Genomic DNA, 57,671 nt, shown 5'->3' on the forward strand with positions numbered 1-57,671 from the left:
GCGGCAACGCGTGCAGGGCCCACGCGAGGTAGGTCTGCACGCTGCGAGTCATCCAGCCACGCCCCCAATACACGCGGCCCAGCCAGTAGCCCAGTTCAGCGACATCGTCTGCACCACCGCCCGCACGACGCAGCGCGATGCTGCCGCAGGCCTGGCCGTCGATCACGATGGCCAGCGCCGGGTCGCGCAGATCCACCACTTTGCCGGCCAGAAACGCCTCGCCATCGGCCCGCGTATACGGGTGCGGAAAGCGCGTACTCAGCCCGCGCGGTACCCACGGGTCGTTGGCATGCATCAGCAAGGCGTCCAGGTCGTCCTGGCGCCAGCGGCGCAGCACGAACCCTTCGCCCTGCAATTGCAGATCATCGAACATGCGCTGACCTCACCGTGCAGCAGCGTCGCAACGCTGCTGCACCATTGCCGCACGCCAGGCTAGCGCTTGGCGGTCTGCGCCTGCTTGAGCGCGGCGCACAGGCGGATCGCCTCGCCGGTCTGGGCCAGGCCGCGGTCGGCGCCGCTGAGCGTGGCCAAGCGCGGCTTGAAGAACGCATCCAGACGATCGGCTTCCTCCACGCTGCAGCCGTTGGACGCGCCCAGCGACGGCAGGCCGCCGCCATCGAACGAGCCACTGCGCTGCACGATGCGGTCGAAGTTGGCGGTGAACCACGGCCACATCGAGGCATGCGAGGCGTCATAGCTATGCCCACGCGTCAGCAGGCTCTTCATCTCGCCGACCTTGATTGCATCGGTCAATGCAAAGTCGCGCACCTGGGTGAGCAGCGCCGGATCCTGCACCGCGCCGAGCGCGGCGATCATCGCGTTGCGCTGCGCCGGGTCGGCATGCGTGCGCAGCGCCTGGATCAGCGTCTGCACGGCCGCGGCGCCGCGCTCCTGCGCGGTCACCGCCAGCACGGTGTGGAGCAGGTCGGGATTGGCTGCGGCGAAGTTCAGGCCATTGCCGCCACCTGCCAGCACCGCATCGCCCTGGGCCAGCAGCGCGCTGCGCACCTCCGGGGTCTGCAGCCGCAGGCCGAACAGGCCGGCCAGGGACGTGCGCAATGTGGTGTCGTCGATCGACTCCTTGGCGCGGCGGGTGTAGCCGAGCTGACGCAGGCGCGGCAGGTAGGCCTGCTCGGCCGCCTTGCGCAGGGTGGCGCGCTGCGCATCGGTGGTGGCCTGGTAGCGCCAGATCCAGACGAAGCGGTCCACCAACGCGGTGGACACATCGGCAGACTCGGCGCCGGCCAGTTGCTTCATCGCTGCCAGCACCACCTCGGTGTCGGCATCGCCGTGGCGATACGCCGCATCGATGGCGTCGGCGTAGGAGAGCTTTTCGTTTTCGTCGAGCTGGGCGACCTGCTTACCAAGCGCGGCCAGCTGCTTCTTCGGCAGGCTGAAACGGTAGTAGCCGGCGCCACGCGCATTCGGGAACACCCAGGTGTTCTTGCCGGCACCTTCCAGCACGATGCTGCCGCTGCCGCTTTCCAGCAGTTGGCAGGCGGTGCCCACCTGATTCTTGCCCTTGCCGTACTTCACGCACACCGGCACGCCCCACTGCTGCGCGGTGGAACCGGATGAGCCCAGCGGCAGGTAGCGCTGCTGTTGCAGTTTGACCACGGTCTTGCCGCCCTCGCGCGCCACCTGCGTCTGCAGGTACGGCACGCCCGGCTGATTCGGGAAGCTGCGAAATGCCGCCTTGAAATCCTCGCCCTTGCCGGCGGCTTCGGCGATCGCATCGACCAGGTCATCGGCGGTGGCGCTGCCGAACTTGTGCTTGGCGATGTAGGCGCGCATGCCCTCGCGGAACACGTCCTCGCCGACGAAGCCTTCGAACATCGCCAGCACCGCCGCACCCTTCTGGTAGGTGATGCCGTCGAAGGCGGTTTCGATATCACCATTGCCGGTGATCGGCTGGCGGATCTTGCGTGCGCTGACCAGGCTGTCGTTGTCCATCGCATGCTGCGCACCGCCGATGCGGTCCAGATTGGCGCGGTATTCCGGGTGCAGCTGCATGGTGATCTTCTGCTGCATCCAGGTGGCGAACGCTTCGTTCAACCACAAATCGTCCCACCACGCCATGGTGACAGTGTCGCCGGTCCATTGGTGCGCCAGCTCGTGCGCGTTGGTGTTGAAGGAGCGCTGCACGTTTTCGGCTGGCGAGTCCTTGTCCAGCAGCAACAGCCAGTCGCGGAAGGTCACAAACCCCGGGTTTTCCATGGCGCCGGCGCTGAAGTCCGGTGCAGCAACCAGGTCGAGTTTGTCGAACGGGTAACCGAAGGCGTAGTAGTCCTCCAGCGCCGCAATAATCGCCGGGGTCTGATCCAGCGCGGGGGTGATGCGCGGGCCCTGGCCCTGGGCGGCAATGCCACGCAACGGCGTGGCCGCGGGGCGCTGCGGGGTGGCCGGCATGGCCGGCACATCCACCACATCCCACGGGCCGGCCGCGTAGGCCACCAGATAGGTGGGCAGCGGCAGCGTCGGTGCGAAGCTCACCGTCTTCCAGCCCTTGCCGGCCGGCTTGGTGGAGGTGGCGATGGTGTTGGCCAAGGCCTGATCGCCGGCGGGCACGGTCAGGCTCAGATCGAACGGCGTCTTGAACGCGGGCTCATCGAAACCGGGGAACGCGTAGCGCGCACTGATCGGCTCCATCTGCGTCATCGCATATGCCTTGCCCTGGTACTTCACCTGATACAGGCCCTGCAGCTGCTGATTGAGCGGCGCGCTGTAGGTGATGTCCACGGTGAGCGTCTGCGGTTTGAGCGTGCGGCCGAAGTCCAGGCGGACCACGCCGGCCTGCGCATCGGCATCGACGTAGCGTGCGGTGAGCGCTTTGCCCTTGGCCGGCTTCACTGTGGCCTTGCTGACCTTCAACTCCTTGCCGTGCAGCCAGAGATGGTCCGATGCCTGCTTGAGCTGCACGCGGATGGTGGTGCGGCCGCTGAATTGCGCCTGCTCCGGATCCACCTTGATCGCCAGACTGTAGTGCTCGGGCACCGCCCAGGTGGGCAGGCGGCCATTGGGCACCGGCTCGCCGGCGGATTGCGCCAGGGCGCTCCCGCAGCACAGCGCAAGGACGGAGGGAGCAAGCAAACAGGCAAGACGACGCATGGGCGATTCCGGTCAAGGTAACCGCCGAAGTCGACCACAGCCAGGCAGTGCTGTCATGTGACCATAGTCATTGCAGGGGCGGTGCACGCAGCTGCGGCCCCGCGCCGCCAAAGTCGGCATGTTGGCTGGTGGCTAACGGCGACACAGCGCTGGTTGGGCATCACACGCGGGGCGCTGCCAAAGCTCATGAGTCATTGCATGCAGCTTGGCCACATGCGTGCATGGGATGGCATGCATTGCATGGGCGCCTGCGCGCACCACACGTGCCGCCTGCTCGCACGCGGCGCAGCAAGCTATACGCAGTCACTGGTTGGGTTACGTCACAGGATGCCGAAACGATCGCTCGGCAGCGCAGCGATTGCCGGCGGCGAAATCCGCTGCCGGCACCTGGATTACGCGTGTCCACCCACCGAAGGCGTGCGTGCCTCCAAGGCATCCAGCTCGCGCGCCAGCGCTTCGGGCGACTTGGTGTACGGGGCGATCAGGCTGTAGAACGCCGGCACCACGTACAGCGACAGCAGCGTGGACAACGACACACCAAAGATCACCACCACGCCGATGGTGGCGCGGCTGGCCGAGCCCGGCCCGCCGGCCACCACCAACGGAATCGCACCGACCACCGTGGCGATGGAGGTCATCAGGATCGGGCGCAGGCGCACCGATGCCGATTCGACGATAGCCGCATGCACACTGCGGCCTTCGTCGCGCAGCTGATTGGCAAACTCCACGATCAGAATGCCGTTCTTGGCCGCCAAGCCAACCAACATCACGATGCCGATCTGACTGAACAGATTGAGCGTACCGCCAGTGAGCCACAGGCCGACCAGCGCGCCCAGCACCGCCAGCGGCACCGTCAGCATGATCACCAGCGGATGGGCGAAGCTCTCGAACTGCGCGGCCAGCACCAGATACACCACCAGCAAGGCCATGCCGAAAGTCAGCAACACCGCACTGCCGGATTGCTGGTACTCACGCGATTCGCCCTTCCATTCCACCTGCGCGTATTCGGGTAACTCTTCCTGCGCAGTCTGCTGGGCCCACGCGATGGCATCGCCCAGCGGATAGCCCGGCGCCAGACCGGCACTGATGGTGATCGCGCGTAGTCGATTGAAGCGGTTCAAGGTGCCGGCTTCAGCCACTTCGCTGAGCGTGACCAGGTTGGACAGCGGAATCAGCTCGCCACGGATCGAGCGCACGCGGATGGCGGTGAGGTCTTCGGGCGACATGCGGCCTTCGCGGCCGGCCTGCAGCATCACGTCGTATTCCTCGCCGTTGTCGACGAAGGTGGTGACGCGGCGTGAGCCCATCAACGCTTCCAGCGCGCCGCCAATCGCAGTGACCGACACGCCCAGATCTGCCGCGCGCAGGCGATCGATATTCACGCGCATCTGCGGGCGGGTTTCCTTGTAGTCCGAATCCGCGCCCACCAGGCCGGGATTGGATTCCATGCGCTGCAGGATGCGGTCGCGCCATTGCGCGATCTCCGCGTAATCCGGGCCGCCCAGCACCATCTGGAACGGTTGGCCGCGGCTGCGGACCAGCCCGCCGCTCACCTGGGTACGGGCACGCACGCCGGTCAGCACGTTGAGTTTCTGCTGCAGTTCGTCGGCAACCTCGGTGGTGGGGCGGCCACGTTTTTCCCAATCCTGCAGGAACACACTCACGCGGCCGGTGTGCATTTCCTCGCTGCTGCCAAACCCGCCGGGCACGCGCGGATTGGCACGCACGATGGGTTTGTCCGCGCCCACGTACGGGCGCAGGATGTCTTCCACCTGGTGCATCTGGCCCACGGTGTAATCGAAGCCCGCACCTTCCGGGCCGTCGATCATGATCTGGAAGTTGCCGCGGTCCTCGGCCGGAGCCAGTTCGGACGGAATGCGGCTCATCAACCACGCGCTGGCGCCCAGCGCCAACAGCATCAGCAACGCGAAGATCCAGGTGCGCTGCACGTGCCGTTCCAGCGACCGCCCGTAGGCGGCCGACACCGCCTGCATGCGCCCGTTGAACCACTGATGGAAACGATTGGGCTTGGCCTGGTCGTGCGCGCGCAACAGCTTGGACGACATCATTGGCGTGAGCGTCAGCGCCACGAAGGCCGAAATCGCCACCGCTGCCGCCAGTGCCACCGCCAGCTCACGGAACAGCCGCCCGGTATTGCCTTCCAGAAAGCCCACCGGCAAAAACACCGCCACCAGCACCGCGGTGGTCGCAATCACCGCGAACGCCACCTGGCCGGTACCGCGCTTGGCGGCCACCAGCGGCGGCTCGCCGAGGTCGATGCGGCGCTGGATGTTTTCCACCACCACAATCGCATCGTCGACCACCAGGCCAATACACAGCACCAACGCGAGCAGGGTGAGCAGGTTGATCGAGAAATCGAACGCGTACAGCGCAATGAACGCGGCAATCAGGCACACCGGCACGGTGACGGCCGGAATCAGGGCCGCGCGTGCGCTGCCCAAGAACACCCAGATCACCACCAGCACCAGCACCACCGCTTCGATCAGCGTGTGATAGACGCGCTCCACCGCCGCATCGATGAAGGTGGTGGTGTCGAAGGCAACGAAGATGTTGGTGCCCTGCGGCAGGGTCTTCTGGATTTCTTCGGCCTGCGCGCGTGCTTCGCGTGCTACGTCCAGCGCGTTGGCGGTGGAGTTGCGCACGATGCCCAGGCCCACGTTGGGCACGCCATTGCTCTGGAAATACGCGCGCCGTTCGGCCGAGGTGAGCTCCACCTTGGCCACGTCGCCCAGCCGCACCACATAGCCGCCCTCGCCCTTGCTCAGCGGCAGCTTGGCGAAGTCCTCCGGCTTGAGATAGCTGCGCTCCACGCGCAAGGTGAAGTCGCGCTGCGCCGATTCGATGCTGCCGGCCGGCAGTTCGACGTTTTCGTTCTGCAGCGCGGTTTCCACATCGGCCACGGTGAGTGCGCGCGCGGCCAATTGGTCGCGATCCAGCCAGATGCGCATCGCGTAGCGCTGCCGCCCGCCGATGCGCACCTGCGCCACGCCGTCCAGGCTGGAGAAGCGGTCGACGACATAGCGTTCGGCGTAGTCGGACAGCTGCAGCGTGTCCATCGTGCTGGAGCTCATGTTGAGCCACAGGATGGGGTCGGCGTCGGCTTCGACCTTGGAAATCTCCGGCGGGCGTGCCTGATCCGGCATGCGGTCGGACACGCGACTGACCGCGTCACGCACATCGTTTGCGGCCGCTTCCACATCGCGCGTCGGCACGAACTCGATGCTGATGTCCGACGAACCATTGCGGCTGCGCGCCTCGATGGTTTCGATCCCCTCGATGCCGGCCAATGCGTCTTCCAGCACCTGGGTGATGCGGCTTTCCACCACTGCCGCCGAGGCGCCGGTGTATTCCACGTCCACCGAGACGATGGGCGGGTCGATCGCCGGCAATTCACGCAGCGTGAGCCGGGTGAAGGACATCACGCCCAGCACGATCAGCAACAGGCTCATCACCACCGCCATCACCGGGCGGGTAATGGACAGGTCGGAGAGCTTCATTGCACGGCCTGCTTGCCGGCGGTGGCGGTCGCATTGGCGTTTGCCGGCGCGGCCTGCGCGTCGATCTTCAGGCCCGGGCGCAACTTGCCGGTGCCATCCACCACGATGCGCTCACCGGGTTTGACGCCTTCGAGGATTTCCACCTTGCCATCGCGGCGCTCGCCCAGCCGCACGTCGGCGCGCTCCACGCTGCTGTCCGGCTTGACCCGGAACACATACGACTCGCGTCCCACCTGCACCACCGCGATCTCCGGGATCACCAGCGCCTGCCGCGCTGGCTGGAACAGCCGCACATCCAGCAACATGCCCGGGCGCAACCGGCGGTCGTCGTTGGGGAAATCCGCACGCACGGTCACCGACCGCGTGGTCTCATCGATACGCGAATCGATCGCCGCCACTTCACCTTCGAACTGCGCACCCGGGTAGGCCGCAGCACTGCCGTTGACCGCGTTGCCAAGCTCGACCAGGCCGAGCTGCGACTCGGGCACCTGGAAATCCACGTACATGCGCTCGACATCATCGAGCGTGGTGATCACGGTGCTGGCGGTGATCAGCGACCCGGGGCTGACCTGGCGGATGCCGAGCACGCCGGAGAACGGCGCGCGCACCTCGCGGTCGGTGATCTCCGCGCGCATCTGCTGCACGCGCGCCTCGGCGGCGTCGCGCAGCGCACGTTGGGTGTCCACGGTGGACTTGGCCACCAGTTGCTGGCCGACCAGGCTCAGCTGGCGCCGATACAGCTGCTCGGTTTCCTCGAAGGTGGCCTGGGCGGCGGTCAACGCGGCCTGCTGCGAATTGCCACGCAGGCGCAGCAGCAGCTGCCCGGCCTTGACCTCGTCGCCGCTGTCGAAGTTGACCTGCTCCACCACATCGCTCACCGCGGCGGTCAGCGCCACCGACTCGCGCGCACGCACGGTCGCGATCGATTGCACGGTCGAATTCCATGGCTGCACGCTCACCGCTTGCACGACGACCGGAATCGGTTTGCTGGCGGCGGGCGCACTGGTCTGGCGGGCGCAACTGGTCAGCCCGACGGCCAACAAAAGCGCCACGCAGAAACGTGCGCTGGGTCGAACAAGCATCAGAACATCCTGGCGGGGTACGGCGAAAGTTTAACGACCCAGCCGCCATGCGGTTGACGAAAAGGGCGTGCTTTGCACCATGACCAAAGACCCTTGTCCTCGTCGCCACGATGCGGTGCTCAGGCAGCCACCACAGCGCGCGCACGTCGCTCAGACTGGCATCAGCGGTACTGGAAGCGGCCCGTACCTGCGTACGTGCCGGCGCCTATGCACCTGTTGCTGCCCTGTCTGACCACCGCTTGATTGCGTTGTTGCAGCCTGCCCTCAGCGCTCCAGGCCCAGGTATTCCAGGACATGTCGCGCCAGCGCCTCTACGTTCTCACCATCGGCGTGAAGATGGATTTCCGGGCGCTCGGGCGCCTCGTACGGCGAATCGATCCCGGTGAAATTGGGGATCTGCCCGGCGCGGGCCTTGCGGTAGAGGCCTTTCACGTCGCGTGCCTCGGCGACCGCCAACGGCACATCCACGAACACTTCGACGAATTCACCCGAGTCGAAACGCTCGCGTGCCAGCTGGCGTTCGGCACGGAACGGGGAAATGAAGCTCACCAGCACGATCAAGCCGGCATCGGCCATCAGCCGTGCCACCTCGGCCACGCGGCGGATGTTTTCCACACGGTCCTCGTCGGTGAAGCCCAGATCGCGGTTGAGCCCGTGGCGCACGTTGTCGCCGTCCAGGATGAAGGTGTGATAGCCCAGCGCATGCAGGCGCTTGTCCACCAGGTTGGCCACCGTGGACTTGCCCGCACCGGACAGGCCGGTGAACCACAGCACGCGCGGCGCCTGGCCCTTGATGCGCGCGCGCGCGACGCGGTCCACATCCAGGTGCTGCCAATGCACATTGCCGGCGCGGCGCAGCGCAAACTCCAGCGCACCGGCCGCGACCGTGGCATTGGTCTGCCGGTCGATCAGGATGAAACCGCCCAGCACGCGGTTGCGCGCGTACGGGGCGAAGGCGATCGGCTCGTCCAGCGACAGGTTGCAGTAGCCCACCTCGTTGAGCTCCAGGCGCTTGGCCGCCAGCCGCTCCTGCGTGTTCACATCGACCTTGTGCTTGATCTCGCTGATGCTGGCGGTGACGGTGCGGGTGCCGATCTTGAGCCAGTAGGGGCGGCCCGGCAGCAATGCGGCATCGTCCATCCACAGCACGTGCGCGGCGAACTGGTCGGCCACTTCCGGCGGGTCGTCCACGGCGGCGATGATGTCGCCACGGCTGATATCGATCTCTTCGCGCAAGGTCAGTGTCACGGCCTGCCCGGCGTGTGCGCTGTCGACCACGCCATTGGCATCCAGCACGCTCGCCACATGCGCGCGGCGCCCGGACGGCACCACCACCACCGCATCGCCGCTGCGCACCTGGCCGGCAGCAATAGTGCCGGCATAGCCACGGAACTGCGCGTTGGGGCGATTGACCCACTGCACCGGCAGGCGCAACCCACTCACTGCGTCGGGCGTCTCCAGCTGCACGCTGTCCAGGTGCTGCAGCAGATGCGGCCCCTGGTACCACGGCATGCGCGTGGACGCGCTGGACAGGTTGTCGCCGGCCAGTGCCGACAGCGGAATGCACTGCACATCGGCAATGCCCAACTGCGCCGCCAGGGCGCGATAGCTGTCGACGATGGTGGCGAACACCTGCGCGTCATAGTCCACCAGGTCCATCTTGTTGACCGCCAGCACCACGTGGCGAATGCCCAGCAACGAGACGATGTAGCTGTGCCGCCGCGTCTGCACCAGCACGCCCTTGCGCGCATCCACCAGCACCACCGCCACATCGGCGGTGGAGGCGCCCGTGGCCATATTGCGCGTGTACTGCTCATGCCCGGGGCAATCGGCGACGATGAACTTGCGTTGGTCGGTATCGAAGTAGCGGTACGCCACATCGATGGTGATGCCCTGCTCGCGCTCGGCGGCCAGCCCATCCATCAGCAAGGCGTAGTCGATGCCGTCGCCCTGCGTGCCATGGCGCTTGCTGTCGCTTTCCAGCGCGGCCAGCTGGTCATCGAACAGCCGCTTGCTGTCGTACAACAACCGCCCGATCAGCGTGCTCTTGCCATCGTCAACACTGCCGCAAGTGATGAAGCGCAGCAGCGGTTTGGATTCGTGCTGCTGCAGATAGGCGCCGATGGCGCCGGGATTGGGGAGTGGGGAATCGGAAATCGCAAAAGCGGTCTCCTCCCTCATCTGGTTCGCGGCGAACTGCTGTTGCGATTCCCCATTCCCGATTCCCGATTCACTGCCCATCAGAAATACCCCTCAAGTTTCTTCTGCTCCATCGATGCGCCTGGTGCGTGGTCGATCATGCGGCCCTGGCGTTCGGAGCTGGTGCTGACCAGCATCTCGGCGATCACCGCTTCCAGCGTGTCGGCGGTGGATTCGATCGCGCCGGTCAGCGGGTAGCAGCCCAGGGTACGGAAGCGCACCGAGCGCAGTTGCGGGGTTTCGCCGGGATGCAGCGGCAGGCGGTCGTCGTCGACCATGATCCAGGCGCCGTCGCGCTGCACCACCGGGCGCGGCGCGGCGAAGTACAACGGCACCACCGGAATGCGCTCGCGGTAGATGTACAGCCAGATATCCAGCTCGGTCCAGTTGGACAGCGGAAACACGCGCACGCTTTCGCTAGGTTTGGTGCGCGCGTTGTAGAGATTCCACAGCTCCGGGCGCTGATTCTTCGGGTCCCAGCGATGGCGTGCATTGCGGAACGAGAACACGCGCTCCTTGGCGCGCGATTTTTCTTCGTCCCGGCGCGCCCCGCCAATCGCCGCATCGAAGCCGCCCTGCTCCAGCGCCTGCTTCAGGCCCTGGGTCTTCATCACGTCGGTGTGCACCGCCGCGCCATGGCTGATCGGGCCGATGTCCTGCGCGACGCCGTCCGGGTTGATGTGCACGCGTAGGTCCACCGCGGTCTCGGCCGCGCGACGGTCGCGGAAGGCGATCATCTCGCGGAATTTCCAGCGCGTGTCCACGTGCAGCAGCGGGATCGGCGGTGGCGAGGGGGCAAAGGCCTTGAGCAGCAGGTGCAGCAGCACCGAGCTGTCCTTGCCGACCGAATACAGCATCACCGGCGCACGGAACTCGGCGGCAACTTCGCGCAGGATGTGGATGCTCTCGGCCTCGAGACGGTCGAGATGGGACAGGGGCGGCAGGGTCATCAGCGTGTCGTTGGGCATCGGCGGGCGAGACCAGCCGATGGTAGGGCAAGGCAGCGCAGTGTGTAGCGGGCCCATGCCGGGCCGAAATAAGCACCCGGCATAACGCGATAACGGCTGATCCTTTCTGGCGGAGCGAACGCTTCCCTAACATCGTTCATCCATTCCCCTCCCTGGAACCGAATGACCGCCGCCAGCCCCGCCGTGCCGCCCAGCCCCTTGCCCGACGAGCGCAAGGCGCTGCTGGAGCGTCTGGTCGACGGTCTGGACGCCCCGTCCCTGTGGTGGCTGTCCGGGTATACCGCCGGCTTGGCCCAGAGTCACCCGCCGCGCTCGCTGGCGGTACTGCCGGGTGGCCAGGGGCATGCGGTGGCGCACGAGAGCCAGCGCCTGACCGTGCTGTACGGCAGCCAGACCGGCAATGCCCGGCGGCAGGCCGAGCAACTGGCCGCCGAGGCCGAGGCCGCCGGCGTGAGCGTGCGCCTGCTACGCGCCGATGCCTACCCCACCCGCGAGCTGGCCAGCGAACGCCTGTTGTACGTGGTGATCAGCACCCAGGGTGAAGGCGACCCGCCGGATGATGCGATTGGCCTGGTCGAATTCCTGAGTGGCCGCCGCGCGCCCAAGCTGCCGGAGCTCAAGTACGCGGTACTGGGCCTGGGCGATTCCAGCTACGCCGATTTCTGCGGCATTGCGCGGCGGATCGACGAGCGCCTGGCCGAACTCGGCGGCAGCCGCGTGCAGCCGCGCGGCGAAGCCGACCTGGACATCGACAGCGTCGCCGCTCCCTGGCGCACGCACGCGCTGCGGCATGCGCGCGAGCAGCTCAAGAGTGCCCAGCCATCGGCCACGGTCACGCCGCTGCGCAGCCAGCCGGCCGCGCCGGTGTGGTCGCAGCAGCACCCGTTCGCCGCCGAGTTGCTGGCCAACCAGATCATCAGCGGGCGCGATTTCAAGGGCCCGGGCTTCCGTGTCTATGGCCCGGCGATCAAGCGGGTGCGCCACCTGGAGTTCTCGTTGGACGGCAGCGGGCTCAGCTACGAGCCCGGCGATGCGCTCGGCATCCGTCACCGCAACCCGCCTGCCTTGGTCGATGCGGTGCTGGAAAGCCTGCGCCTGGATGGTCATGCATCGGTCACCATCGGCGAGGACACTCTGGCCTTGAACGAGTGGCTTGCCACGCGGCGCGAGCTGACCAAGCTCTCGCGGCCCTTCCTGGCCGCCCACGCCGAGCGTGCACATGCAGATGAACTGCAGGCGCTGCTCACCCCGACCCAGACTGCCGGCCTGGCGTCGCTGCTCTCCGATCACCAGTTGATCGACGTGCTGCGACGCTGGCCGGCGGATTGGGACCAAGGTGGCCTGCTGGCCGCCCTGCGTCCGCTCACCCCACGCCTGTATTCCATCTCCTCCAGCCGCAAGCGCGTGGGCGAGGAAGTGCACCTGGTCGTGGATGAACTGCATTACCAGGCGCACGGCCATGGGCACGTGGGTTCGGCCAGCGGATTTCTGGCGGCACTGGCCGAAGGCGACACCGCGCCGGTGTACATCGAACCGAACGAGCGCTTCCGCGTGCCGGCAGATCCGGACCGCGACATCCTGATGATCGGCCCGGGCACCGGCGTTGCACCGTTCCGCGCATTCGTGCAGGAGCGTGCCGAAACCGGCGCCAAGGGACGCAACTGGCTGTTCTTCGGCGCGCAGCATTTCAACACCGACTTCCTGTATCAGACCGAATGGCAGCAGGCGCTGCAGCGCGGCGAGCTGCATGCACTGGAACTGGCGTTCTCGCGCGACGCGGCAGAGAAGATGTACGTGCAACACCGCCTGCGCGCGCGCGGCGCCGAGGTCTATGCCTGGCTGCAAGGCGGCGCGCACCTGTATGTGTGCGGCGCGATCGGCATGGGCAAGGACGTGCACGCCGCGCTGCTGGATATCGTCGCCACCCACGGCGCACTCGATGCCGAAGCGGCCGCAGCGTATCTCACCCGCCTTCAGGTGGAGGGACGCTATGCGCGCGATGTCTACTAGTGCCGGGAATCGGAAGTGGGAAATCGGGAATGGGTACGGCCTGCACCCGAATTGTCGCGAGCGACCACGCCGCTTTTCACGATTCCCCTTTCCCGATTCCCGATTCCCATGACCCACTCCGTCGAAGACATCAAATCCACCAGCCGCCGCTTACGCGGGTCGCTGGAGCAAAGCCTGGCCGATCCGGTCACCGGGGCGTTGCGCGAGGACGATCAGACGCTGATCAAATACCACGGCAGCTACCAGCAGGACGACCGCGACATCCGCGATGAGCGGCGGCGGCAAAAGCTTGAGCCGGCCTATCAGTTCATGATCCGCACGCGCACACCGGGTGGGGTGATTTCACCCAGCCAGTGGTTGGCACTGGATGGCATCGCCACGCGCTATGCCAACCATTCGCTGCGCATCACCACGCGCCAGGCGTTCCAGTTCCATGGCGTGATCAAGCGCGAGCTCAAGGCCACGATGCAGGCGATCAACGCCACCTTGATCGACACGCTGGCCGCCTGCGGCGATGTGAATCGCAATGTGCAGGTGGCGGCCAACCCGCTGCTGTCGCAGGCGCATGCCACGCTGTATGCCGATGCCGCGCGCGTGTCCGAGCATCTGCTGCCCAACACGCGTGCCTATTACGAGATATGGCTGGATGAAGAGCGCGTGTCCGGTTCGGGCGCCGAGGACGAGCCGATCTATGGCGACCGCTACCTGCCGCGCAAATTCAAGATCGGCTTTGCCGCGCCACCGCATAACGATGTGGACGTGTTCGCCAACGACCTGGGCTTCATCGCCATCCTGCGCGAGGGCCAGCTGCTCGGCTACAACGTGAGCATCGGCGGCGGCATGGGCGCCAGTCACGGCGACGCGGAGACCTGGCCGCGCGTGGCCAACGTGATCGGCTTCGTCACCCGCGATCAGTTGCTGGATATCGCCACGGCCGTGGTCACCACCCAGCGCGACCTCGGCAATCGCGCCGTGCGCAAACGCGCGCGCTTCAAGTACACCATCGACGATCACGGCCTGGACACCATCGTGACGGAGATCGAACGCCGCGCGGGATTCACCTTGCAACCTGCGCAGCCGTTTGCATTCGCGCACAACGGCGACCGCTACGGCTGGGTGGAGGGCGAACAGGGCGATTGGCATCTGACGCTGTCACTGCCGGCCGGGCGCATTGCCGACACCGACACGGCCGCACATCTGAGCGGGCTGCGCGCCATCGCGCAGTTGCAGGTCGGCGAGTTCCGCATGACGCCCAATCAGAACCTGGTGATTGCCGGCGTACCGTCCGACCAGCGCGCGCAGATCGACCAATTGGTGGCGCAGTACGGCCTGGATGCCGGCAACCTGGCGCCCACCGCGTTGGCGCGCGGCGCGATGGCCTGTGTGGCCTTGCCAACCTGCGGGCTGGCCATGGCCGAGGCCGAGCGCTATCTGCCGGATTTCAGTGCAGCGCTGCAGCCGCTGCTGGAACGCCACGGGCTGGCGCAGACGCCGATCGTGCTACGCCTGTCCGGTTGCCCGAACGGCTGTTCGCGGCCGTATCTGGCTGAAATCGCATTGGTCGGCAAGGCACCGGGCCGCTACAACCTGATGCTGGGCGGCGACCGCCGCGGCCAGCGCCTGAACACGCTGTACCGCGAAAACATCAACGAGGCCGACATCCTCGCCGCGCTCGAGCCACTGCTGGCGCGCTATGCCGCAGAGCGCGACCAGCACGCCGATGAAGGCTTCGGCGACTTCCTGCATCGCAGCGGCCTGATCGCCCTGCCGCCCTACCCCACCCACCGTCATCTCGACCTGGAATTGCTCGCATGACCGCGCTGCCTGCCTCATCGATCGCCGCTCCTTCGCTGGACGACCTGGACGCGCTCAACGCGCATCTGGAGACGCTGCGCGCCGACGAACGCGTTGCCTGGGCGCTGCAGCACGGCCCCCAACAAGCGGCGCTGTCGTCCAGCTTCGGCGCGCAGTCGGCGGTGACGTTGCACCTGCTCACCCAGCAGCGCCCGGACATCCCGGTGATCCTGATCGACACCGGCTACCTGTTCCCGGAAACCTACCGCTTTGCCGATGCATTGACCGAACGCCTCTCGCTCAACCTGCAGGTGTATCGCCCGCTGGTCAGCCGCGCCTGGATGGAGGCACGCCATGGCCGCTTGTGGGAACAGGGCATGGTGGGCATCGACCAGTACAACAATCTGCGCAAGGTCGAACCGATGCGCCGCGCGCTGGACGAACTCAACGTCGGCACCTGGTTCACCGGCCTACGCCGCAGCCAGTCCGGTGGGCGCGCGCAGACGCCGATCGTGCAAAAGCGCGGCGACCGCTACAAGATCAGCCCGATCGCCGACTGGACCGACCGCGACGTCTGGCAATATCTGCAGGCGCACGCACTGCCGTATCACCCGCTGTGGGAACAAGGCTATGTGTCGATCGGCGACTTCCACACCACCCGTCGCTGGGAGCCGGGCATGCGCGAAGAAGACACGCGCTTCTTTGGGCTCAAGCGCGAGTGCGGCATCCACGAAGACATCTGAGCCGCGCGCAGCAGTGCGCAGGCCGGCGCCTCACCGCCGCAGCCTGCGCACGCTCCAGTAATGATCGAACGCCCACAACAGCAGTAACGATGCGCCCATCAGCGGGAACAGCAGCCCGCACAGCACCAACAGCGCCAGTACGCCGCGCAGCGTGCGCGGATCGGCCGGCAATGGCGGCACGCCGAGGCCGCCAACCGGGCGGCGCTTCCACCACATCACCGCCGCGCTGACACACAGCAACACGATGGCCGCGCACGCCAGCAGCAAAAGCAGTTGATTGGCGGTGCCGTATTGCTGGCCCAGGTGCACGTTGATGCCCCATTCCAGCGCCTGCGCCAGCGGTCCGTAATCGCGGTAGCGCATGTCCAGCAACACCGCGCCGCTGTATTGATCCAGATGGATCACCCGCTGCCGCTGCAAATCGTCCGGATACACCGAAGCGGTATACACGCCGCTGGCACCACGCGGCAGCGCCACGCTATAGCCGGCTGCGATGCCGCGCGCATCGAAACGCGCCAGCGCCGCATCCAGCCCCAGGGCACCGACACCTGGCGCTTCACCCAAGCCACTGCCGCCGCCATGCGCGGCGTGCTCGGCATGCGCGGTATCGGTTTGTGAGGCACGCGCAACGTGTGCGGCACGTGCAGCGTGTTCGCTGTGTTCGGCATGCGCGGCATGCGCCATCGCCGGTGCCATGGCATCCGCTGCGCCCATGGCCATCGGCATCGGTCTGTCGGATGGCAGCGTCGATTGCGGCAGCCGTGCCTGGCGCAACGACCAGCTCGGCTCGCCGCTGTCGGTGAGCCGCTGTTGCGACATCGGCAACTGCACGCGCAGCCCGGTCGGGTAACCGAAATCATGTCCGTTGGCCCAGCGATTGACCTGCGCGCCCCACAGCCACGACCACGGCATGCCGGTCAGGGCCAGAAACAGCAGCACCGCTCCAACCCCGGCACCGGTGACCGCGTGCAGGTCGCGCCAGAACACCCGCTGCGCGGGACGGCCACGCACGCTCACCATCCCGCTGCGGCGGCCGCGCGGCCACCACAGGTACACGCCGGTCAGCGCCAGCACAATCGCCCACCCCGCGGCCATTTCGATCAGGCCACGCGCGAGGGGACCGAGCAGGTCCAGGCTGTGCAGCCGGCGAATGGTCCAGGCCAGCGTGCCATGCTCGGGCAGCATGCCCAGCACACGCGCGCTGTACGGGTCCACGTACACCACCTCGCGCGCACCACCGGTGCGTAGCACGCCGATCTCGGCGCTGGCATCGGCACGGTCGGGCGTGGTGTAGCGAAACACCGTCCCCGCCTGCGCACGCTGCGCGGCATCCACCAACTGCTGCGCCGGCAACCGCGCCGGGCCCACCGGCACCACTTTCAATGCGTGATGGGCCATGCGGTCGATAGCATCGTGATACAGGAATGCCGCACCGGTCAGCGCCAGCCAGGCAATGAAGGGCAGCGCCAGCAATCCGGCGTAGAAATGCCAGCGCCACACCGCGCGGTACAAGCGCCAACGACGCCCTTGCGCGGTCTCGTCGGCAGCGGCCACGGGGGCAACATGCTGGGTCGCGGAGACTGACATCAGAAACTCCAATCCCAGGACAGCGACAGTGCACGGCCGTCACCCGGCGAATAGCCCGAGCTGCCGCTGTCGTACCAGGCATAGACATAGCTGCGGTCGGTGGCATTGCGCAGTTGCAGCGACACCGTATTGCGCGCATCCACGGCCCAGCGCGCGCCAAGATTGAGCAGGGCATAGCCACCGGTGCGCCCCAGCGTGTTGGTGCGCTCCAGGTAATAGTCGCCCTGTGCATTGCCCCAGGCACTGAGTTGCAACGCCGGAGTGAGCTGCCACTCCACGCCCGCGGTGGCCAGCCAATGCGGCACGTTTTCGATCTCGCGGCCGCGCGTGGCTGGCGCGCTGGGATCGGGCGTGGCGATGCTCGCCTTCTGCCGCGAATACGACAGCCACGCACGCCAGTGCTCGGCCGGCTGCAGGTTGAGCTGCGCATCCCAGCCACGCCGCAGCGTACGCCCGACGTTGGCCACATCGCCCACGCCGGCCACACCATTCACACCCAGAATGGTGGCCACCTCGCCGGACGCGCGTTGTTCCCAATACGCCAGCCGGCCATCGAGCACGGCGGTGGGCGCGAACTTGAAGCCCGCTTCCCAGCCATCGTTGATCGACGGGCCCAGGTTGCCGGGCTGCCGGCGGTACGCCCCATCACCGGTGCCGATCTGGAAGGTGCGCCCCCAATTCGCGTAGGCGCTGCTCTGCCCGGCAAGCCGGTAACTGGCACTGAATTTGGGCTGCTTGATGGTGCCGTAGTCGTAGCTTGGCGCAGTGATGCCGGCGCGCAGATCCCGCAGCTCGCCATCGACGCGGTCGATGCGGTAGCCGGGCACCAGTTGCAATCGCTCGGTCGGTTTCAGCACGGCCTGCACGTAGGCGCCGCGCGTGCGCAGGTCGTAATCCCAGTCGCGCAACTGCGCGCTGCGCACGCGTGCCATGGTGCGGTAGCGCTGCGACTGGTTGTCCTGCCATTGCACGTCCAGGCCGGCCTCCAGCGTGGTCGGTAGCGCCTGCCAGCCCGGCTGCCAGTTGCCGCGCACGAGCACGCCACGGTGGGTCTCGTCGGTGTCGCGTTCCTGTTGCAGGCCGGCTTCGGAAAAACGCACCCAGCGCTGGTTGTGGTACGCGTTGCGGTAGGCCTTGGCGCTCCACTGCGTGTCGCTGCCAAGCGTGCCGTCCGCATGCAGCGCGGTCTGGCGCAGCGTGCGTTCGCTGCGATCGTCCTGCGCATACGCGGGCGAGCTGCGTGGTGCGGCGCGTGCGCTGGCCGCATCCAGATACCCGGCTTCCATTGCGTGGTTGTCGTAATAGCGGGTGGTCAGCCCGGCACGAAACGCGCCGCCCGGGTCGGTGTAAAACCATTTGCCGGCCACGCTGCGTTTGCGTGCATCGGCGTGATCGCGGTAACCGTCGGAATCGCGCCAGGCCACCACGTAATTCTGGCTCCAGGCGCCGCGCTCGATGCCCTTTCCGAGCTGCACTTCGCGCGCGCCGAAGCTGCCGGCAGTCACGCTCAGTCGCCCGTCGTTGCCACCGGTGCGGGTCAGCACGTCCACACTGCCGGCGATGGCATGCAGCCCGTAGCGCGCATCGTTGGTGCCGCGCACGATCTCGATAGCCGAAATATCCTGCGGAAACACCGCATCCAGATACGGCATGCCGCCGGCATTATCGTTGCTGGGAATACCATCGATCAGCAGCTTGACCGCATTGATCCGCCCCTCGCCATTGAAGCCGCGGAACGAAAACCGCCCCGCGTCGGTACCCATGCGGAATGGGGTGACCTGTACGCCGGGCGCACGCATCAGCAGCTCCCAGCTGTAGTCCACATGCTGATCGTGCAGCAACGCGCCGCCGATCACGTCCACCGAACTCAACACGCTCGCCGCACTCTGCCCGCGCGTGGTCTGCGCGCTCACCTGCACCTTGCCCAGGGTCAATGCGGCGTCCTGCGCCTGTGCATGACCCGCCATCCCGCATGCCATCGCCAACGACGGCGCGGACCACATCGCTTTCAACCACCACACTCGCATGTCACACCCTCTGCCGTGCGTGCACGGACAACGCAACCGCACGCGACGCCCGCAAGGGCCGCACGGTCAACGGAAGAGAAAGCGCGGCAGCCGCCATCGCGTGCACAGCACGCCTCGCGCACGCCAGCAGGTGGCGCACGCCAATACGGAAAGAACAGCGGACGCTCGCGCGTTGCCCAGCCTCAGGCGGGCAGCGGCGGCCCGCGTGCGCCCAGCGCCGGCCAGCGCAGCGCGCGCCATGCATGCGTCCGCGTCGGGGCAGCGGGCTTGCTCGGCCGCAGCTGCAACAGGCATAGCACCACCAGCGCGAGCGCGCCCAACAGACGCGCTGCCAGCACGCAGTAATCGCACGCATCGGCATGCGCGCCGGCGTCCTGCGCAGGCGCCGCGTGCTGGGACGCGGGCGCGTCCATGGCGTGGTGCTGCGCTGCGCCCATGCCCGGCATCGGGTGGTGCCCGGCATGCACAGATGCCGCAGCGCCAGCGGCCTGGCTGGTGCACATCGGCTGCGCCAGTGGCAGCTGGCACCAGCGGCTGATCAGCGGCGCCACCAGCATCAGCGCAACCGCCAGCACGGCAAGCGACTGCAACACGCGGTGGTGGCGGAGCGAACGGAGCATCCGGCGAGTGTAAGCCGGTGCATCACAACCGGCGATGGTCGCGGCCGGTGCGCGACGCGATGTCGCACCCTTACCCATGCCGCCACCGGCAGCGATCGCCTGGACGGGCTGCGGTGCACACAATCCGGGCACAGCCATGCCCTATGCTTGGCGCCTATCACTTTGACCCGTGCGCGCATGAGTATTGTCCTGTCCGATCCAGCGGCCGAGCCCCTGCCGTGTGCGCCCAAGCCGCCGAGCGAGGCCCTGCGCCTGCAGGCCCTGCGCAGCTACGGCATCCTCGACACCCCGCGCGAGGCCGCCTTCGAGGACATCACCAAGCTGGCCTCGATCATCTGCCAGACCCCGATCGCGCTGATCAGCCTGGTGGATGCGGACCGGCAGTGGTTCAAGAGCGAGCGTGGCATGGGCGAACGCGAGACACCGTTGTTCAAGTCGATGTGCGCGCATGCCCTGCTCGATAACGACGTGCTGGTGGTGCCCGACACCCGCGAAGACGCGCGCTTTTCGCGCAACCCGCTGGTGACCGGCGAATCGCCGCTGTATTTCTATGCCGGTGCGCTGCTCAAGACCCCGGACGGCCTGCCGCTGGGCACGGTCTGCGTGCTGGACCGGCAACCACGCCAGCTCACCGACGAACAGGTCGATGCATTGCGCGCGCTGGCCCGCCAGACCATGGCCCAGCTGGAGTTGCGCCGCGCGTTGCTGATCGCCGAAGAGTCCAACCGTTACCGCAGCCGTCTGATGGCCATCGCCGGCCACGATCTCAAGACCCCCCTGCGCACGGCCGCCTATGCCATCGACAAGATGCGCCGGCATGCCAACGTGGACACCATTCCCACCCTGGTCACCGCACGCGATGCGATCGGCACCGTGGCGCGCAGCCTGGACGAACTGGCCGCATTGGCGGCGGCCAGCAAGTCGGCCAGCCCGGATCTGCAGCCGCTGGCGCTGGAAGACGTGATCCACGCGGTGCTCGGCGTGTGGCGCCAGCCGGCCAGGGACAAGTGCCTGGCGCTGCGGCATGTGCCCACCTCCCTGCGCGTGCGCAGCCATTCCACCTTGCTGACCACCTTGATCGGCAATCTGGTCGGCAATGCAGTCAAGTACACCGAACGCGGCCAGGTGCTGGTGGGCTGCCGGCGCCGTCCCGGCCATGCGGTGGTGGAAGTCATCGACAGCGGCATCGGCTTGAATCTGGAGCATCCCGAAGACGTATTCCAGGCGTTCCGCCAGGCCGACCCGGGCAGCGACGGCCTGGGCATCGGCTTGTGGATCGTGCATCGCACCGCCGAAACGCTGGGCTGCCAGGTCGAAGTGCGCCCGCGCCCGAGTGGCGGCACGCGCTTTTCGGTCACCATTCCGCAGGCCTGAACAAAAAATGGCGGACCCGGGCTCCCGTCCCGGATCCGCCACCAAGCACGCCAGGTCTCTCCCCAGGGACCCGGGTGCGCCAGTCGTTCAAGTCGCGCAACACGCGATGGCGAACGACAGCGCCAGCAACCTCTACGACCTTCCGAACAGACCGAACAAGCGATGGATGCCGGGCCGGCCCTGCGCCGTCCACCCCTAGACGTCCGGGAGTGTCGTGCATGGTTGCTATAAGGGTTTACGACATCGCCAGGCCCAACTTGATGGCTCTGGCCGACGCCGCCTTGACGGCCCTGACAGCGCGAGGGGAAATCACCGACAGCGAGGCTGTGCTGATGCAGCGCGGTGTTTGCAGGCCATTGATTCCCAAAGAGATTATGATTTTTCAGTGCGCTGCAGTGCAGCATTAGCAAGGACCGCCGCGCCCTGATGTGATCGCCGCCAAGTGGCAGCGCAATCACTACTCCCGCTGCCGCGACACCCGCAGGCAACGCCCTCCTGCTTGCCGGCTAGATCTCCGACACGCCCTCATCCTGACGCGCGAACCACGCCGCCGAATGCACCTCGGCATCGGCGGCCTCCAGTGCCTGGCGCAGGATCACCAACGGCAGTTGCAGGCGCGTATCGCCCAGTTGCACGCCCACCCACAGCGATTCGTCCTGCGGATCGGCCAACACCGTCAGCACGGTCTGGTCGCGGCCCTCTACATGGGCCCACAGCTCCAGCTGCATGCCGCCGTCCGCATCAGGTGACCACACACGGCTGAGCGCCGGGCGAAGCACTGCTGTCATGGCGCACCTCGTTGGTTGAGGCAGCCAGCATGCCACCGGCCGCGCGCGTCTGCCGCAACGCGTTCGCGCGCAGCGACACGGGCCGATTCCGGCATCAGCTGGTGATGGTCTGGGTCAGCGCTTCCCAGGTCGGCGGCAGCGGCCAGTTCGGCGCCTGGTTGCCGTCCAGCACCCGGCGCAGGTCGCGCTTGTCGATCTGCGGTGCCAGCACATGCACCAGGTCCAATGCGTAATCGCGCAACACACGGTCGCGCGGCAGCACCGCCCAGGCGATGCACTCGGCGATCGGCGCCGGGGCCGGCCATGCGCGCAGATCCTCGTCGTTGGCGCTGACGGCCATTTCGGCCACCAGCCCCACGCCCAGGCCAGCACGCACGTAGGTCTTGATCAGGTCCGCATCCAGCGCAGTCAGCGCAATGCTCGGCTCCAGGCCCACCTGCGCAAACGCCCGCTGCAGCGACGAGCCGGCGCGCGTGGAGGATTCGTAACTGATCAGCGGGTGCGCGGACAGCGCCTGCATGTCCGGCGCCACGCGCGTGTCCAGCGCATGCCCGCGCGGCACGACTACCAACCGGCGCCAGCGGTACAGCGGCACCGCGATGCCGGCCGTGGGCTCGCCGCCCGCGGTGCTGACTACGGCAATGTCCGCATCGCCTTGGCTAAGCAGATCCAGCGCCGCGCTCTCGGCCGCCTGCTGCAGATGCACGCTCACCTGCGGGTAGGCCTGCTTGATCTGTGCCACCGCGGGCGGCAACACAAAGCGCGCCTGGGTATGGGTGGTGGTCAAGGTCAGCTGGCCCTGGCTTTCGCGGCGCTGGTTGGCGGCGTAGGTGCGGATGTTGTTGGCTTCGGACAGCACCGCGCGGGCACGTTCGATCACTTCCACGCCGGCCGGGGTCACCGCATCCAGGCTGCGCCCCTTGCGCACGAACAGCAAAAAGCCCAGCTCGTCCTCCAGCTGCTTGAGCTGTTTGGACAGGCCCGGCTGGGTCGCGTGCACACGCGCCGCGGCCAGCGTGATGTTCAGCTCGGCATCGGCGATGGCCACCAGGTAGCGAAGTTGGGTCAGCGTCATGGGCTTATGTCCAAAAAAGCGCGAGGCGCTACAAGGGCTTCGACTGTAGAGGAGTTCGGCGGGCCAGCTTATAACCGAACGCTATTTTTAGGACGCATGAAGTCATTTCCGACGGCTATAAGCCCGGCGTTACGGTCTGGCCCTCTCCTCGAAGCCCCCGGTCCGTGACTGCCCTGTTCCCGCTCCTTGCCGATCTGCGTGGCCGTGCCGTCCTGGTGGTCGGCGGCGGCCGCGCTGCCGAACGCGCCACCGCCAGCCTGCTGCAGGCCGGCGCAGTGCCGCTGGTGGGCGCGCCGGAACTGACACCCGCGTTGCGCGGCTGGGCGCAGTCCGGGCAGGTGCGCTGGCTGACGGGCAGTTTTGACCCACAGTGGCTGGCACTGCCGGACCAGCCGGTCTGGCTGACCATTGCGGCCAGCGATGTGCTGGCAGTGAACGCTGCCCTGCGCAGCGCCGCCGGTGCGCAACGGTTGCTGACCCATGAAGTCGCTCCCGCAGCCGCAGCGTTGCCGCCCATCGCCAGCGAACCATCGCCTGCAGCAAGCCGCCTCACCCTCACGCCCGGCAGTGTGGCGCTGGTCGGTGCCGGCCCGGGCGACCCCGGCCTGCTCACCCGCAATGCGGTGCGCGCGCTGCGGCAGGCCGAGGTGATCCTGTACGACCGCCTGGTCAGCCCGCAGATCCTGCGTCTGGCCCAGCGCGCAGCGCGCTGCATCGAAGTGGGCAAATCCGCCCAAGGCCACAGCACGCGCCAGGAGCAGATCCATGCGCTGATGCTCGAACATGCGCGCGCCGGGCGGCGCGTGGTGCGCCTGAAAGGTGGCGACCCGTTCGTGTTCGGCCGCGGCGGCGAAGAGCTCGAATTCCTGCACGCGCACGGCATCGGTTTCCAGGTGGTGCCCGGCATCACCGCCGCAGTGGCCTGCGCCGCCTACGCCGGTATCCCGCTCACCCACCGCGACCATGCGCAATCGCTGCGCCTGATCACCGCGCACTGCAAGGATTCGCTGGACACGCTGGACTGGTACGCGTTGGGCCAGGAGCGGCAGACGCTGGCCTTCTACATGGGCGTGGCCGGCCTGGATAGCATCCAGCAGCGCCTGCTGCAGGCCGGCCGCGCCGCAGACACGCCATTTGCACTGGTCGAAAATGGCTCGCGCCCGGAACAGCGCGTGGTCACCGGCCCCTTGTCGCAGCTGGCCGCCACCGCGCGCTTGCATGCGGTGCGCTCGCCCGCACTGTTGATCCTGGGCGACGTCGCTGCGCTGTCGCAGTCGCTGCACTGGTTCGGCGCCGCGCCGCTCACCGGCAAGCCCGCGCACTCACCCATCGCAACGCCCCACGCGCCCACACTCGCCCACGCAGCCTGATTCCGACGGAGACCCCATGGCCCTGTACGACAACATCCTCGACACCATCGGCCGCACCCCGGTGGTCAAACTCAACCGCCTCGCCCCGGACCACGTGTCCCTGTACGTCAAGGTCGAGTCGTTCAACCCGGGCGGATCGGTCAAGGACCGGCTGGCGCTGGCCATCATCCTGGACGCCGAACAACGCGGCCTGCTCAAGCCCGGCGACACCATCGTGGAAGCCACCTCCGGCAACACCGGCGTGGCGCTGGCCATGGTCGCTGCCGCGCGCGGCTACAAGTTCGTCGCCACCATGGTGGAAACCTTCTCGATCGAGCGCCGCAAGCTGATGCGCGCCTACGGCGCCAAGGTGATCCTGACCCCGGCCGCCGAGCGCGGCAGCGGCATGGTACGCAAGGCCAAGGAACTGGCCGAACAACATGGCTGGTTCCTGGCCAGCCAGTTCGCCAATCCCGCCAATCCGGCCTACCACCGCAACACCACCGCCGCCGAGATCCTGCGCGACTTCGCCGGCCACCGGCTGGACCATTTCGTGACCGGCTGGGGCACCGGCGGCACCCTCACCGGCGTGGGCGAAGTACTGCGCGTGGCCCGCCCGGAAGTGCGCATCACCGCCACCGAGCCGGCCGGCGCCGCGCTGCTGCAAGGCCAGGACTGGAAGCCGCACAAGATCCAGGGCTGGACGCCGGACTTCGTGCCGGAGGTGCTCAACCGCGAGGTCGCCCACGAAATCCTCAGCGTGGAAGACACCGACGCGATCAGCGTGGCTCGGCGGCTTGCCGCGGAAGAAGGCATCTTCACCGGCATCTCCGGCGGCGGCACCGTCTCCACTGCCCTGCGGGTGGCCGAAACCGCGGTGCCGGGCGCGGTGATCCTGGCGATGCTGCCGGATACCGGCGAGCGCTACTTCTCCACGCCATTGTTCGCCGACATCAACGAAGGCTCCGACGACGATTGGCTGGCCGGCCTGCCCTGATCGCAGGCAGCGTGACGTCAGCGTTTCTTCCCAAAGGCCGCGCCCGCCAGCGCGGCCTTTGGCATGAAGTGTCCTGCAATTTGCGTCGTGCCGGGGCGCTGCGCCCTCCCGCCGATGTCAAGGAAACGTTACGATGGCGGTTGTTCTGCAGGGAGAGAAGGCGTGAGTAACCGGCCGTATGGACACAGCGATACCCGCAGCGGGCGGGCGCCATGGCTGGTGAAGATGACCTCCCCGGCGCATTTCGCGCTTGCCCTGGGCGTCGGCGCCTGGCTACAGCAGGCCTTTGCGCTGCCGTTGCCCGCCCCCACACCGCTGGCGTGGATCGAGCTGGCCGGCGGCGTCATCGCCTGCGCCGGGCTCGCGCTGGCGGTGAGCTGCTTCATCCTGTTCGCGCGCCGACGCACCACCATCATGCCCAGCGGCCATCCCTCGCGGCTGGTGCTGGACGGCCCGTACCGCTTCACCCGCAACCCGATGTATCTGGCGCTGGTCCTCAGCTACATCGGCCTGTGCCTGCAACTGGGCCTGCTGTGGGCGGTGGCGGTGGCGCTGGTGCCGCTACCCTGGCTGGCCTTGCAGTGGTTGGTCATCCCGTTCGAAGAAGCACGCCTGCGCGACGAATTCGGCCGCGCCTACAGCGATTATTGCGCCCGCGTACGCCGCTGGCTTTGAGCCTAGCGGCGTACGCTGCCGTGTAGTCTCGCGACGGTTTGTAATTCCATCGGACAAGCGCGCGTGCGCGACGAGTTCGGCCGCGTCTGTGGCGATTACTGCGCATGCGTTCGCCATTGGCCTTGAACCTACGGGCGCGCGCCACACTGGTTTTGATTGAGCGAATCGATTGCCAGCGCTGTTGGCGATGACGCCGACAGTCGACGCACTGTAAGCACTCTGGCATCGCACTCTTTCAACGCCTGAATTCGCACGCTACCAAGGTGCATTGATGCCTGCCTTTCGTCGTATTTGGCACGTTTCAGCATGCCGCTTCGATGCCTGTCATAGGCCAGACCAATCGTCATCGCGACACGTTGCAGACAGCGCGTTTGGCACGCTGCAGGTCCTTCGGCGCAGCCCGCCATGTGGTCGCATCGTGTGAGATGAATGGCCCGTAGCGTGAGCGTCCCGCAGCGCCTGATCCATCACGCGCTCATCATGCAAATCCCATAACTATCGCGCTATGAGAATCGAAGTCTGGCAAGGCGACATTACCCAACTCGACGTTGACGTCATCGTCAACGCGGCCAACGAATCACTGCTGGGCGGTGGTGGCGTCGATGGTGCGATCCATCGCGCCGCAGGCCCGCGCCTGTTGGAGGCCTGCGAGGCATTGCCGGAAGTGCGCCCAGGCGTGCGTTGCCCCACCGGCGAAATCCGCATCACCGATGGCTTCGACCTGAAAGCGCGGCACATCTTCCACACAGTGGGACCGGTGTGGCGCGACGGCAAGCACAACGAACCGGAACAGCTCGCCAACTGCTACTGGCAGTCGCTGAAGTTGGCCGAGCAGATGATGCTGCACTCGATTGCGTTTCCGGCTATCAGCTGCGGTATCTACGGATACCCGCTGTACCAGGCGGCACGCATTGCCGTCACTGAAACCCGCGACTGGCAGCGCTCGCACAAAGTGCCCAAGCACATCGTGCTGGTGGCCTATAACGAAGCGACCTACAAGGCCTACCAGCAGGCGCTCGCCACGCAGGAAACTGCTGCTGCCTGAGTGCAACGACTGCAAGCGTGATCCTTCCAGACAGGCGCCGCAGGGCGCTTGTCTTGCTTTGTACGCGGCACAGTCTTGCTTGTGATGCACTTTGTGCTGCCCCATGCACATGCACGCAGGAAACAGCTGCGGCGTGAGCGAGACGAGTGCAAGCGAGCTGCTTCCCAAAGATGCGGAACGGCGATGTGTCTTGCGTCGTGCAGGCGCCGTCTTACTTGAGACGTAGCTTGCGTGCAGGTGCAGGTGCCGTAGTTCGCCACGCGTGTCTGTCAGTGCGGGCAACGGTCGCGCGATCACCGATGGGCGCGCGCCGCAAACGCAAGCGTCGCGACAAAAGCTGCCCGCCATCCAAATTGGCGAACCCAAACACAAGACGCCGGCCTCACGGCCGGCGTCTTGTGTGCATGATGCAGCCTCAGCGGCGGATCAGCCCTTCCACTTGCCCAGTGCAGCCAGGCCGTTTTCCTTGGCGCGCTCGTAAATGATCTGCTGCGCCTTGGCATAGTTGCCGGTCATGTCCTTGGACCACAGCTTCAGTGCAGCCTGCTGCATCGCGCGGCCATACGAGAAGCTCAGCGGCCACGGCAGGTTGCCCAGCTGATGCATCTCGTTGAGGTGCGCGGTGGACTGCTCGTCGGTCTGGCCGCCGGACAGGAACACGATGCCCGGCAGGATCGCCGGCACGGTCGACTTCAGGCACATCACGGTGGACTCGGCCACTTCTTCGACGCTGGCCTGCTCTTCGCAGCTCTTGCCGGAGATGACCATCGAGGCCTTCAGGATGGTGCCTTCGAGCACAACGTTCTGCTCATACAGCGCACCAAACAGCGAGCGCAACGTGGCTTCGGTGACTTCGTAGCAGGTCTCGATGTCGTGGTCGCCGTCCATGATCACTTCCGGCTCCACCATCGGCACCAGGCCTTGTTCCTGGCACAGCGCGGCATAGCGGGCCAGCGCATGCGCATTGGCCTCGATGCAGGTGCCGGACGGAATGTCTTCGCCGATGTTGATGACCGCACGCCACTTGGCGAAGCGCGCGCCCAGGGTGTAGTACTCCTCCAGACGTGCACGCAGGCCGTCCAGACCTTCGGTCACCAGCTCGCCCGGCATGCCGGCCAGCGGCTGCGCGCCCTTGTCGACCTTGATGCCCGGGATGATGCCGTGGTCGGCCATGTACTTGGCGAACGGCACGCCGTCCTTGGTCTTCTGACGGATGGTTTCGTCGAACAGGATGGCGCCGGAGATGTAATCGCTCAGCTTGGGCGTGGTCAGCAGCAGTTCGCGGTAGGCACGACGGTTTTCTTCGGTGTTCTCGATGCCCACGCCGGAAAAGCGCTTGGCGATCGTGCTGGTCGATTCGTCGATGGCGATGATGCCCTTGCCCGGGGCGACCATGGCCTGGGCGGTTTCGGCAAGCTGTTCGATGCTCATGTAGTTCCTGTGGCAGCTGCGGGGGAGAACGAAAGTATAGCGACGAAAGTCGTAGACATTCCTTCACGGAATGCCTGCAACCGATTACACCTTGCAGCGTGCTGCGCGATCTGTGGCAGGGCTCGCATCACGGCGTGCAGCGCGCCTGGCCGCACGCCGTAGCTCACGTCGATGCGGCAGTCGCGGCATGCAAACGCCAATGGCTTGGAAGGGCATCAAACGCGGCGTTTATCTCTGATCGGCCCCATGCCCTGTGCAGCCTGCACCACAGCTGGGCCGCGAGATTGCATGCACATGTCCGTCAGCCACGCTGCGGAGACGTGCATCGCAGGGTGCGGCATGGGCAAGCGAGGCAAGCGCATCGGCCACACAGCACGACGGCGGCACATGGCCGCCGTCGTGTCACTGCAGGCTGCGTGGGGCGCGTCGCACATGTGTGCATGCACGACGCCCGCCCACCGCTAGGTGTTCTACAGCTCGCCCAGACCGCTGGCGCGGCCGTCTTCGCCCACTTCCAGCAGACGCAGCGTGTTGGTGGCGCCATGGGTTTCCATGTGCTCGCCGCTGGTGAACACCACGCGGTCTCCAGGCCCCATGCGCTCGTTTTCCACCAGCAGGCGGATCGCTGCGCGCGCGGCTTCGCGCGGGGTCAGGCCACGGCTGTCGAAACCGATCGGGAACACGCCACGCATCATCGCCATCTGGCGACGCGCGCCGTCATGACGGGTGAATGCATAGATCGGCATGTTGGAACGGAAGCGCGACAGGTAACGCGGCGTGCCGCCGGATTCGGTCAACGCCACCACGCCGCCCAGACCGATGTGCTCGGACAGGAACATGGTCGCCATTGCGATCGCCTGATCGGCGCGCTGCAGGTTGCGTTGCGCCGCTTCGAAGTCGGTATCGAACTCGAACTGGTGCTCGGCGCCCAGGCAGATGCGCGCCATCGCTTCCACCGCACGCACCGGGTACGCACCGGCAGCGGTTTCGGCCGAGAGCATCACCGCATCGGTGCCGTCGATGACCGCGTTGGCCACGTCGAGTACTTCGGCGCGGGTCGGGATCGGGCTTTCCACCATCGACTGCAGCATCTGGGTGGCGGTGATCACCACCTTGTTCTGCGCCAGCGACTCGCGAATGATCTTCTTCTGCAGGCCCGGCAATTCGGCATCGCCGATTTCCACGCCCAGATCGCCACGCGCCACCATCACCACGTCGGAGGCTTCGACGATTTCGACCAGGTTCTCGATCGCTTCGGTGCGCTCGATCTTGGACACCAACTGGGCATCGCAGCCGTGCTGCTGGGCGATCTGGCGGGCGTCGTGCATGTCCTGCGCGTTACGGCAGAACGACACCGCGATGAAGTCCACGCCGATCTTGGCCACGATGCCGATCAGCTCCTTGTCGCGCTCGGTCAACGCGCCCAGCGACAGACCGCCGCCCTGCTTGTTGAGGCCCTTGCGGTCGGACAACACGCCATCGTTGAGCACGGTGGTGACGATGCGCGCGCCCTGCACGTCGGTGACCTGCAGCTGCACCAGGCCATCGTCGAGCAGCAGCACGTCACCGGCGGTGACATCCTGCGGCAGGCCCAGGTAGCTCACGCCCACCTGATGCTGATCGCCGGCCGGCGCATTGACATCGGCCACCAGGTCGAAACGATCGCCCATGGTCAGCTTGATCTTGCCTTCGGCAAAGCGCTCGATGCGGATCTTCGGGCCCGGCAGGTCGGCCAGGATGCCCACTTCGGCGCCGACGCGGACGGCGGCGGCACGCACTTCGGCAGCGCGCTTGGCCTGGCCGGACGGGTCGCCGTGGCTGAAGTTGAGGCGCACCACGTTGACGCCCGCCTTGAACAAGGCGTCCAGCACACCAGGCGGATCCGTGGCCGGTCCCAGCGTGGCGAGGATCTTGGTGCGGCGTTGACGTTCTTTCATGATGGCCTCCCTGTAAAAGCCGCGAAACTTAACACACGCGTCACGTACCGAGGATGGCATTGCGGCATAGCCCCCCTCCTTTTCCGGCATGTCTCACAGACAGTGCGGGACAGTACGTACGCTTTCGCAGCGTGTAGCCGCGGACGGCCGCACGCTGCGGGTCGCCACCGTACGCCGGTGGCAGTGAAGACGCGCCGCGCTAGCCGCGGATCAGCCCGCTCAACTCGGCTGGTGTGTGCGCAAGTGCACCGGCGCCGGCAGCGCGCAGTTCTTCTTCGTCGCCGAAGCCCCACAACACGCCGATGCTGTGGATGCCGTGGTGGTTGGCACCGTCGATATCCATGCGGCGGTCGCCGATCATCACGCAGCCGGTCTTGTCGATCTGCAGGCGACGCAGCGCTTCGGCGATCAAATCCGGCTTGAAGCGGCGCGCACCATCTTCGCTGGCACCGATGACGTCTTCGAAACACACCCCGAACGGCAGGTGCTCGACGATGCGGCGCGCGTAGCGCTCGTTCTTGGAGGTCACCACGGCCAGCCGGTGGCCGGCACGGTGCAGGCCGGTGACCACATCGCCAATGCCGTCGAACACGCTGAGCTCGGTCCAGCCCACCGCGTCGTAACGGGCGCGATAGGCGGCCAGCGCGCGCTGCACCAGGTCCGGATCCTCGGGGAAGCGCTCGCTGAAACTGTCACGCAGCGGCGGGCCGATCCAGGCGCGCAACGTCTGCGGGGAAGGCCGCGGCTGACCGACCTCGTCGAAGGCATGCACGATGCTGCCGACGATGCCGGGTTCCGAGTCGACCAGCGTGCCGTCCAGATCGAAGAACAGTGTGGCTGCACTCACTGCCCGCGGGCCTCGAGCGCGGCAACCGCCGGCAGGGTCTTGCCTTCCAGAAACTCCAGGAACGCGCCGCCGCCGGTGGAGATGTAGGTGACGTCCTTGGCGATGGCGTATTTGTCCACGGCCGCCAACGTGTCGCCGCCACCGGCGATCGAGAACGCCTTGGACGCGGCGATGGCACGCGCCAGGATCTCGGTGCCATGGCTGAAGGGCTCGAACTCGAACACGCCGACCGGGCCGTTCCAGACCACGGTGCCGGCGTTGGCAATCAGCTCGGCATAGTGCGCCGCGGTCTGCGGGCCGATGTCCAGGATCAGATCGTCGGCATCCACCTGGTCGAGCGACTTCACGCTCGCCTCGGCATCGGGCAGGAACTGCTTGGCCACCACCACGTCGGTGGGCAGCGGAATCTCCGCGCCGCGTGCCTTGGCATCGGCGACGATCTGGTTGGCGGTCGGGATCAGGTCCGGCTCGCTGAGCGACTTGCCCACGTCGTGGCCGGCCGCGGCGATGAAGGTATTGGCGATGCCGCCGCCGACGATCAACTGGTCGACCTTGTTGACCAGGTTGGCCAGCAGTTCCAGCTTGGTCGAAACCTTGCTGCCGGCCACGATCGCCAGCAGCGGCTTGGCCGGGTTGTCCAGCGCCTTGGCCAGCGCGTCGAGCTCGGCCATCAGCAGCGGGCCACCGGCGGCCACCGGCGCGAACCGGATCACGCCATGCGTGGAGGCCTGCGCACGGTGCGCGGTGCCGAAGGCATCCATGACAAACACATCGCACAGCGCGGCGTACTTACGCGCGAGCGCTTCGTCATCCTTGCCCTCGCCCACGTTCATGCGGCAATTTTCCAGCAGCACCACCTGGCCCGGCGCCACGTCCACGCCATCGACCCAGTCACGCACCAGCGGCACGTCCACGCCCAGCAGGGTAGTCAGACGCGCGGCCACCGGCGCCAGCGAATCTTCCTCGCTCCAGGTGCCTTCCTTCGGGCGGCCCAGGTGCGAGGTCACCATCACCGCGGCGCCCTTTTCCAGCGCCAGCTTGATGGTGGGCACCGAGGCGGTGATGCGCTGTTCGGAGGTGATCTGGCCGTTGTCGATCGGTACGTTGAGATCCTGGCGGATCAGCACGCGCTTGCCGGAAAGATCGAGGTCGGTCATGCGGACAATGGACATGGGCTCAGCTCGCTAAGTCGTTGGGGGAATGGGGAATGGGGAATCGAAACAGCTGCAGGCATGCAGCGCGCTGACGACCACGCGCTGTGCTGGCGAGGGAACGGATGACGCGTTGCAGGCTGCCGGCGCGCCACCGCGCAGAACGCGCGGTGCGTTTCACAGGCGCCGTCGCCGCAGAGGCGGGTGGCGCGAACTGTGGTCGGTCGAACACGACGGGCAATGCGGCTGCCTTGGCGACGGGGGACGCCCATTGTCGGACCTTCGCGCCGCAGCGGCAAACCCGCAACGGCGCATCGCCATCAGGCATCGCGGTTGGCGCTGGCACTGCGTAACAGACTCACCGCAAAACCACCGACCACCACGGCCCCCCCCACCAACAGCGCCCACAGCAGCCAGCGCTTCCAGTCACGCGGCACCGCGGCCGGTTGCAGCGCTGCCTCGCCTGCCAGCGGCTGCGCCGCGCCGGCGATGCGCGCGGTGGCCGGCTGCCATTGCGCGCCGCGTTCCTGGCGCAAGGCGGCAAGCATCGAGGTCAAGGGCGCCTCGGTGCGCTGCGCACGCGCACTGCCGGCTACCAGCGCGTACGGCGCTTGGCCTTGGGTAAGAAACACTAGCCGCTCCGGCTGATAGCCCACCCGCAGCGTCGGCACACCGGTCCGGCGGCCTTGCGCGGCAAGCAATCGCCACTGGCGGTCGCGGACGCTGCCACCGGACACTGGCTGCGGCGGCGAGGCGGACGCGGCGCTGCCCAGCCGATAGCCCAGCCACGGCCCGGCACGCTGCAGCCAGGGCGCCTGGTCGCCATCGCGGCTTTCGACGACCCATTCCACGGCCTCGGCACGGGCGCCCTGCACATCCACCTGCGCAATCGGGAATCGCCCCGGCAAGGTGTAGAACACCCGCGTCTCCTGCGCAGTGCCCTGCAGATCGAGTTGCTGCCACTGCGCAGGCGCGGCGGCGCCTTCAAGCTCCAGCTCCACCTGCGTCAACGCAGGCAGCGCGCCGGAGACCGGCACCAGGCGCAGATAGCGCGCGCCCTGTTCCAGCGCGATGCGCCGCTGCTGCAAACGCTGGCCGTTGTTGTCCAGCGCCATCACCGTGGCGTCGGCTGCGAGCACGCGCCAGTCACGCAGATCGTCGCTGCCTTCCACGCGCAGCTGCGCCTGCACCGGCGTGGTGCCGTCCCAGTCGAGCCACAGCGCGCGTGGCGCCTCATGCACGCCGCTGGCATCCACCAGCCAGCCCGGGCCGGCACCGTCGCGCGTGGACGCGCCTGTGGCCACCCGGCCTTCGAGCCGGCGGACCGCGCCGGACGCATCGCGCTCGGCAATCAGTTGCAGGTCGCCCCTGGCCGCTTCGGCGCCCGCCGGCAACGCAAACACCGGCACGCGCTGCCGCCGTGGCGCCGCCTGCGCCGCTGCTTCCGCGGGTAGCAGCGCCGAGGGCATCTCGTCGCCGCGTGCATCGAGCACGGCCACGTCGCGCAATTGCGCATCGCGCGCCGCCCGGTACACCGACGCATCCAGCGTCAGCTGATACATGCCGGCATCGGACTGCGCGACCTGCAGCGGCCATTGCTGGACGAAATCACTCCGCAGATCGCCGGCCTGCACCGCCCCGGCGATGCCTGCCACTGCCAACGGCAGCCACCCTCGAATCCGCATCACACACTCTCCTCGGCAAGTGGCGCCTGACGCGGCGGCGCAGGTGCCAGATAACCCACCACGGTGCACAACAGGCCATAGGCCATGAACGAGCCGATGCCCAGCAGATTGCCCAGATGCTGGCGGTCCACCAGCACCAGTTTGGCCAGCACCAGTCCCATCAACAGCGCACCACCCAGCCACAGGCCGCGTTGCCCGCGACGCGAGCCGATCACCCAACCCAGCACGCCCAGCACGCTCCACACGATGGTCAGGCTGGTCTGCGACAGCGTCGCGCCCAGCAGTTGCGTGTCCCAGGGCACCGCGCCCCAGTGATGCACGCTGTGCAAGGTGCTGCCGGTGAGCAAGGCCCAGCCCAGCACGCCCAGCGCAGTGACACGCCAACGCTGCAGCAGCACCGGGGATTGTGCCGACCAGGCCCAGCGTGCAAGCAAGGCCAGCACCGCCAGCTGCGCCAGTTCGGCCGGATTGAGCAGCGGCAGCCACGGCAGCGGCGATGCGCTCACCGGATCCAGCAGCACCAGCACCCAGCCGACGCCCAGCACGCCGAACACGCAACTCAGCAGTGCGGTGCGGGCAGGGGCGAAGCTCGCCCCCTGCGGCCAGGCAATCCAGGACCAACGCAGCAGCCCAAGCGCCGCCACGGTCAGCCACGGCGCAGCGAGCAATGCGCAGCGCCAGCCGTTGGCCAGCAGGAAGGCGTCGGCCAACCAGGCGGCGCCCAACGACACCACCAAGGGCCACAGCAACCACCAGATGAACTGCGCAGCGATCGCGCCGGCACCGTGCTGCATGCGCAGGCACCACAACGCACGCGCGCCGGCCACGGCGAACGCCAACCACGCCAGCGCGCCCCAGTGCGCGAACGGTTGGGTATGCGCATGGCTCTGCCACAGTGCCAGCGGCGCAGCCAGCGCCAGCCCGGCCATGACCGTCCACACCAACGCCGCTGCAGGCCGGCGGCGATGCACCTCGGCCGCCAGCCAGACGGTCAGCGCGACGAAGCCCAGCAGCAGGTCCGGCTCGCTACGCAGGTCGCCGGCAAAGCGCAGGATCTCGTGCACACCGCACAGCGTCCACCAGCCCAGGCCCCACAGATACGCCACCAGCGCACGGCGCGGGTGCCCCGCATCGCGCAGGAACCAGGCACTGGCCCAGCCAGCCAGCGCCAGCAGCAAGGTGCTCATGCAGGTGGCATTGGCAACCGCCACGCTGTCGTAGCGCCACGCATCCACGCCGAAGGCCACACCGATCGCAGCCAGCATCTGCAAGCCCACACCGCTGACCTGCGAGAACCGCCGCTGCTGCCGCAAACCCAGCCACAGCAAGCCGACGCCTTCCAGTGCGAACACGCTGGCGGTGGCACGCGCCGACAATGCCAACGGCACCGCCAGCGTGGCAAAGCCCACGGCCAGCATCGCGTGCGCCTCGCCCAGCAGACGCGTTGCCGGGCGGCGCAGCAACCATGCGGCCAGTGCCGCATACAACGCGGCCACCGCCAGCGCGCACAACGCCAGTGGCAGGCGGTCGCCCTCCAGCAGGCGGGCCTGCAACGCGAACGCGACCAGCGGCGTGCCGAACAACAGGCTGCCATCGATCAACTTGCCGGCACTGCCATCGCCACGCCGCGCGTGCAGCACCGGGATGGCCACATACATGGCGAAGAACAACAACAGGAACGGCTCGGTCGTGGCGAACTTCGCCGGGGCGTACTGCAACGCACCCCACAACGTGCCGATGCCGAAGGTAAACGCGAATCCGAGCAGATTCAGCACCCGCCACGGGCGCACCCAGGCAATTGCCACGATGCCGGCGTTGAGCACCGCGTAGTAACTAAACAACGCAACATGATTGCCGCTGCCACTGGACAACCAGATCGGCGCCAAAAAGCCTGCCAGCACGCCCAGAACGGCCAACGTGCGCGAGTCCTGCAGCACGGCCAGCACGCACATGCCGGCAATCAACACCACGCTGATGCCCATCGCCAGCCCGGCGCCGAGCAACCCGTACAACTTGAACGCAGCGAACACGGTCAACAGCAGGCCACCGATGGCACCGCCCTGCAACGCCAGCGCAAAGCCGGGCCGCACCGTGCGCTGCCGCCAACCGAAGACCAGGCCGGCCAAGGCCACCGCACTGATGCCAACCAGGCGCAGCTCGACCGGCATGCGCATCCAGCCCTGATCGCTGGCGTATTTCAGCAGCGACGCAACGCCGGCCAGCAGCACCAGCATGCCTACCTTGACCGGCACATTGCCTTCGGTGAACCAGCGCTTCAGCGCACTGGCGGCGCGCTCGATCGCATTTGGTGTGGGTGGTGGAGTCGGTGCGGATGGTGGCTGTGTTGGCTGCGCCGATGCAGCAACCGGCGACGGCGCACTTGCTGCAGCGTCGGAGACACTGGCACTGCTGCGCGCGGCAAGCGACGGATCCATGCTGTGCAACGGTGGCGGGACCGGTGCGGTGGCGCGCGGTACCGGGGCCACTACCTCTGTCGGCATGCTGACCTGTGGGGGCACCGGCTGCTGATCGTCAACCGGTGCGTTGGGCGCTGCTTGCGCGGGCGCGCCTGCACGTGCCGCAGCTGCCGGCGCCGCAACGCCCTGCCACTGGGCGACCCGCTGCTCCAGCGCCCAGACCCGCCGCTGCAGTCTGCCCACCCACACCAGCGCTATCACCAGCCCAACCGGCAGGGCCAGGACCGCAAGGCCCACCATTACGATGATCGATTCCACCTGTCCCCCACCCCGGCATCCGGCCGGCTGCGCGAACCATACAGGCTGCGGCCACGCATTGGCAGCACCGCACGCGGTGTAGAGACATCAGGGCCTTAGTGCGCGCCTCACCGTAAAACGCCAACCACACGCATAAAAAAACGCCCGGATGACCGGGCGTTTTTTTAGGATTATTCGCGGTAACCGCTGTCGTTCTTGTTATGGATGATCCAGATCAGGTTGCCGCCGGTATCCATCGACTTGCCGGCAAACACCAGACGGCCCTGGCCCTTGTAGGCCATCTCGTACCGGTAGCGGTCGCCGCCGAAAAAGAACGGAATGAACGCCTTGCCAGTCACGTACGAACCCTGGTCATTCGGCTGACCGATCAGATCGGTGACCTGCTTCATCGGCATGCCGATCTGCAACTGCGTGAACTTGCTGCCCGGCGCAGGCTTACCGGTGATTTCGCCCTCGTAATCGTTGACGCCCTTGACGGTCTCACCGTAGCCCGCCTCGACATCGGACGACTTGATCACTTCGCCATCGGCATTCATCCAGGCCGGCGTACCGGTCTGCTTCTTGGCTGCCCAGCTGGTGGACGGTACCGCACACGCAATGACAACGCCGAACGCCAGCGCGCCCGCAAGAAACTTATTCATGTCTGTATCTCTCTATCCATGGAGTTCCCCGATCCTTCAACACGACACGGGAACGGCCGCCGTGCCCGCAAATTAGCGCACGTGATGCCGATAAAGTCCACTTCGGGCGGCCACATGTGTGCGCTGCACCAGGCGCTGCCGGCAGAGAAAGACGCAGAAAACAAAAGCCCCAGCAAGCTGGGGCCTTTGCGACAACATCAGACGACAGTGCTTACTTGGCCACAACCCGCACCATTTCCAGACACTTGTTTGAGTAGCCCCACTCGTTGTCGTACCAGGACACCAGCTTGACGAAGGTGGAATCCAGCGCGATGCCGGCGTCGGCGTCGAACACCGAGGTGCAGGTCTCGCCGCGGAAGTCGGTCGCCACCACCTTGTCTTCGGTATAGCCCAGGATGCCCTTCAGCGCGCCTTCGCTCTGCGCCTTCACCTCGGCGCAAATTTCGGCGTAGGTGGCCGGCTTTTCCAGTTCAACCGTCAGGTCGACCACCGACACGTCCGAGGTCGGCACGCGGAAGCTCATGCCGGTGAGCTTCTTGTTGAGCTCCGGGATCACCACGCCAACCGCCTTGGCCGCACCGGTCGAGGACGGAATGATGTTCTCCAGGATGCCGCGGCCACCGCGCCAATCCTTGTTCGACGGGCCGTCCACGGTCTTCTGGGTCGCGGTCGCGGCGTGCACGGTGGTCATCAGGCCACGCTTGATGCCCCACTTGTCGTTGATGACCTTGGCCAACGGCGCCAGGCAGTTGGTGGTGCACGAGGCGTTGGAGACGATCGCTTCGCCGTTGTAGGTCTTGTCGTTGACACCGTAAACGAACATCGGCGTGTCGTCCTTCGACGGGGCCGACAGGATCACCTTCTTGGCGCCCGCGTCGATGTGCTTCTGCGCGGTTTCCTTGGTCAGGAACAGGCCGGTGGACTCGATCACCACCTCGGCGCCGACCGCATCCCACTTCAGGTTGGCCGGGTCGCGTTCCTGGGTGAGGCGGATCTTCTTGCCGTTGACGATCAGCGTGTTGCCGTCGACCGACACCTCGGCCTTGAAGCGGCCGTGCACCGAGTCGTACTGCAGCATGTACGCCAGGTAGTCGGGCTCGAGCAGGTCATTGATGGCCACGATCTCGATGTCATTGGCGAAGTTCTGCACCGCAGAGCGCAGCACGTTGCGTCCGATGCGACCGAATCCGTTGATGCCAACCTTGATTGCCATGTTCACTAGCTCCTGCGGCCGCGACAACGCGGCGGATGGAAAGGGGCGTTCATTCTAGCAGCGTCCCACCCCGGCGACGGTGCCCGGACAGGCGCTGCGACACACCGTTCGACCCGCGGCACATCACGCAGAACACACGCTCCGCTGGCACCGGTGCGCAAGCCGCAAGCCTTGGTCTGGCAGAGACGCGCCCAGTGCGCACCACTGCCTAACGCAGGACGACGGCACGTACCACTGCAGTGCACCGCCAACGGACTCGGCAGGAGTGCGGGCAGCCGAGGCAGATCGGAGCGGCAACTCCAAAGTCCTTTAGTTGAGGCCGCATACCCGACGCGTCGCCACGCCCAAGCCCACCCTGCGACCGACACCCCAGAAACCGCCTGACTCGCCCCGCAACCAAGACGGACGGCTCACTCAAAAATACGCCACCCGGCATATTCACAACTATGCCGAACAGCAGAATTTCCACCCTCCGCGGATTTCGATACTGGGCTCGCCCACTGAGGCAACCCCCATCACTCAACGGAGATACCCCATGCGTCGCACCCTGTTCTCTCTGGTTCTGGCTCTGGCTGCCACCCCGGCGCTGGCTGGCGGCGTGATGCACTACACCGACAAGGCTGCGCTGCCCGCCGATGGCGAAGCGCGCGAAGTGGCTGCGCTGTTCGACACCTGGAACGCGGCCCTGGCCACCGGCAACCCGCACAAGGTAGCCGACCTGTACGCCCCGGACGGCGTGCTGCTGCCGACGGTCTCCAACGAAGTGCGCGCCTCGCGCGAGCAGATCGAAAACTACTTCGAGATGTTCCTGACCAAGAAGCCGAAGGGCGTCATCAACTACCGCACCGTGCGCCTGCTCGATGACGACAGCGCGGTGGACGCGGGTGTGTACACCTTCACGCTCACCGACAAGAGCGGCAAGAAGAGCGATGTGCAGGCCCGCTACACCTTCGTGTACGAAAAGCGCGACGGCAAGTGGCTGATCATCAACCACCACAGCTCGGCCATGCCGGAAGTGGATACCGCCACCGCGTCGGTCGGCAAGACCAAGTAAGCCGGCCAGATCGACGCGGCCCGTCGCGTCATTGCCGCAGCGTTCGGCCCCCTCCGCGCCGAACGCTACGCGCGGCGCAGGCAGCGCGCATGCCCTGCGTTTCTGCACCAGATACCCGCGCCGTCACTGCATGCGCTGCACCTGATTGATCAGGATCAAGGCAGCAACGGCGCACACGTTCAAGACTTCGCTCACTCCTACGACGACACGAGACCCTCATGCGCAAGCGTTCCACTCTTCTGTTCGCAGCCCTGGCTGCCGCCTCGCTCAGCGCACCCGCACTGGCCCAATCCAAGGGTGACTGGTTGCTGGGCGTCGGCGCCCATCAGGTTGCGCCCAAGTCCGATAACGGCAGCCTGGCCGGCGGCACGCTCGACGTGGATGTCGGCACCGATATCCGCCCGACCATCACCGCCGAATACTTCATTGCCGACAACTGGGGCATCGAGGTGCTGGCGGCACTGCCATTCGAGCACGACATCAACATCCGTGGCCTGGGCCGCGTGGGCAGCACCAAGCACCTGCCGCCGGTGGTTAGCTTGCAGTACCACTTCAACAGCCAGGGCAAGGTGTCGCCATTTGTCGGCGCGGGCATCAACTACACGCGCTTTTTCAGCACCGAAACCAGCGGCGCACTGGCCGGCAATGACCTGGACCTGGACGCCTCCTGGGGCCTGGCGGCACATGCGGGCCTGGACGTGAAGATCAGCGACCGCGGCGCGTTGCGCGTGGACCTGCGCTGGATCGACATCGACAGCGACGCCAGCCTCAATGGCAACCGTATCGGCACGGTCAACATCGACCCGCTGGTCTACGGGGTGGCGTACGTGCACCGGTTCTGAGGACGGCGACGCGCGTGGCGCTTCTCTGGCACACTTGACGCCCAGGGACGTGAATCCACCGCCGGAGTTGCGGACAGGTAGGTGCACGTCGACCGCCTGTCCGACTTACCGGGGATTTCATGAGCACGCTTATCCGCACCGCCCTCGCCATCGCTTTGGCCGCTTCGGCCACTCCTGCTTTTGCCCAGTCGGCCGGCCATTGGACGACCGGCTATGGCGCGGGATATGTCTCGCCCAAGTCCGAAAGCGGCGACTTCGCTGGCGTCCGCGGCGAAATCAAGGGCGCGCCCGCGCTGTCGTTCACCTATGAATATTTCCTGCGCAACAACCTCGGCATCGAGGTGCACGCCGCCGTCTCGGGCAAGCACGATCTGGAGCTTGCGGGTGTCGGCAAGGTGGGCAGCTACTGGTCGGTGCCGCCGAGCGTGCTGTTGCAGTACCACATCAACGGCTATGGCACGGTGTCGCCCTTCGTGGGCGTGGGCATCAACTACACCACCTTCCTGGGTGAAGACACCGACGAAGCGCTGGGCAGTGGCGATATCCGCTTCGACGATTCGGTGGGCGCCACCGCGCACGTGGGTGTGGACTTCATCTTCAACGAGCGCAGCGGCCTGCGTGTGGATGCACGCTGGACCGATTCGTCCAGCAACGTCGATTTCAACGGCACCCGCCTGGGCAAGGCGCGGATCGATCCGCTGACCTATGGCGTGTCGTACCTGGTCTATTTCTAAGAACAGCGATCAAAACGACTGCGCAGCCGCCGGGCGGGCGCGGCCGGTGCTCGGAATCGGCATGTCCCCCCGTGCACTCCGGTCCCTCCGCGCCGGCCGCACCCACCTGACGACTGCTCGCTACGTTTTGTAGCCGCTCTAAGCCGCGCGTCGCGCAGGCCGGGTGCCTGCGCGAATGGGCAAACGCTGCAATCCGCCTTACAAATGCGACGCGTACAATTCCGGGGATGAAGACCTTCTCCCCGTTGTTGTTGACGCTCTCCGTGTGTGCAGCCGCGCTGCAGCCCACCACCGCACTGGCCTGGGGCCCGCAGGGCCACCGGCTGGTGGCGCGTGTTGCCGAAACCGAATTGACGCCGCAGGCACGCGCGCAGGTCAGTCAGCTGCTGGCAGGCGAAGCCGACCCCAGCCTGGCCGGTGTGGCCACCTGGGCCGATGAGCTGCGCGCCAATGATCCGGATCTGGGCAAGCGCTCGGGCCCCTGGCATTACGTCAATCTCGGCGAACACGACTGCGGCTATGTACCGCCGCGCGATTGCCCAGATGGTAACTGCGTGATCGCTGCGCTGGAGCAGCAGACCGCCGTGCTGGCCGATCGCAACCAACCGTTGGCCGCACGCCGGCAGGCGCTGAAGTTCGTGGTGCATTTTGTCGGCGACATCCATCAGCCAATGCACGCCGGCTATGCGCACGACAAGGGTGGCAACGATTTCCAGTTACAGGTCGCCGGCAAGGGCAGCAACCTGCACGCGCTGTGGGACAGCGGCATGCTCAATGACCGCCACCTCGGCGACGATGCTTATCTGAAAGTGCTGCTGGCCTTGCCGGCAACCGCGCCCACCTCGCCGGCGCTGCCGCCGCCGGGCGCGGCCTGGGCACAGGCGTCGTGCCGCATCGCGATCACGCCCGGCGTGTATCCCGACACGCATGTACTGCCACCAACCTATATCGCCACCTATCGCCCGATTGCCGAGACCCAGCTGCGTGTCGCGGGCGACCGGCTGGCCGCGCTGCTCAACGCGGCACTGCGCAGCCCCTGAGACGGAGATACCGATGCAGCCGCAGGTCCTTGCGTTCTTCCATGCCGACAGCAACACCTTTACCTACGTGGTTGCCGATACGCGCACCGGGGCGGCGGCGGTGATCGACCCGGCGCTGGACTACGCTGCCGACACCGGCGCTGTCACCACACAGGCGGCGCAAGCGATTGTCGATGCCGTGCAGCAGCGCGGCTGGCAGGTGCAGTGGTTGCTGGAAACGCACGCACACGCCGATCATCTCAGCGCCGCGCAATGGTTGAAGCAGCACTGGCCGGACGCGCGGGTCGGGATCGGCGAAGGCATTACGCAGGTCCAGCAGACGCTGGCGCCGCACTACGCGTTGCCGGCCGGGTTTCGTGCCGATGGCGCGCAGTTCGACCATCTGTTTGGCGATGACGAGCGCTTCGCATTGGGCGCGATTGCCTGCCGCGTGATTGCAGTGCCCGGGCACACCAGCGACAGCATCGCCTACCTGATGGGCGATGCACTGTTCCCGGGCGACTCGCTGTTCATGCCGGACGCGGGCACCGCGCGCTGCGACTTCCCCGGCGGTGACGCGCGTCAACTCTATGCGTCGATCCAGCGCTTGTACGCCTTGCCGGATGCCACGCGCGTGTTCGTGTGCCATGACTACGGCCCGGGCGGGCGCGCGATTGCACACGCGACCACCATCGGCGAGCAGCGACGCAGCAATATCCATGTGCGCGATGGTGTGGACGTGGAGGCTTATGTGGCGCAACGGCAAGCCCGCGATGCCGGCCTGCCCGAACCCAAGTTGATGGGCCCGGCGTTGCAGGCCAATCTGCAGGCAGGCTGGCGCGGCTGAGTGCCGTGGGTGCTGCCTGCGCGCGACGCTTCTTTCGGGCCGATGATTTCTTCCGTTCCTAAGATCGGCTAACACAACGTAGCGAGCAATCGTCAGCTGGGTGCGGATGGCGCGGGGACACATGTGGATTCCAGGCGCGGTTGCATCACTGCGGCACGTCTGGCAGCACCGCTGCTGGCATGTCTAGTGAAAGCCGCCAGCCCCCTCACGCACGCGGCGCGGCACGCCCTGCCGTTATGATCGGGGGCTTCCCCCATCCGGAGTTCCCGATGCGCATGACCGGTTTCTGGCGCCGCACCCTTTGCGCCGTGCTGCTCGCCCTGCCCATGCTTGCCAGCGCGCAGACCGCGCCATTGACGGTGTTCGCTGCGGCGAGCCTGAAGGAGTCGATGGATGAGGCCGCGGCCGCTTACGAACAAGCGACCGGCACGCCGGTCCGCGTGTCCTATGCCGCGAGTTCCGCGCTGGCGCGACAGATCGAACAAGGCGCACCTGCGGACGTGTTCTTCTCCGCCGATCTGGAATGGATGGACTATCTGCAGCAACGTGGGCAGGTGCTGCCTGCGCAACGCCGCAACCTGCTCGGCAACACCCTGGTGCTGATCGCACCGGCAACCAGCAAGGTCCGCGTGGACCCGCGCCAGCCCGGCGCGATCGCCAAGGCATTGGGCAGTGACGGCCGCCTGGCAGTGGGCCAGACCGCCAGTGTGCCGGCGGGCAAGTACGCCGCCGCCGCGCTGCGTGCGCTGGGCCAGTGGGAGGGTGTCAGTGCGCATCTGGCCGAGTCCGAAAGCGTGCGTGCCGCGCTGATGCTGGTGTCGCGCGGTGAGGCGCCGCTGGGCATCGTGTATGGCTCCGATGCCCGCGCCGAGCCCAAGGTGCGTGTGGTCGCGACGTTCCCCGCCAACAGCCACGCCCCCATCGTCTACCCGGTGGCAGCGCTGAAAAACAGCCGCAATCCCAAGGCCGCGGCGTTCGTGCAGTGGCTGGGCAGTGCACCCGCCAAGGCGATCTTCGTGCGTCGCGGTTTTTCGCTGAAGGACTGAGGCAGTCCGCGTGGCGATGTTCACCCCGGAAGAGCTGACCGCGATCGGCCTGAGTCTCAAGGTCGCGATCGTGGCGGCGTTGGCGAGTCTGCCGCCCGGCATTGCCTGCGGCTGGCTGCTCGCGCGGCGGCGCTTCCCGGGCAAGGCGCTGCTGGACGCGCTGCTGCATCTGCCACTGGTAATGCCGCCGGTGGTGACCGGTTACGCGTTGCTGGTGATGCTGGGGACGCAGGGCCCGGTCGGCAGCTGGTTGCTTGAACACCTGGGCATCCAGTTCGCGTTCCGCTGGACCGGCGCGGCGCTGGCCTGCGCGGTGATGGGCTTCCCGTTGATGGTGCGGGCGATCCGGCTGTCGATCGAAGCCACCGACCGCCGCCTGGAAGCGGCGGCCGCCACGCTCGGTGCAGGCCCCTGGCGAGTGTTCTTCAGCATCACCCTGCCGCTGGCCTGGCCGGGCCTGGTGGCCGGTGTGGTGCTGGCGTTCGCCAAGGCGTTGGGCGAGTTCGGCGCAACAATCACGTTTGTGTCCAATATCCCCGGCGAAACGCAGACGCTGTCGTCGGCGATCTATGGCTTGATGCAGGTGCCCGGCATGGAATCGGGCGTGTGGCGGCTGGCCGGCGTGGCATTGGCGATCTCGCTGGCCGCGCTACTGCTCTCCGAGTGGCTGGTGCGCCGGCCGCATCCGCGCGAGGAGGTCTGATGCTGGATATCGATCTGCAGCTGCAACGTGGCCAGTTCAACCGACGCATTGTCATCCAGGACGATGAACGCGTGGTGGCGCTGGTAGGTGCATCGGGTGCGGGCAAGACCACCGTGCTCAATGCGATCGCCGGGCTGGTGCGCCCGCAGGCCGGGCATATCCGTATCGACGGGCGTTGCCTGTACGACCATCAACGCGGCGTGGATCTGCCCACTCACCGCCGGCGCATCGGCTACGTGTTTCAGGATGCGCGCCTGTTTCCACACCTGGATGTCCGCCGCAACCTGGATTACGGCCGCCACGCAGGCGCTGCGGCGCGCTTCGGCTTCGACGATGTGGTGGCCTTGCTCGGGATTGCGCCGTTGCTGCAGCGGCGCACGCGCAATCTGTCCGGTGGCGAGGCGCAACGCGTGGCAATCGGCCGCGCCTTGCTGTCGCAGCCGGCGATCCTGTTGTTCGATGAGCCGCTGTCGGCCCTGGATCAGGCGCGACGCGAGGAGTTGATCCCCTACCTGCAGCGCGTGCGCGACGAGATCGGCCTGCCGATGCTGTATGTCAGCCACAACCCCGACGAAGTGCAGCGCATTGCCTCCAGCGTGCATGCGCTGGACTAGCGCAGTCCACGCGCCACACGCGCGTTGGGTAGGTCACGCGGAGCACGCATGAAACGCTATCAGAAACAGGATTTTCCAGTCGACCAGGTCCGCCGTTTTCTTGAGCCGGGGCCGGTGGTGCTGGTGAGCTCGGCGCACCGCGGCCAGCGCAACATCATGACCCTGGGATGGCACATGGTGCTGGAGTTCTCACCCTCCCTGATTGCGTGCTGCATCGCGCGCGGCAACCACAGTTTTGAACTGGTCCGTCGCAGCAAGCAATGCGTGATCAACCTACCGACGGCCGAGCTTCTGGACACCGTGGTTGCGATCGGCAACAGCACTGGCGCGCAGATCGACAAGTTCGCGCACTTCGGGCTGACTGCAGCGGCAAGCACGCAGGTGGAGGCGCCAGGCATCGCCGAGTGTTATGCCAGCTTCGAGTGCCGCCTGCATGACGGGCGGCAGATCAACCGCCACAACCTGTTTGTGTGGGAAGTGGTGCACGCGCATGTGGCGCGCCGGCCCGCGGTACCGAAGACCGTGCATTACCGCGGCGATGGGCGTTTCATGCTCTCTGGCGCCGAGGTATCGCGGCGGCGCCTGTTCACACCGGAGATGCTCTAGCCGCGTTGAAGCGGCTTGCCGTCAGCGGCCGACCTTGCCGGTCTGCACACTGACCTTGCCCTGCCGGATCTCGAAGGTGAAGGCAAACGACAACGTCACCGGGACAGGCTCCTGGCGCTCGGCGCCGGTGCAATCGTCCATGTCGGCCGGCTGCGCAACACCGGGAGCGAAAGCGCACAGCGCCGCAGGCACGAACTGCCACTGCTGCACGGTCGCACGCACTGCCTGCAGCAGATCTGCGTTGGCTGGCAGCAAGCCGGCAGCGCACGCGTCACGATCGGACATCGGATCGACACGCTGCACAGTGCCGCTGGCGTCGAGAATGACGTGCGCGCACACCGTGGTCGGCGGCAGGCTGGTCCGTGCGGTATCGGGCGCCAATTGGGGAGTGTCACTACGCAATGCGCGCGGCATGCGAAACCGCTGCGTCGGTGCCAGCACATAGGTGGTAACGGCAGCCGCACCCTCTGCCGGCGGCTGCGCCGCCAGCATGCGCTGATCCACCGATGCTTCGCGTTGGGTCTGTTCGGCGATCTGCACGGGCCGGCTTGCGCAGCCGGTGATCGCGACGAGCATCACTGCCACATAGACCAGAGACTGCCGCATCTGTCAGCCCTTCTTTGCGGCGCATGCGGACGCGGCGCAGCGCGCAGGCTGCGCGCCCGCTGCAGCGGGCGCATCAGTGCCTGGTGGTACAGCGACTTCGTCGGGCGGGTCCAACGCAAACTGCACCGGCACCCTTACGGTGGTTGGCACCGGCCTGCCGTGCACCTTGTCGGGTACCAAGCGCCATTGCCTGGCGGCAGCGAGCACCGCGGCATCGAACACACCGGCAGGCTGGCTGCGCAGGATGACGATCTGTTGCGGCACGCCACTCGCATCCATGCGGATCTTCAATTCGACACTGCCCTCGAGCCCGGCATCCATCGCATCTTTCGGGTATCGCGGTGGCGTCAACGTTGCGTAATCCACCGGCGGACGTGGCGTTGATCCGGCGTGCGTGACGGCAGGCGCGCGCGTGGGAATCGCTGCCCACGCAGCGGCGCTGGCCAGCAGCGCCAGCAGCATCACCAAGGGCGTGTTCCACTGGCGCAGTGCTGCACCGGCCGTGCGGCCATGCGGGGCAAGCGCACGCAATGCGGCGATGCGCTGCACCAACGCATGCGGCGTGGTCCAGTGGCACACCGTCGCCGCCCCAGCGCTCCCGAAGTGGGTCTTGAGCATGGCGTCGGCATAGCGGCGGCGTAATCGTGGATGCCGTGCCAGCACGCCGGCATCGCAGGCCAGCTCCTGATCCAGGCGGAATGCGCGCCACGCCAGGTGCACCAACGGATTGCACCAGCCCAGGCACAGCAACGCGGCGGCGAACAGGTTTGCCTGCAGATCGCCACGGCGCAGATGCAGCCGCTCGTGCGCCACGATCAATTGACGCTCCACGCCGCTGTAGCGTGTGGCGAAGTCGGCCGGCACCACGATGCGCGGCCACCACACACCGAGCGATGCCGGCAGGCCGCGGTCATGAGTGGCCGACCACACCGCGTTGCCCTGCGCCCGGAGTGGCCCGAGGCTGCGCACAAAGTGCGACTGCTGCCACCACAGCCACCCGGCCATTGCCACGGCGCCCACAAGCCAGGCAATGCCCAGCGCGCTTTCCCATGCAGGCGCGAGGATGGGCGTGCCATGCGGCTGCGGAAGGATGCGCAACAGGGGCATCGACAACGCGGCAGTGGCGGCAGGTGGGCCGGGCACCGCCGCCGCCACGATCGCCAGCGGCACGCAGCTCCACACCGCGTACGCCGCTGGCGCGCCCAACCACGCGCGCACTGGCCGACGCAGCAACAGGCACACGATCACGGCGATGGTGGTCGCCACGGCAACGCGCCAGGCGAATGCACTCAGGTCAGTGAGCATCATCGAGGTCCTTGATCAGCTGCTTCAGTTCTGCCAGATCGGACGCGCTGAGTTTGCCGCGCGCGCTGAAGTGCGCCACCAGCGGCGCGACACGGCCGCCGAATACCCGCTGCAACAGTCCTTCGCTCTGCTGCTGCACCCAGTGCTCGCGCAGCAGCACCGGCGCGTAGTGATACTTGCGCCCATCCTTGTGCGCCGCCACCGCCCCCTTGTTGAGCAACCGGTTGAGCAAGGTCTTGATGGTGGGCTCGGCCCAGCCGGTGTGGGCCAGGGCGGCCACCACCTCCTCGGCCGTGCGCGGCGCGCGCTCCCACAGCACCTGCATCACAATCGCTTCGGACTCACTGATCGCCATGCGATTACACCGGTAATTTTTCTCGATTACGCATGTAATTTCAAACCCTGTCAAGCCTGATCGTTTGGCTTGCCCGGCACACACTGCAAATCACCGGACGTACTGCATCCGGCTCGGCTACCCTGGCTGGATGACTGAACATCTGACCGATCTGAGCGCCACGGTGGCGTGGATCCTGCAACGCATCGACGGCCCGCTGCGGGTGGGCGCGCCCTTGGGCATCGGCAAACCGCATCGGCTTTTGAATGCGCTGTATGCGCACGTGGTGGACCACCCATCGCGTCCGCTTGCGCTGTACACCGCGTTGTCACTCAATCCGCCCAAGCCGGGCAGCGGTCTGGCCGCGCGCTTTGCCGGGCCGTTTATTTCGCGGCATTTCGGCGATGACTTCCCGCGCCTGGCCTATGTCGATGCCATGCTGCACGATGCCTTGCCCGCGCATGTGCAGGTGGAAGAGTTCTACATGCAGTCCGGCGGGCTGCTGCACTCCACCCAGGCGCAGGCCGACTACACCAGCCTCAATTACACCCATGCCGCTGCCGCGGTGGCGCAGCGCGCGCCGAACCTGATCGTGCAGAAAGTTGCACGCGAACCCGGTGGCACGCGGTTGTCGCTGTCGTGCAACAACGACATCACCCAGGACACGCTGGATGCGGTCGCCACACTTGGCTTGCCACGTCCGCTACTGGTGGCCGAAGTGGATGCGGAGCTGCCGTGGATCGGCGGCACTGCGGCTGTGGATGCCTCGTTCTTCGACCTGGTGCTGGAGATACCCGGCCCGTCACCGCGACTGTTCGGGCTGCCGCGCCAGCCGGTCACCAGCACCGATTACGCCATCGGCCTGTATGCGAGCACGCTGGTTCGCGATGGCGGCACGTTGCAGATCGGCATCGGCACGCTCGCCGATGCACTCAGCCACGCGCTGGTGTTGCGACATACCGACAACGCCACCTACCGGCGCGTGTTGCAGGCATTGGATCCAACACTGGCATCGCATCCGGCGGTGCAGGCCAGCGGCGGCCTGGAGCCGTTTACGATCGGCCTGTACGGCTGCAGCGAAATGCTCAACGAAGGCTTCAAACAGCTGGTGGACAGCGGCGTGATCCGGCGCAAGGTCCATGACGATCTGGGCTTGATGCAGCGCCTGGCCGACGGCACCGCCGACGCTGCCGATGCAGCGCGATTGGCGGACGAAGGCGAATTCCTGCATGGCGCGTTCTATCTTGGCTCGCCGGCGTTCTACGCCTGGCTGCGCGCGCTGGACCCACAGCTGCGCAGTGCGATTGGCATGCGCCGCATCAGCGAGATCAACCAGCTCTACGGCGGCAACGAAGCGCTGGAGCGGCTGCAACGCCGCGATGCGCGTTTCTTCAACTCGTGCATGATGGCCACCGCCCTGGGCGCAGCGGTCTCCGACGGCCTGGAGGATGGACGCGTGGTCTCCGGCGTGGGCGGGCAGTACAACTTCGTAGCGATGGCGCACGCCCTGCCGCAGGCACGCAGCGTCTTGATGTTGCGTGCCACCCGCGCGTCGGGCAAGGACGCTGCCAGTAACGTGCGCTGGAACTACGGGCACACCACCATCCCGCGCCATCTGCGCGACATCTACATCACCGAATACGGCATCGCGGATCTGCGCCACAAGACCGATCAGGACTGCGTGCTGGAAATGGCTGGTATCTGCGATGCGCGCTTTCAGACTGCGTTACTTGCCCAGGCAAGGCAGTCACGCAAACTGCGGGATGTTCCCGAGCAGGCCGCACGCGCGCAGCGCAACACGCCCCAGGCGCTGGAAGCGGCGTTGGCGCCGTTCCGCCGCGATGGCAGCCTGCCCGACTACCCACTCGGCAGCGACTTCACCGAGACCGAGCAACGCCTGTTGCCGGCGCTTGGCTGGCTCAAAAGCGCCACCACCGGAAAGACCGCTGCACTGGCAACGCTGATGCGCGCGCTGCTATCGCGCACTGCAGGTGATGCCGCCTGCCTGCAGCGCATGGACCTAGCCACACCGCACAGCCTGGGCGACCGCGTGCAGGCCAAGCTGCTGGCCTACGCACTACAACAGACCAGGCAGCAGTGACGCAGCCCTGACAGAGCAACTGCATCGACGCTGGCCCTGTGACCGCTGACGCAAGACGGACACACGGTGGAAAGCATTGCGTCAAGCGCGACCGGGATGATGGCGACCACCTTCTTTCCGGCGCCGCTGCATGCACTCTTTTCATGATGCGTTTTCTGCACCGCATGCAGGCAATGACACAGAAGCGAAGCAGTTGTCCGCGAAGCGAAGAATCACGCTGAAAACAGCCGTGTTTGGCGTTTTACTGCTCGCCAGCGTGGCGGCGCAGGCAGAGCCGCGGCTCACCGATCTGCAGTACATCGGAAGCCATAACAGTTACCACGCCGGCTTCGCACCCAGCGAAGCCACGTTGTTGAAACAACACGATCCCGCTGCGTTCGCGACGTTGGACTATCGCCATCCGCCATTGACACAACAGCTGGACGACGGTGTCAGGCAACTGGAGCTGGATGTGTTTGCCGATGCGCACGGCGGGCGTTATGCGCATCCGGCGATCGTGGAACAAATCGCCAAGGCCGGGCTGCCACCGGCGCCGGCCAGTGCGCCCGCCGGCGTCATGAACAAGCCCGGCTTCAAGGTGTTGCATGTGCAGGACGTGGACCAACGCAGTACCTGTCAGCCACTGGTGGCCTGCCTGCAGGAATTGCGCGCGTGGTCCCAGCAACATCCGGGACATCTGCCGATCTTCATCCTGCTGGAAACCAAGCAGTCACCGGTGCAGCTGTCGTTTCCCACGGCGCAGCCGGAGCCTTTCGATCGCAAAGCCATGGATGCGCTGGATGCCGAACTGCGCTCTGTCTTCCGCCCGGGTGAGTATGTGAGCCCGGATGCTGTCCGCGGCACTGCACGCACCCTCAACGCCGCGGTGCTGGCGCACGGGTGGCCAACATTGCGTGCCACGCGCGGCAAGGTGGTGTTCTTGCTCGATCAACGCGCGGCCGGCGCCAGCTATCTGCCGGGGCACCCGTCGCTGCGCGGCCGCGTGTGCTTCACCAACGCCGAGCCCGGGCAGGACGATGCCGCGTTCACCGAACGCAACGACGGCCCCGCCGAGGAAATCACCCGCCTGGTGCAAGCCGGCTACCTGGTCCGCACACGCACCGATGCCGATCTGAAAGAGCCTGCACGCGGCGACACCCGCCGCCGCGACGCCATGCTGGCCAGCGGGGCGCAATTGCTCAGCACGGACTTCCCTGCCCACGAGCCGGCCAGCAACGGCTATGTGGTGCGCTTCGATGGCGATGCGGTTGCGCGCTGCGCACCGCAGCTGCCGCGCGCGCACTGCGAGGGTATCGATCTCACCCACTGACCGGCGCTGCCTGCCCGGCAGCAGTACCGCAGTGGCATGTCATCGGTCGCAATGGACAGCGTCGGCGATGCATTGCCTGTGCCCGCGTGATCGGGCCAGGCGCCCTCTCGTTCTCCACCTTGTGAGCTACCGCATGCAGCATCCCCGTTCCGCCCGCCGCCTGAGCTGCGCCATTGCGCTGGCACTGTCCGCACCCGTGTTCGCCGAAACGCCTGTACTCAGCACCACGACGATGGATGCGGTCACCGTGCAGGCCAAGCACGTCGCCACACCCGGCTCGTTCGACGAGCAACGGTTGTCCAGCAGCGTCAACAGCGTGATGAGCAAACAGCAGATCGATGCCATCCCCTCCGGCGGCATCGCCGATGTGGTGGCGCACATGCCGGGGTTGTCCGCGTATAGCGACATGCACCTGGGCCAGGCCACCACTGGCGAGAATGCGTATGTGAGCATCCGTGGCATGGATGCCAGCTACAACGCCTACACGCTCAACGGTGTCGGCATGCCGGAGACCGACTCTTCAACGCGCGCGATCTCGTTGAACATGCTGGCGCCGTTCGGCATCCAGTCCGTCCAGGTGTCCAAATCGCCCACCCCGGACATGCCGGGCGATTCGATCGGTGGTGCGATCGACATGCGCACGCCCAATGCCTTCGACTTCGATCGCGACCTCTACGCCAAGACCACCGCGCAAGGCCAGTTCAACGCGCTGGCTTCCACGCTGGGCGGCAAGGACAGCGGCGGTACGCTGCAGCAGGAACTGGCCTGGAAATTTGGCGATGGCCATGCGTTCGGTGTTTACGCATCGGCCTACTACGGCAAGAACAACAACATGGCGCAGGCGCCGGCGCCCAACAGCAAATATGTGCCTGCCGATCCGGCGCTGGCCAATGCGACCGACCTGCGTACTGCCGGGCCTTTGATCAGCACCCGCTACAAGTACAGCCTTTACACCAGCCAGATCGAACGCTACGGCGGCAATCTCTCGCTCGATTGGCAGGGCGACACCAGTGCGCTCTACGTACGTGCCATCTACGGCAGCTACGGCGTCACCGGCCAGCAGGACCAGTCCAGCGCGCGTCTGGAAACCTATCGCAACCAGCCCACTGCCGTGCGTGGCGGCTACTTCAACACGCACGACATCGACGAGACACTGGCAACCTTGCAACTGGGCGGCAAGACCACGCTGGATCGCCTGCATGTGGACTACGGCGCCTCTGTCGGGCGCGGCACCCGCAGTCGCCCGGATTACGTGTCGGCGAGCCTGTACGGCTTTACCCCGGGCAGCTTCGCCTTCGATCTGAGCGACCCGACGTATCCGAGCATCGGCCCCAGCTCCGCTGCGTTGAAAGCGTTCTTCTACGACCTGGACGCGTCGCTGCTGTGGAAGGTGCAGGGCCATGATGCCGGCAGCCACGACAACCGCGTCAACGCACACACCGATATCGCCTACCAGGTCGATGGCGACCTGCTGGACAGCGTCAAACTGGGCCTGTCTGCCGACCACTCCGACCGCGGTGCCTACGACCATCCGTTCTTCCACAAGGATGGCAACTTCGTCACCAACGGCCCGTACTTCGGCGGTTCCAATTATGCGTTTCCCACGGCCGGTGGCCCGCCGCTGAGCGCCATCCCCGGGCGCGTGACCGGCAACGCCTTCAACGGCCACTACGCGGGGCCGTTCAAGCTGCTGGACCGCAATTGGATGCTTGCCCAAGCGCTGCCCTACAAGTACCTCAACGACCCCACCGGCGCCGGCGTCTACACCGCCAACGATTACAACGCCAATACCACCGCCAGCACCGAAGCAATCTATTCCGGCTATGCGATGGCGGCGCTGCACATCGGCTCGGTGAGCGTGTTGCCCGGCGTGCGCTACGAACTGACCCGCTATGCGGCAGATTCCTGGCAATCGCGTGGCGATGGCAGCACCGGTGAGTTTGTCGGGACAGGCAGCACCTATGGCCAGGTTCTGCCAGGCATCAGCATCAATTACCGGCCCGACGACCTCACCGTGTATCGCGCCTCGTTGCGGCGCAGTTTCAGCCGGCCGGCATTCGGGCTGATTTCCGGCGAAACCGTGTATTCGATCGACGACACCCAGACCGTGGTCGGCATCTCCAAGCCCAATCCCGATCTGCAGCCAAGCAAGGCAGACAACGCCGACCTGTCTGCCGAGTTCTACGGCCATGACGGCGGCGTGCTCAGTGCATCGACCTACTACAAACGCATCACCGGTTTCATCTACACCTCGCAGTCGGCGACCAGCAACGACAACACGCTCGGCGGGCTGGTGCCGACCGGCACCACTTTCGAGAACGGCGTACCGGTGACCATGCCGCAGAACGGCGGCACCGCCACGCTCTACGGCCTGGAACTGGCGGCGAGTAAAAGGCTGCTGGCATTACCCGGCATCTGGAGCCACTTCGGCATCAATGCCAATCTCGCCCTGCAGCACAGCGCAGCCGACAGCAAACGGGGGGATCAACCGGAAAAGACCTGGTTGCCGCGCGCGCCGGAGCGCATCTACAACTTGGATCTGTTTTACGACGACAGCCATCTGCGTACCGACCTGAGTTACAACTACACCGGCCTGCAATTGCTAGGGCTCACCACCGATCGGCTCAACTACTATCTGCAGCCGGTGAAGTCGCTGGATTTCAACGCCACCTATCACCTGCCCCACCATGTCGATGTGGGCGTGTCGGCGAAGAACCTGCTCAATGCGGCAACGTTCTACGAAACGCAGGGCACATCGAAACGCTACATGGCCTACGACCCCGGTGCCGACGGCGCCTACGTGCAGACCGGGCGGGCGTACATGCTGACGGTGGGATACACCTATTGACCAAGCGGCGACGGGAAGACGCAGCGCCGGTCTTCCCATCTTTGTGCGTGCGGTGGCCACGCCAATGGTCTGCGTGGAAATGTAGAGCTGGCCGCCGCGCGTCGCACGTGCATGCCACTGATCGCGGCAATCAACCTGAGCGCGCGTTGTTTGGCGGCAGTGCTTGAGCAACGGGCGCATTGCCGCGCGCGCGCCACAGGCGTCAGTGATTTAGGCAGTTACTCCGGGTGCAGGGATTTCACGGCGGGAACGCAGCCCACTGCGGCAAGGTGCGTGCACGCCTTCTCTGGAACCACCCATGCCTTCACGTTTTCATGCTCGCGCCTGCTTGCTGACCCTGGCCCTGGGCGCGGCGCTGTCCTCGGTTGCGCAGGCCCAGCAGCCGGCCGCCGCATCTGCACCGATCAGCGCACCGACCACGGTAGGCACCGGACCACGTTCGGACCTGCACGCCCAGGTGCTGCTGGACCGCGCGCATTTTTCGCCCGGCCAGATCGACGGCCAGCGCGGCTCGAACCAGAAGCGCGCCATCTCCGGTTTCCAGGCCGCACACCGCATCAAGGTCACCGGCGAGCTGGATGACGCCACCTGGCAGGCCTTGCAGGCCGACACCACGCCGGCATTGGTGCAGTACACGCTGACCGATGCCGACGTGGCCGGCCCGTTCCAGCCGATTCCCGACCGCCCCGCCGAGCAGGCGAAGTTGCCGACGCTGGGCTATGTCTCCATCGAAGAAGCGCTCGGCGAGCGTTTCCACGCCGACCCGGACCTGCTGCGCCAGCTCAACCCCGGCGTTGACCTGAGCAAGGCCGGCAGCGTGATCCAGGCGCCCAACGTGGACGGTTTGCCTGCGCTGAGCAAGCCGGCCAAGCTGGTGATCGACAAATCCGATTCGACGCTGCGACTGTTCGATGCAGAGGGCAAGGTGTACGCGCAGTTCCCGGTGTCTTCGGGCAGCAAGCACGATCCGCTGCCGATCGGGCGCTGGAGGATCCTGGGCATTTCGCGCGATCCCAAGTTCCACTACAACCCCAAACTGTTCTGGGACGCCAAGCCCGGCGAAGGCAAGGCCACGCTGCCGCCGGGCCCGAACAACCCGGTGGGCCGCGTGTGGATCGATCTGTCCAAGCCGCATTACGGCCTGCACGGCACACCGGAACCTGGCCACGTTGGCAAGACCGAATCGCATGGCTGTGTACGCCTGACCAACTGGGACGTGGTGAACCTGGCCAGCGTGGTGGACGCCTCGGTGCCCGTGGTGATGCAGGAGTAAGCCATGAAGACGCTGATGATGCTGATCGTGGGCGTGCTGATCGGTGCGGCAGGGTATTGGTGGCTGGACCTGCGCCACGCCGCCGCCCCTGTGGCTGCATCGCCATCGCTGGCGACGCCAGCCACGGCATCTGCGCTTGCTGCGCAAAGTACGCCTACATCGGCAGCACCTGAGGCGATGACTGCTGCCACACCGCTAGCGGCGGCACCTGCGCCGGCACAGGCAGCGAGCGCGATGGCGGCACCGGTCGGTGGCCCGTCCGCTGCACAGGCAGAGCAGGCATCGGCAAGCAACACCGTGGCCTTGCTGATCCCGGTGCAAGGCATCACCAGCAGCCAGTTGCAGGACACCTTCACCGACGCGCGCAGCGAAGGCCGCGTGCATGATGCAATCGACATCCTGGCGCCAGCCGGCACGCCGGTGCTCGCGGTGGCCGACGGCACCGTGGAGAAGTTGTTCGACAGCAAGCGCGGCGGCTTGACGGTCTACCAGTTCGAGCCCGGCGGCAAGTACTGCTACTACTACGCGCATCTGCAGCGCTATGCGGACGGCTTGGCCGAAAAGCAGGTGATCAAACGCGGGCAGCTGATCGGTTACGTCGGCAGCACCGGCAATGCCGATCCCGCCGCACCGCATCTGCATTTCGAGATTCACCGCCTCGGCCCGGAAAAGCAGTGGTGGAAGGGCGAGGCGTTGAACCCCTACCCCATCCTGCATGGCGATCAGCCCTTACGATGAAATCGCAGGTACCTATTGATTACCATGCGCTCAGATCGCAATACCGACTCAAAAAATCTTGTGACGAGCGATTCTCCAAGTGTGTCCTTATCATGCCCTCTTGCCTTTCAAATACTAAACCGTTCGGTCATGCCGAGCGGTCAATGAGCAAGAATGGCCAAGCAACATCAGGTTGCAGGAGGGCTTGGTGTTCGCCCCTTGTTGATCGTGATGGTTTGGATGTACTCGCCATTTGCCCCGTACACGACCACGATGCGAACGTAAGCATCGTCATAGACGACCTGGCTACTGCAAGGACAGGTCGCTGAAGCGGTCACCATCCCCAGTGGTTTAGCATTTGCATCATCGACAAGAACCATTGGCGTCTCAGCGGCCGAGCCAAGCGGAAGCTGTTGCTGGGCACCAGGCGTTACCACAATGACCGTCAGCACCTCATCTTTCAATGAGTTGATTTGAACATATTTCAGCCCATCTTTTTCGAACGAGTAAGCCTTGAACAATGGGGACAGACTGATATTCTTTGCGCCCGCTGGAATTCGCTCACCCATCCCACGAATCACGTTTAAAGGATTTAGCTTTTTCTCCGTAGCGCCGGTTTGATTTGCACCAAAAACTGCGAACAACACTGAGATAAATAGCAGACACCTGAGCTGGATCGACATGGAATTCCCTTATCCTGGCCGGATTGGCGGTAAAAATTTACGCCCACAAAAACGCATAGCGCAAGTGCTTTTCGCTGAAAATCCAGATCACTTGGATCAACAGCCATGAAAGAATAAATCAATAAACATACCTCTGTTGAGTAGAGCCTTATCAGTACCGTGCGCGAAGGTGCTGACGGTCAACAGATCTCGACTCACCTGATACGAAGACATTTCAACTATCGCTTTAAAAGATATCAAAATTTAAACAGCTGATTTGAATCCACATGTTTTTTTGAAATTCTCTTGCCTTGCCACTCCAGGTATTGCCTGACCAAGCAACCACCCGAACTAGATCAGCATCCCACCCGATACCTCGATCCGCTGCGCATTGATCCAACCGGTGCCCGGCGCCAGCAGCGCCGCCACGACTGGCCCGATATCGTCCGGCT

The 57,671-nt window shown here is 66.2% G+C and carries 46 protein-coding genes and 2 other RNA genes (2 of these 48 cut by a window edge); 23 read left to right on the plus strand and 25 right to left on the minus strand.

The annotated features are described in order from the left end of the window. The 6 genes from ACCQ01_RS17505 to cysD form a co-directional block, all read right to left on the minus strand. A protein-coding gene (locus ACCQ01_RS17505) for a GNAT family N-acetyltransferase (protein ID WP_228431065.1) crosses the window boundary here: on the minus strand, positions 1–373 show its 5' portion. The gene continues 161 nt to the left of window position 1, outside the view; only the first 373 of its 534 coding nucleotides appear in the window; it begins with the start codon at positions 371–373; its stop codon lies off the left edge, out of view. A gap of 59 nt (positions 374–432) precedes the next feature. Beyond that, positions 433–3,108, minus strand: coding sequence for a M1 family metallopeptidase (locus ACCQ01_RS17510; RefSeq protein ID WP_228431067.1), 2,676 nt, complete (start codon positions 3,106–3,108; stop codon positions 433–435). Positions 3,109–3,500: 392 nt separating this feature from the next. Beyond that, positions 3,501–6,626: an efflux RND transporter permease subunit gene (locus tag ACCQ01_RS17515; protein ID WP_116921514.1), complete on the minus strand. Its 3,126-nt coding sequence runs from the start codon at positions 6,624–6,626 to the stop codon at positions 3,501–3,503. Further along, positions 6,623–7,708: an efflux RND transporter periplasmic adaptor subunit gene (locus tag ACCQ01_RS17520; RefSeq protein ID WP_103700609.1), complete on the minus strand. Its 1,086-nt coding sequence runs from the start codon at positions 7,706–7,708 to the stop codon at positions 6,623–6,625. The genes ACCQ01_RS17515 and ACCQ01_RS17520 overlap by 4 nt, the downstream gene beginning before the upstream one ends. 264 nt (positions 7,709–7,972) lie before the next feature. Next, entirely contained in the window at positions 7,973–9,889 is a 1,917-nt protein-coding gene (cysN, locus tag ACCQ01_RS17525) for a sulfate adenylyltransferase subunit CysN (protein ID WP_228431069.1), read from the minus strand. A gap of 59 nt (positions 9,890–9,948) precedes the next feature. Next, complete coding sequence (cysD, locus tag ACCQ01_RS17530; RefSeq protein WP_228431071.1) at positions 9,949–10,857, minus strand: sulfate adenylyltransferase subunit CysD; 909 nt, start codon at positions 10,855–10,857, stop codon at positions 9,949–9,951. 180 nt (positions 10,858–11,037) lie between these two features. On the opposite strand from cysD, the gene ACCQ01_RS17535 reads away from it, so the two are divergent. The 3 genes from ACCQ01_RS17535 to ACCQ01_RS17545 all read left to right on the plus strand — a co-directional run bounded on the left by ACCQ01_RS17535 (position 11,038) and on the right by ACCQ01_RS17545 (position 15,422). Continuing rightward, entirely contained in the window at positions 11,038–12,885 is a 1,848-nt protein-coding gene (locus ACCQ01_RS17535) for an assimilatory sulfite reductase (NADPH) flavoprotein subunit (protein WP_228431073.1), read from the plus strand. 108 nt (positions 12,886–12,993) lie between these two features. Continuing rightward, complete coding sequence (cysI, locus tag ACCQ01_RS17540; protein WP_228431075.1) at positions 12,994–14,700, plus strand: assimilatory sulfite reductase (NADPH) hemoprotein subunit; 1,707 nt, start codon at positions 12,994–12,996, stop codon at positions 14,698–14,700. Beyond that, entirely contained in the window at positions 14,697–15,422 is a 726-nt protein-coding gene (locus tag ACCQ01_RS17545) for a phosphoadenylyl-sulfate reductase (RefSeq protein WP_228431077.1), read from the plus strand. Before cysI ends, ACCQ01_RS17545 begins: the two co-directional genes overlap by 4 nt. Positions 15,423–15,452: 30 nt before the next feature. Here ACCQ01_RS17545 and ACCQ01_RS17550 read toward each other — a convergent pair whose 3' ends face one another. The 3 genes from ACCQ01_RS17550 to ACCQ01_RS17560 form a co-directional block, all read right to left on the minus strand. Then, positions 15,453–17,009, minus strand: coding sequence for a PepSY-associated TM helix domain-containing protein (locus ACCQ01_RS17550; RefSeq protein WP_228431079.1), 1,557 nt, complete (start codon positions 17,007–17,009; stop codon positions 15,453–15,455). After that, complete coding sequence (locus tag ACCQ01_RS17555; protein WP_228431082.1) at positions 17,009–19,012, minus strand: TonB-dependent receptor; 2,004 nt, start codon at positions 19,010–19,012, stop codon at positions 17,009–17,011. The genes ACCQ01_RS17550 and ACCQ01_RS17555 overlap by 1 nt, the downstream gene beginning before the upstream one ends. Before the next feature lie 206 nt (positions 19,013–19,218). Continuing rightward, entirely contained in the window at positions 19,219–19,656 is a 438-nt protein-coding gene (locus ACCQ01_RS17560) for a DUF2946 family protein (RefSeq protein WP_228431084.1), read from the minus strand. 177 nt (positions 19,657–19,833) lie between these two features. Here ACCQ01_RS17560 and ACCQ01_RS17565 point away from each other — a divergent pair, with 177 nt between their 5' ends. Beyond that, the gene (locus ACCQ01_RS17565) at positions 19,834–21,030 is read left to right on the plus strand and encodes a GAF domain-containing sensor histidine kinase (protein WP_228431086.1); all 1,197 of its coding nucleotides are present in this window, start codon (positions 19,834–19,836) and stop codon (positions 21,028–21,030) included. A gap of 506 nt (positions 21,031–21,536) precedes the next feature. Here the strand turns inward: ACCQ01_RS17565 and ACCQ01_RS17570 are convergent. Both ACCQ01_RS17570 and ACCQ01_RS17575 read right to left on the minus strand, forming a co-directional pair. Then, a complete protein-coding gene (locus ACCQ01_RS17570) occupies positions 21,537–21,818 on the minus strand; it encodes a hypothetical protein (protein ID WP_228431087.1) in 282 nt (93 codons plus the stop codon). Positions 21,819–21,912: 94 nt separating this feature from the next. After that, a complete protein-coding gene (locus ACCQ01_RS17575) occupies positions 21,913–22,893 on the minus strand; it encodes a LysR family transcriptional regulator (protein WP_011038287.1) in 981 nt (326 codons plus the stop codon). Positions 22,894–23,057: 164 nt separating this feature from the next. Between ACCQ01_RS17575 and cobA the strand changes: the two genes are divergently transcribed. The 4 genes from cobA (at position 23,058) to ACCQ01_RS17595 (ending at position 26,959) form a co-directional block, all read left to right on the plus strand. Beyond that, entirely contained in the window at positions 23,058–24,263 is a 1,206-nt protein-coding gene (cobA, locus tag ACCQ01_RS17580; protein WP_228431089.1) for a uroporphyrinogen-III C-methyltransferase, read from the plus strand. Positions 24,264–24,279: 16 nt separating this feature from the next. Then, the gene (gene cysK, locus ACCQ01_RS17585; protein WP_011038289.1) at positions 24,280–25,239 is read left to right on the plus strand and encodes a cysteine synthase A; all 960 of its coding nucleotides are present in this window, start codon (positions 24,280–24,282) and stop codon (positions 25,237–25,239) included. Positions 25,240–25,401: 162 nt separating this feature from the next. Then, positions 25,402–25,914, plus strand: coding sequence for a methyltransferase family protein (locus ACCQ01_RS17590; RefSeq protein WP_228431091.1), 513 nt, complete (start codon positions 25,402–25,404; stop codon positions 25,912–25,914). A gap of 505 nt (positions 25,915–26,419) precedes the next feature. Beyond that, positions 26,420–26,959 carry an O-acetyl-ADP-ribose deacetylase gene (locus ACCQ01_RS17595; RefSeq protein WP_012437526.1) on the plus strand — a complete coding sequence of 180 codons (540 nt, stop codon included), beginning with the start codon at positions 26,420–26,422 and terminating at the stop codon, positions 26,957–26,959. A gap of 426 nt (positions 26,960–27,385) precedes the next feature. On the opposite strand, the gene ACCQ01_RS17600 is transcribed toward ACCQ01_RS17595, so the two are convergent. The 8 genes from ACCQ01_RS17600 to gap all read right to left on the minus strand — a co-directional run bounded on the left by ACCQ01_RS17600 (position 27,386) and on the right by gap (position 38,599). Beyond that, positions 27,386–28,390, minus strand: coding sequence for a class I fructose-bisphosphate aldolase (locus tag ACCQ01_RS17600; protein WP_012437525.1), 1,005 nt, complete (start codon positions 28,388–28,390; stop codon positions 27,386–27,388). A 470-nt stretch (positions 28,391–28,860) separates the two neighbouring features. Beyond that, the gene (gene pyk / locus ACCQ01_RS17605) at positions 28,861–30,327 is read right to left on the minus strand and encodes a pyruvate kinase (protein ID WP_014508780.1); all 1,467 of its coding nucleotides are present in this window, start codon (positions 30,325–30,327) and stop codon (positions 28,861–28,863) included. Positions 30,328–30,526: 199 nt separating this feature from the next. Then, positions 30,527–31,174: an HAD family hydrolase gene (locus ACCQ01_RS17610; RefSeq protein WP_115530992.1), complete on the minus strand. Its 648-nt coding sequence runs from the start codon at positions 31,172–31,174 to the stop codon at positions 30,527–30,529. Beyond that, the gene (locus ACCQ01_RS17615; protein WP_228424102.1) at positions 31,171–32,346 is read right to left on the minus strand and encodes a phosphoglycerate kinase; all 1,176 of its coding nucleotides are present in this window, start codon (positions 32,344–32,346) and stop codon (positions 31,171–31,173) included. Before ACCQ01_RS17615 ends, ACCQ01_RS17610 begins: the two co-directional genes overlap by 4 nt. Before the next feature lie 299 nt (positions 32,347–32,645). Further along, on the minus strand, positions 32,646–34,010 hold the full coding sequence (locus tag ACCQ01_RS17620; protein ID WP_228431093.1) for a DUF3999 domain-containing protein: 1,365 nt from the start codon (positions 34,008–34,010) through the stop codon (positions 32,646–32,648). Next, positions 34,010–36,727 (minus strand): DUF2339 domain-containing protein, encoded by a 2,718-nt coding sequence (locus tag ACCQ01_RS17625; protein ID WP_267131952.1) that lies wholly within the window; start codon positions 36,725–36,727, stop codon positions 34,010–34,012. The genes ACCQ01_RS17620 and ACCQ01_RS17625 overlap by 1 nt, the downstream gene beginning before the upstream one ends. Before the next feature lie 188 nt (positions 36,728–36,915). Next, a complete protein-coding gene (locus ACCQ01_RS17630) occupies positions 36,916–37,386 on the minus strand; it encodes a hypothetical protein (RefSeq protein ID WP_011038298.1) in 471 nt (156 codons plus the stop codon). A gap of 211 nt (positions 37,387–37,597) precedes the next feature. Beyond that, entirely contained in the window at positions 37,598–38,599 is a 1,002-nt protein-coding gene (gene gap, locus ACCQ01_RS17635) for a type I glyceraldehyde-3-phosphate dehydrogenase (protein WP_228431097.1), read from the minus strand. A gap of 535 nt (positions 38,600–39,134) precedes the next feature. Between gap and ACCQ01_RS17640 the strand changes: the two genes are divergently transcribed. From ACCQ01_RS17640 to ACCQ01_RS17665, 6 genes are all read left to right on the plus strand, one after another. Further along, positions 39,135–39,653, plus strand: coding sequence for an SgcJ/EcaC family oxidoreductase (locus ACCQ01_RS17640; RefSeq protein WP_228431100.1), 519 nt, complete (start codon positions 39,135–39,137; stop codon positions 39,651–39,653). Between the two features lie 218 nt (positions 39,654–39,871). Continuing rightward, entirely contained in the window at positions 39,872–40,495 is a 624-nt protein-coding gene (locus tag ACCQ01_RS17645; protein WP_228431102.1) for an OmpW/AlkL family protein, read from the plus strand. Between the two features lie 119 nt (positions 40,496–40,614). Further along, positions 40,615–41,229, plus strand: a complete 615-nt coding sequence (locus ACCQ01_RS17650; RefSeq protein WP_014508786.1) for an OmpW/AlkL family protein — start codon at positions 40,615–40,617, stop codon at positions 41,227–41,229. A gap of 61 nt (positions 41,230–41,290) precedes the next feature. Next, positions 41,291–41,364: non-coding RNA, sX9 sRNA (locus ACCQ01_RS17655), on the plus strand. A gap of 92 nt (positions 41,365–41,456) precedes the next feature. Then, positions 41,457–42,269 carry a S1/P1 nuclease gene (locus ACCQ01_RS17660; protein ID WP_228431104.1) on the plus strand — a complete coding sequence of 271 codons (813 nt, stop codon included), beginning with the start codon at positions 41,457–41,459 and terminating at the stop codon, positions 42,267–42,269. 13 nt (positions 42,270–42,282) lie between these two features. After that, positions 42,283–43,095: an MBL fold metallo-hydrolase gene (locus ACCQ01_RS17665; protein ID WP_228431106.1), complete on the plus strand. Its 813-nt coding sequence runs from the start codon at positions 42,283–42,285 to the stop codon at positions 43,093–43,095. Between the two features lie 66 nt (positions 43,096–43,161). On the opposite strand, the gene ACCQ01_RS17670 is transcribed toward ACCQ01_RS17665, so the two are convergent. Then, positions 43,162–43,241: non-coding RNA, sX9 sRNA (locus tag ACCQ01_RS17670), on the minus strand. A gap of 123 nt (positions 43,242–43,364) precedes the next feature. Here ACCQ01_RS17670 and modA point away from each other — a divergent pair. From modA to ACCQ01_RS17690, 4 genes are read left to right on the plus strand one after another with little or no spacing between them, the layout of a single operon-like run. Continuing rightward, positions 43,365–44,141 (plus strand): molybdate ABC transporter substrate-binding protein, encoded by a 777-nt coding sequence (gene modA, locus ACCQ01_RS17675; protein ID WP_228431108.1) that lies wholly within the window; start codon positions 43,365–43,367, stop codon positions 44,139–44,141. A 16-nt stretch (positions 44,142–44,157) separates the two neighbouring features. Next, complete coding sequence (gene modB / locus ACCQ01_RS17680) at positions 44,158–44,844, plus strand: molybdate ABC transporter permease subunit (RefSeq protein WP_181921912.1); 687 nt, start codon at positions 44,158–44,160, stop codon at positions 44,842–44,844. Continuing rightward, complete coding sequence (locus ACCQ01_RS17685) at positions 44,844–45,458, plus strand: molybdenum ABC transporter ATP-binding protein (protein WP_014508790.1); 615 nt, start codon at positions 44,844–44,846, stop codon at positions 45,456–45,458. The genes modB and ACCQ01_RS17685 overlap by 1 nt, the downstream gene beginning before the upstream one ends. 48 nt (positions 45,459–45,506) lie before the next feature. Then, positions 45,507–46,064, plus strand: a complete 558-nt coding sequence (locus ACCQ01_RS17690) for a flavin reductase family protein (RefSeq protein WP_228431110.1) — start codon at positions 45,507–45,509, stop codon at positions 46,062–46,064. 21 nt (positions 46,065–46,085) lie between these two features. On the opposite strand, the gene ACCQ01_RS17695 is transcribed toward ACCQ01_RS17690, so the two are convergent. Genes ACCQ01_RS17695 through ACCQ01_RS17705 form a run of 3 tightly spaced genes read right to left on the minus strand, consistent with a single transcriptional unit; the run spans position 46,086 to position 48,330 of the window. After that, positions 46,086–46,640, minus strand: coding sequence for a hypothetical protein (locus ACCQ01_RS17695; protein WP_372358907.1), 555 nt, complete (start codon positions 46,638–46,640; stop codon positions 46,086–46,088). Positions 46,641–46,673: 33 nt separating this feature from the next. Further along, on the minus strand, positions 46,674–47,975 hold the full coding sequence (locus ACCQ01_RS17700; protein ID WP_228431114.1) for a TonB family protein: 1,302 nt from the start codon (positions 47,973–47,975) through the stop codon (positions 46,674–46,676). Beyond that, positions 47,965–48,330 (minus strand): BlaI/MecI/CopY family transcriptional regulator, encoded by a 366-nt coding sequence (locus ACCQ01_RS17705; protein ID WP_014508794.1) that lies wholly within the window; start codon positions 48,328–48,330, stop codon positions 47,965–47,967. Before ACCQ01_RS17705 ends, ACCQ01_RS17700 begins: the two co-directional genes overlap by 11 nt. Before the next feature lie 130 nt (positions 48,331–48,460). On the opposite strand from ACCQ01_RS17705, the gene ACCQ01_RS17710 reads away from it, so the two are divergent. The 5 genes from ACCQ01_RS17710 (at position 48,461) to ACCQ01_RS17730 (ending at position 56,578) form a co-directional block, all read left to right on the plus strand. Continuing rightward, the gene (locus ACCQ01_RS17710) at positions 48,461–50,410 is read left to right on the plus strand and encodes an acetyl-CoA hydrolase/transferase C-terminal domain-containing protein (RefSeq protein WP_228431116.1); all 1,950 of its coding nucleotides are present in this window, start codon (positions 48,461–48,463) and stop codon (positions 50,408–50,410) included. A 130-nt stretch (positions 50,411–50,540) separates the two neighbouring features. Continuing rightward, positions 50,541–51,719 (plus strand): phosphatidylinositol-specific phospholipase C1-like protein, encoded by a 1,179-nt coding sequence (locus tag ACCQ01_RS17715; RefSeq protein WP_228431118.1) that lies wholly within the window; start codon positions 50,541–50,543, stop codon positions 51,717–51,719. A gap of 133 nt (positions 51,720–51,852) precedes the next feature. After that, positions 51,853–54,567 carry a TonB-dependent receptor gene (locus ACCQ01_RS17720; protein WP_228431120.1) on the plus strand — a complete coding sequence of 905 codons (2,715 nt, stop codon included), beginning with the start codon at positions 51,853–51,855 and terminating at the stop codon, positions 54,565–54,567. Between the two features lie 298 nt (positions 54,568–54,865). Next, a complete protein-coding gene (locus tag ACCQ01_RS17725; RefSeq protein ID WP_228431122.1) occupies positions 54,866–55,840 on the plus strand; it encodes a L,D-transpeptidase family protein in 975 nt (324 codons plus the stop codon). Between the two features lie 3 nt (positions 55,841–55,843). Continuing rightward, entirely contained in the window at positions 55,844–56,578 is a 735-nt protein-coding gene (locus tag ACCQ01_RS17730) for a M23 family metallopeptidase (RefSeq protein WP_228431124.1), read from the plus strand. Positions 56,579–56,745: 167 nt separating this feature from the next. Here ACCQ01_RS17730 and ACCQ01_RS17735 read toward each other — a convergent pair whose 3' ends face one another. Both ACCQ01_RS17735 and ACCQ01_RS17740 read right to left on the minus strand, forming a co-directional pair. Further along, on the minus strand, positions 56,746–57,240 hold the full coding sequence (locus ACCQ01_RS17735; protein ID WP_228431126.1) for a hypothetical protein: 495 nt from the start codon (positions 57,238–57,240) through the stop codon (positions 56,746–56,748). A 330-nt stretch (positions 57,241–57,570) separates the two neighbouring features. Beyond that, a protein-coding gene (locus ACCQ01_RS17740) for an SDR family NAD(P)-dependent oxidoreductase (protein WP_225042471.1) crosses the window boundary here: on the minus strand, positions 57,571–57,671 show its 3' portion. 661 nt of this gene lie beyond the right edge of the window; only the last 101 of its 762 coding nucleotides appear in the window; its start codon lies beyond the right edge, outside the window; its stop codon occupies positions 57,571–57,573.

The organism is Xanthomonas sp. NCPPB 4037 (assembly GCF_041475695.2).
Taxonomy (GTDB): Bacteria; Pseudomonadota; Gammaproteobacteria; order Xanthomonadales; family Xanthomonadaceae; genus Xanthomonas; species Xanthomonas campestris.

Bases quoted from the DNA above. Each gene is read 5' to 3' on its own strand.
- ACCQ01_RS17555 (WP_228431082.1), bottom strand. From the start codon at position 19,012: ATGTGGTCCGCGCCGTCGTTGGCGATGGCATGCGGGATGGCGGGTCAT.
- ACCQ01_RS17595 (WP_012437526.1), top strand. From the start codon at position 26,420: ATGAGAATCGAAGTCTGGCAAGGCGACATTACCCAACTCGACGTTGAC.
- ACCQ01_RS17715 (WP_228431118.1), top strand. From the start codon at position 50,541: ATGCACTCTTTTCATGATGCGTTTTCTGCACCGCATGCAGGCAATGAC.
- ACCQ01_RS17640 (WP_228431100.1), top strand. From the start codon at position 39,135: ATGCGTCGCACCCTGTTCTCTCTGGTTCTGGCTCTGGCTGCCACCCCG.
- ACCQ01_RS17650 (WP_014508786.1), top strand. From the start codon at position 40,615: ATGAGCACGCTTATCCGCACCGCCCTCGCCATCGCTTTGGCCGCTTCG.
- ACCQ01_RS17710 (WP_228431116.1), top strand. From the start codon at position 48,461: ATGACTGAACATCTGACCGATCTGAGCGCCACGGTGGCGTGGATCCTG.
- ACCQ01_RS17725 (WP_228431122.1), top strand. From the start codon at position 54,866: ATGCCTTCACGTTTTCATGCTCGCGCCTGCTTGCTGACCCTGGCCCTG.
- ACCQ01_RS17560 (WP_228431084.1), bottom strand. From the start codon at position 19,656: ATGCTCCGTTCGCTCCGCCACCACCGCGTGTTGCAGTCGCTTGCCGTG.
- ACCQ01_RS17630 (WP_011038298.1), bottom strand. From the start codon at position 37,386: ATGAATAAGTTTCTTGCGGGCGCGCTGGCGTTCGGCGTTGTCATTGCG.
- ACCQ01_RS17565 (WP_228431086.1), top strand. From the start codon at position 19,834: ATGAGTATTGTCCTGTCCGATCCAGCGGCCGAGCCCCTGCCGTGTGCG.
- ACCQ01_RS17535 (WP_228431073.1), top strand. From the start codon at position 11,038: ATGACCGCCGCCAGCCCCGCCGTGCCGCCCAGCCCCTTGCCCGACGAG.
- cysI (WP_228431075.1), top strand. From the start codon at position 12,994: ATGACCCACTCCGTCGAAGACATCAAATCCACCAGCCGCCGCTTACGC.
- ACCQ01_RS17600 (WP_012437525.1), bottom strand. From the start codon at position 28,390: ATGAGCATCGAACAGCTTGCCGAAACCGCCCAGGCCATGGTCGCCCCG.
- ACCQ01_RS17730 (WP_228431124.1), top strand. From the start codon at position 55,844: ATGAAGACGCTGATGATGCTGATCGTGGGCGTGCTGATCGGTGCGGCA.
- ACCQ01_RS17545 (WP_228431077.1), top strand. From the start codon at position 14,697: ATGACCGCGCTGCCTGCCTCATCGATCGCCGCTCCTTCGCTGGACGAC.
- ACCQ01_RS17685 (WP_014508790.1), top strand. From the start codon at position 44,844: ATGCTGGATATCGATCTGCAGCTGCAACGTGGCCAGTTCAACCGACGC.
- ACCQ01_RS17520 (WP_103700609.1), bottom strand. From the start codon at position 7,708: ATGCTTGTTCGACCCAGCGCACGTTTCTGCGTGGCGCTTTTGTTGGCC.
- ACCQ01_RS17665 (WP_228431106.1), top strand. From the start codon at position 42,283: ATGCAGCCGCAGGTCCTTGCGTTCTTCCATGCCGACAGCAACACCTTT.
- ACCQ01_RS17625 (WP_267131952.1), bottom strand. From the start codon at position 36,727: ATGGTGGGCCTTGCGGTCCTGGCCCTGCCGGTTGGGCTGGTGATAGCG.
- ACCQ01_RS17660 (WP_228431104.1), top strand. From the start codon at position 41,457: ATGAAGACCTTCTCCCCGTTGTTGTTGACGCTCTCCGTGTGTGCAGCC.
- ACCQ01_RS17735 (WP_228431126.1), bottom strand. From the start codon at position 57,240: ATGTCGATCCAGCTCAGGTGTCTGCTATTTATCTCAGTGTTGTTCGCA.
- cysN (WP_228431069.1), bottom strand. From the start codon at position 9,889: ATGAGGGAGGAGACCGCTTTTGCGATTTCCGATTCCCCACTCCCCAAT.
- modB (WP_181921912.1), top strand. From the start codon at position 44,158: ATGTTCACCCCGGAAGAGCTGACCGCGATCGGCCTGAGTCTCAAGGTC.
- cysK (WP_011038289.1), top strand. From the start codon at position 24,280: ATGGCCCTGTACGACAACATCCTCGACACCATCGGCCGCACCCCGGTG.
- ACCQ01_RS17550 (WP_228431079.1), bottom strand. From the start codon at position 17,009: ATGTCAGTCTCCGCGACCCAGCATGTTGCCCCCGTGGCCGCTGCCGAC.
- modA (WP_228431108.1), top strand. From the start codon at position 43,365: ATGCGCATGACCGGTTTCTGGCGCCGCACCCTTTGCGCCGTGCTGCTC.
- ACCQ01_RS17515 (WP_116921514.1), bottom strand. From the start codon at position 6,626: ATGAAGCTCTCCGACCTGTCCATTACCCGCCCGGTGATGGCGGTGGTG.
- ACCQ01_RS17705 (WP_014508794.1), bottom strand. From the start codon at position 48,330: ATGGCGATCAGTGAGTCCGAAGCGATTGTGATGCAGGTGCTGTGGGAG.
- ACCQ01_RS17620 (WP_228431093.1), bottom strand. From the start codon at position 34,010: ATGCGGATTCGAGGGTGGCTGCCGTTGGCAGTGGCAGGCATCGCCGGG.
- ACCQ01_RS17720 (WP_228431120.1), top strand. From the start codon at position 51,853: ATGCAGCATCCCCGTTCCGCCCGCCGCCTGAGCTGCGCCATTGCGCTG.
- ACCQ01_RS17695 (WP_372358907.1), bottom strand. From the start codon at position 46,640: ATGCTCGTCGCGATCACCGGCTGCGCAAGCCGGCCCGTGCAGATCGCC.
- cysD (WP_228431071.1), bottom strand. From the start codon at position 10,857: ATGACCCTGCCGCCCCTGTCCCATCTCGACCGTCTCGAGGCCGAGAGC.
- ACCQ01_RS17575 (WP_011038287.1), bottom strand. From the start codon at position 22,893: ATGACGCTGACCCAACTTCGCTACCTGGTGGCCATCGCCGATGCCGAG.
- ACCQ01_RS17690 (WP_228431110.1), top strand. From the start codon at position 45,507: ATGAAACGCTATCAGAAACAGGATTTTCCAGTCGACCAGGTCCGCCGT.
- ACCQ01_RS17510 (WP_228431067.1), bottom strand. From the start codon at position 3,108: ATGCGTCGTCTTGCCTGTTTGCTTGCTCCCTCCGTCCTTGCGCTGTGC.
- ACCQ01_RS17570 (WP_228431087.1), bottom strand. From the start codon at position 21,818: ATGACAGCAGTGCTTCGCCCGGCGCTCAGCCGTGTGTGGTCACCTGAT.
- ACCQ01_RS17700 (WP_228431114.1), bottom strand. From the start codon at position 47,975: ATGCTCACTGACCTGAGTGCATTCGCCTGGCGCGTTGCCGTGGCGACC.
- gap (WP_228431097.1), bottom strand. From the start codon at position 38,599: ATGGCAATCAAGGTTGGCATCAACGGATTCGGTCGCATCGGACGCAAC.
- ACCQ01_RS17615 (WP_228424102.1), bottom strand. From the start codon at position 32,346: ATGTCCATTGTCCGCATGACCGACCTCGATCTTTCCGGCAAGCGCGTG.
- pyk (WP_014508780.1), bottom strand. From the start codon at position 30,327: ATGAAAGAACGTCAACGCCGCACCAAGATCCTCGCCACGCTGGGACCG.
- ACCQ01_RS17645 (WP_228431102.1), top strand. From the start codon at position 39,872: ATGCGCAAGCGTTCCACTCTTCTGTTCGCAGCCCTGGCTGCCGCCTCG.